The following is a 56702-nucleotide window of genomic DNA, read 5'->3' as shown; positions in this document are numbered from 1 at the left end:
GGATCCTCCAGCGCCTTGCGTGGCTGGTGGTCAGCCAGCAGCACGAACGGCAGCAGCTTGCCCATCGGTGCCTTCAGCCTCGCAATGTCCGCCACCCGCAGCCGGCCATGGCGGCGCGCCATCAACACGCGTTTCACATTGCGTACGCCGAGCCCGGGAACCCGCAGCAGCAGTTCCTTCGGCGCACGATTGAGGTCGACCGGGAAGCGCTCGGGATGGCGGATCGCCCAGGCCATCTTCGGATCGATGTCCAGATCCAGCATGCCCCCCTGCGCGGTGTCGGTGATCTCTTCCACGCCGTAGCCATAGAAGCGCAGCAGCCAGTCCGCCTGGTACAGCCGATGCTCGCGCTGCAGAGGCGGCGGCTGTACCGGCAACTGCAGACTGGCGTCGGGAATGGGGCTGAAGGCCGAGTAGTAGACGCGGCGCATCCGGTAACTTCCGTACAGATTGTCGGCACTGCAGAGGATCTGCCTGTCGCTGGCGCCATCGGCACCGACGATCATCTGCGTGCTCTGCCCCGCCGGTGCGAAGCGCGGGGCTTTCGCTCGCGTCCGGCGCGGCGCGCCCGCGGTGATCGCGCGCGATGCCTTGCCGGCCTCCTTGGCCTCCTCGATGCGCCAGCGCAGCTCGCCCATGGCGCCGCGGATCGAGCCGACGGTCTTCTCCGGAGCCAGTTTCGTCAATCCGGCCTCGGTGGGCAGTTCGACATTGATCGAGAGACGGTCGGCGTGCCGGCCGGCCGCTGCCAGCAGTTCCGGCGATGCTTCGGGAATGGTCTTGAGGTGGATGTAGCCGGCGAAGCGATGTTCCTCGCGCAGCCGGCGGGCGACTTCCACCAGGCGCTCCATCGTGTAATCCGCATTGCGGATGATTCCGCTGGAAAGGAACAGGCCCTCGATGTAGTTGCGCTTGTAGAAATCCAGGGTCAGCGCGACCACCTCATCCACACTGAAACGCGCGCGTGGCACGTTGCTGGAGACGCGGTTGATGCAGTACGCACAGTCGTAGACGCAGAAGTTGGTGAGCAGGATCTTCAACAGGGACACGCAGCGGCCGTCCGGCGTGTAGCTGTGGCAGATGCCCATGCCCTCGGTGCTGCCGATGCCACCGCTGGTCCGGGAGTCGCGCTTGCCGGACCCGCTGGAAGCACAGGAGGCGTCGTATTTGGCGGCGTCGGCAAGAATGGCCAGCTTGCGGAGGGTGTCCATGGCGGCACGCTACGCAGGGGCTGTCTCATTGGGTGAGACAGCCCCTGAACTCTTCAGGATCTGCCGCCGGGCATGGCCCGGCGGGGGTGGATCAGAAGCCGTGGGTGATGCTCGGCTGGCCTGCTGAATAGTCGGCGTACGGGTCGTGCTCGCCGCTGCTGCCTTCGGAGAGGCGGAACTTCAGCGCCAGGCCGTCGCGCGAATCGGCAGCGCGCAAGGCTTCCTCCTGCTCGATCACGCCAGACTTGGCGAGCCGGAACAGGCATTGGTCGAAGCTCTCCATGCCTTCTTCCAGCGAGGCTTCCATCGCGGCCTTGATCTCGTGCACCTGGCCGCGTCGCAGCAGGTCGCGGATCATCGGGGTGTTGATCAGCACCTCGGTGGCTGGAAGACGGCGGCCGTCCTTGTTCTTCACCAGGCGCTGGCTGATCACCGCACGCAGGTTCAGCGCCAGGTTCATCAGCACGTTCTTGTGCGCGCTTTCCGGGAAGAAGTTGAGGATCCGCTCGATGGTCTGGTCGGCATTGTTGGAATGCAGCGTGGCCAGGCACAGATGGCCGGTCTCGGCGAAGGCGATGGCCGCTTCCATCGTCTCGGCATCCAGGATCTCGCCGATCAGGATGACGTCCGGTGCCTCGCGCATCGCGTTCTTCAGCGCATTGTGGAAGGCATGGGTGTCCAGCCCCACTTCACGCTGGTTGACGATGGACATCTTGTGCTTGTGCAGGTACTCGATCGGATCCTCGATGGTGAGGATGTGTCCGGTCGTGGTGCTGTTGCGATGGTCGATCATCGACGCCAGCGAGGTCGATTTGCCGGAACCGGTGGACCCCACCACCAGCACCAGCCCGCGCGGGGTCATGATGACGTCCTTCAGCACCTGCGGCAGGTTCAGCTCCTCGATGCTCGGGATCCGGCTGCGGATGGCGCGGATGACCATGCCGACCTCGCCCCGCTGCTTGAACACGTTCACCCGGAAACGGCCGGCATCGGCCAGGGCGATGGCCATGTTGAGCTCCAGCTCGCGCTCGAACTGCGGCACCTGGCCCTCGTCCATCAGCGAATAGGCGATCTTCTTGACCATGCCGGGCGGCAGGCCGGTGTTGCCCAGCGGGTAAAGCTTCCCCTCGATCTTGATGTAGACCGGTGCTCCGGTGGTCAGGAACATGTCCGAGGCGTTCTTTTCGGTCATCAGCTTCAGGAAGTAGCCGATATCCATCGCGAATTTTCCCCAACGAAACTGCCGGCGCCCGTTGCAAGCACGGCGCTGGCTTGACGACAATGGCCGTGAACCGACAACCGGTACGGCCTCCCCAATGAAACGACCTAGCTTCGCACGAATGCGCCACGGCCTGTATGTGATGGCGTTTGCATTCGCACTGTCTGCCCCCGCCTGGGCGCAGGACGGTGCGCTGGAACTGGCCCAGGCCCGGCAGGCGGTGGACAAGGCCACCCAGGCCGATGCCGACCAGTACGCGCCGGACCTGATCGATCTGGCCCGGCAGGGCCTGGAGCAGGCGCAGCGCGCCGCTGGCGATCGCCGCGAACGCAAGAACGCCCCGGCCATGGCCCTGCGCGCTGCGGCCGATGCCGACCTGGCCCGCGCCCGCAGCGAGGAGGCCACTGCCACCGCGCAGCTGCAGCTGCGCCGCAACGAGGTCAACCAGCTGCAGCGCCAGCTCTCGACCGGGGAGGACCGCCGGTGAAACCCGTGAACGCCGCAACCCTGGCCGTACTGCTGGCTCTGCCGACCCTTGCCCTGGCGGCCGACAACCCCGTGGTGGCCCAGCTGAGCCAGCGCCTGATGGCCATCCAGGCCAATCCGGACACCGCCGAACTGGGCGCCTTCGAGCGCATGCAGGCCCAGCAGGCCATTGCCACCCTGGACAAGGCCAAGCGCCGCGACCAGGAGTTGGCGACCTACCTGGCCCAGCGCCGGGTCGAGATCGCCGAGACCGCCGTACGCGCGGCCCTGGCCGCCCGTGAGGTCGATCGGCTCGAGCGGACCCGCAGTGACCTGCTGATCGAGGCGAGCCGCCGCGATGCCGCCCGCGCCCGCCAGGAGGCCGAACAGCTGCGCATGCAGGCGCAGATGCAGGCCGAGGAAGCTGAACGCCTGCGTCAGGCTGCCGAGGCCGAGACGCTGGCGCGGCAGGACGCCGAGAACGCCCTGACCAGCGTGGCCGGCAAGCAGCAGCAGCGATTGAGCGCGGCCCAGCAGAATGCGGCGAAACTGGCCCGCGAGGAGGCCGAGCTGGTGTCCGGGCAGAAGCTGCCGGGCTCGAAGTTCGACGGACGCGGCGAGGTCTTCACCTTCGCCGGTGATGCTTTCGGAGCTGGCGGCTCCAGTCTGTCCGCCGGGGCGCGCAACCAGGCCAAGGCGTTGGCCGAGTACCTGAACATCGGCAAGAAGGGCCGGCTGCGCATCGAGGCCTACGACAGCGCCAACGGCGTCGGGCAGAAGCGCGCCGAGGCCCTGCGTGATGCACTGGTGGCGGGCGGTGTCGCCAGCAACCGCATCCAGATCAGCGGCAAGAAGGCGGCGTCGACCCGGGCGCGCTCGGCCGAGGTCATCATCGCCCCGTAATTGATTGATATTGTTTGTTTTTCGTTGCGTTGAGCATTCAGCCTGAACCCCGCCCCGGCGGGGTTCGGTCTTTTTGTCGCAGGGGTCTTGTACCCCGCCCGGAGCAGGCGTAGGGTCAATCGTCCGGGACGCAATGCCGCGGACCGGACGATGGGAGGGCCAGGCCGATGCAAGCAGGGCGCGAACCGCAGCAGACCGACGTGCGCAGGCCAGTGCCGCAGGTCGTTGTGCGCACCCATGCAGCCATCGAACGGCGCTCCTCCATGAACAACGCCCCGTGCCTTGCGGCCGGGGCGTTCGCGTATCTGTCGAAGGAGGTCCATCATGTTTGAAGATCAGCCCCAGAGCGAGATCGACGCACGTCGCGCGCGTGATCCGGAGTTCAGGGCACTCCATGACCAGCACCGCAAGTTGAACAAGAAGTGCATGGACGCGGAGTTGGGTGTACTCCCGATCGATGATGTCACCCTGGGTCGCATGAAGCGTGAGAAGCTGCTGGCCAAGCAACGACTTCTGCGAATGTACGAAACACCGCTCCCAACGACGTCCGCCACGCTGTGACGCACCTCGTCACGCCCGGAACGGCGTGATCCGGCCACAGAAGGCCCGGCCAGGCGCTCGCGCCCTGGCGTCGCGGTACCGCCGATGACGGCGGCCGCGCCAAGGCACCACAGGCGGTGGTGCCTTGGCCCGCACGTCCCTGTCTCATCGATGCGGACGGTACCGGTCTCCTCGTCGATCCGGGGCCGTCCGCATCCCTTTTCCGGCAGCGTCGCGCCCATACCCGGACTGACCTGACTTTCAGCGCCATCCGTCGGATAATCATCTGTCCGGCCCTGTGTGGCGCGAACCGAAAGTCCTGCGAATGCCCATCCATTCTTCCGTCCTCGAACTCATTGGCCAGACCCCGATCGTCAAGGCCCAGCGCCTGGACACCGGTGTCTGCGAGCTCTATCTGAAGCTCGAGAACGCCAACCCGGGTGGATCGATCAAGGATCGCATCGGCCTGTCGATGATCGAGGCAGCGGAGAAGCGCGGGGACCTGAAGCCGGGCGCGACGCTGGTCGAGGGCACCGCGGGCAACACCGGACTGGGCCTGGCCCTGGTCGCCCAGCAGAAGGGCTACAAGTTGATCCTGGTTGTTCCCGACAAGATGAGCCGGGAAAAGATCTTCAATCTGAAGGCGATGGGCGCTGAAGTGCGTCTGACCCGCTCGGACGTGGCCAAGGGCCACCCGGAGTACTACCAGGACCTGGCAAAGACCATCGCCGAGCAGACGCCGGGCGCCTACTTCATCAACCAGTTCGGCAACCCCGACAATCCGGCCGCCCACGAATTCGGCACCGGCCCGGAGATCCTGGAGCAGATGGGCGGCGATCTGGACGCCATCGTGTTCGGCTGCGGCAGCTCGGGCACCATGACCGGCCTGTCGCGCGCCTTCGCCACGCTGTCGCCGAAGACCGAGCTGGTGCTGGCCGACCCGGTCGGGTCGATCCTGGCCGAGTACATCAATGATGGCGTGCTCAATGACAAGTCGGGCAGCTGGCTGGTGGAAGGCATCGGCGAGGATTTCCTGCCCTCGATCTCCGATTTCAGCCGTGTCACCAAGGCCTATGCCATCAGCGACGCCGAGAGCTTCCACACCGCACGCGAACTGCTGGGCAAGGAAGGCATCCTCGGTGGCTCCTCCACGGGTACCCTGCTCGCCGCCGCACTGAAGTACTGCCGCGAGCAGACCACGCCGAAGAAGGTGCTGGTGCTGGTGTGCGACACCGGCAACAAGTACCTGTCGAAGATGTACAACGACTACTGGATGCTGGACAACGGCTTCCTCGAGCGCCCGCAGCACGGCGACCTGCGCGACCTGATCCTGCGCCCGTACGGCCAGCGCGACACCGTCGTGATCGGCCCGAATGATCTGTTGACCACCGCCTACCAGCGGATGAAGCTGTACGACGTCTCGCAGCTGCCGGTGATGGAGGGCGACCAGCTGGTCGGCATCGTCGATGAAAGCGACGTACTGCTGCATGTCTACGGCGACGAGGCGCGCTTCCGGGATCCGGTGGCCACGGCCATGGTCAGCAAGCTGGACCGGCTGGACGTGAAGTCGCCGATCGAAGCCCTGCTGCCCGTCTTCGATCGTGGCCAGGTGGCGATCGTCATGGACGGCAATGCCTTCCTCGGCCTGATCACCCGGATCGATCTGCTCAACTACCTGCGGCGTCGCGTTCAGTAACGCGAAGATCGCAGACGATCGCAGCTGAATTCACGTTTATTCGCGTCAAAGGTTGTTAAGGCCGCGCTGATAGACTTCCGCTCCTTCGACGGCACCGTCCACCGGTGCCCATCAGGAATCAACATGTCCAACGCTTCTTCCCAGGATCGCGCGCTCGCCCTGGCCACCCTGGCCATCCACGGCGGCCAGTCGCCCGATCCGAGCACCGGTGCGGTGATGCCGCCGATCTACGCCACCTCGACCTATGCGCAGTCCAGCCCGGGCGAGCACCAGGGCTTCGAATACTCGCGTACGCACAATCCGACCCGCTTTGCCTATGAGCGCTGCGTCGCCTCGCTGGAGGGGGGAACCCGCGGTTTCGCCTTTGCTTCCGGCATGGCCGCCAGCTCGACCGTGATCGAACTGCTGGACGCCGGCAGCCACGTGGTGGCGATGGATGACATCTACGGCGGCAGCTTCCGCCTGTTCGAGCGCGTGCGCCGTCGTACCGCCGGGCTGGACTTCAGCTTCGTCGATCTGACCGACCTGGCCGCGTTCGAGGCTGCGATCACGCCGGCCACGCGCATGGTATGGATCGAAACCCCGACCAACCCGATGCTGAAGATCGTGGACATCGCTGCGGTCGCCGCCATCGCCAAGCGCCATGGCCTGATCGTGGTGGTGGACAACACATTCGCCTCACCGATGCTGCAGCGTCCGCTGGAACTGGGTGCGGATCTGGTCCTGCACTCGGCCACGAAGTACCTCAACGGGCATTCGGACATGGTCGGCGGCATGGTCGTGGTCGGCGACAACACCGAACTGGCCGAGCAGATGGCGTTCCTGCAGAACTCGGTGGGGGGCGTGCAGGGGCCGTTCGACAGCTTCCTGGCTCTGCGCGGCCTGAAGACCCTGCCGCTGCGCATGAAGGCGCACTGCGCCAATGCGCTGGCCCTGGCCCAATGGCTGGAAAAGCACCCGGCGGTGGACAAGGTGATCTACCCCGGCCTGGCCTCGCACCCGCAGCACGACCTGGCGACCCGCCAGATGGGCGGCTACGGCGGCATCGTCTCGATCGTCCTCAAGGGCGGTTTCGAGGCGGCCAAGCGCTTCTGCGAGAAGACCGAGCTGTTCACCCTGGCCGAATCGCTCGGCGGCGTGGAGAGCCTGGTCAACCATCCTGCCGTGATGACCCATGCGTCGATCCCGGTCGCGCGCCGCGAGCAGCTGGGCATCAGCGATGCGCTGGTGCGCCTGAGCGTGGGGGTGGAAGACCTGGGCGACCTGCAGCTGGACCTGGAACGGGCGCTGGGTTGAGCCGCACCATGGCCAGCAACGACGAAAGCAGGGGAGGGAGGCGGGCGCCACGTCGCATCGTCCACGCCCTGCGCGCCCGCCTGGGCGGGCTGCGCCGTTGGTGGCTTGCCCGCGGACTGGAGCAGGCGCGTTTCCCCGCGCTGCCCGCACCGGCCGCTGGCGACGCGCGCGGTGAAGCGCTGGTCTTCCCGCCGACCGATCCCACCCTGGGGCCGGGCGTCAATCTGTACGGCTACATCCACGGCCAGTTCGGCCTGGGGCAGGCGGCACGGATGTATGCCCGTGCCCTGCTGGGTGAGGGATATCCGGTTGCGGTGAACGATGCCGCCCTCCGCATCCCGCACGCGTGCAATGACCACAGCCTGTCCGGTCAGCTTGGACGGGGCGCGCCGTATCCCTTCAACCTGGTATTCGTGAATCCGGACCTGTTCGGTGAACTGGCGCCCCGCCTGCCGCGCGATACCTACACCATCGCGTTCTGGTTCTGGGAACTGGATACCGTGCCGGCCGCATGGCAGCGAACGCTGGAGCAGGTCGACGAAGTCTGGGTCTCCACCCGCTTCGTCGAGGATGCCTTCCGGCGCGCGACCGGCAAGCCGGTGGTGCGCATTCCGCATCCGATCGTGCCGCAGCCCGGCGCGGACCTGGCCCGGTCCAGCTTCGGCCTGGACGACGACGCGTTCGTGTTCCTGTGCAGCTTCGACTTCAATTCGTCGATCCACCGCAAGAACCCGTGGGCGGTGCTGGCGGCGTTCCGCGCGGCCTTCGATGGCGCACCGGACAACGTGCAGCTGGTGATGAAGTGCAGCAACGGCTTCCGCCATCCGCAGCGGCTGCGCGAGCTGATGCAGCAGGCTGCCGGCGATCCGCGCATCCTGGTACGCGACCAGGTGCTCGACGATGCGCAGCTGCACGCATTGCAGGAAACTGCCGATGCCTATGTCTCGCTGCACCGCGCGGAAGGGCTGGGGCTCGGACTGGCCGAGAGCATGGCCCGTGGCAAGCCGGTGATCGCCACCGCCTGGTCGGGCAATCTCGATTTCATGAACGAGGGCAACAGCTGCCTGGTGCCGTTCCGCACGGTGCCGATCCGCCCGGGGGAGTATCCCTTCGCCGATGGCGGCACCTGGGCCGAGGCCGACGTGCCGGCCGCGGCAGCGTGGATGCGCCGGCTCGCGCGCGAACCGGGCCTGGCGCAGCAGATCGGCGCGCAGGCACGCAGCGACATCCTGGAAACCATGAGCCTGCAGGCCGCTGCAACGGCCATGCGCGCTCGATTGCAGTCTTTGGAACGACACGACCGATGAACCCAAGAACCACCACCACCGGGCACGAGGATTCGAGATGCTGGGTATGCTGAAGGCCCTGTGGAACTACCGCTATTTCATTTTTTCCTCGATCAAGAACGAGCTGCGGCTGCGCTTCATCCGCAGCCGCCTGGGCGCCTTGTGGATGATCATCCACCCGCTGATGCAGGTGCTGATCTTCGCCACGATCCTGTCCGAGGTGCTGGCCGCCAAGCTGCCGGGCATCGATGACAAGTACGGTTACGCGCTGTACCTGATGTCCGGCACCCTGTGCTGGACGATGTTCTCCGAGACCATCGGCAAGTCGGTGAACCTGTTCGTCGACAGCGGCAACCTGATGAAGAAGATGTCGTTCCCCCGCATCTGCCTGCCGTTCATCGCCGGTGGCACGATGCTGGTCAACAACGTGCTGCTGCTGGTGGCGATCTTCGCGGTGTTCGCGGTGATGGGCCACATGCCCACGGCCGAGGCCCTGTGGCTGCCGGCGCTGATGCTGCTGACGCTGAGTTTCTCGATGGCGCTGGGCCTGCTGCTGGGCGTGCTCAACGTGTTCATGCGCGATATCGGCCAGGTGGTTCCGGTGGTCCTGCAGGCATTGTTCTGGCTGACTCCCATCGTCTACCACATCACCATCCTGCCCGAGCGCGTGCAGGCGATCTTCCGGCTCAACCCGTTGCTGCCGCTGGTTACCAGCTACCAGAACGTGCTGCTGTTCGACAAGCCGCCGGTCTGGGGTGACCTGTTGTGGCTGATGATCGCCACGGTGGTGCTGGCATTGGCTTCGCTGGTGATGTTCCGTCGTGCCAGCCCGGAAATGGTGGATGCGCTATGAGTGGTGAACTGAAGGTCGACAACGTCGGCAAGGCGTATCGCGTCTGGACGAGCGAGTGGCTGCGCGCGGCCCGCTGGTTCGGTGTGCCGACGCGGCCCAAGGAAGAGAACTGGGTGCTGCGCAATGTGTCTTTCACCATCGCGCCCGGCGAAGCCGTGGGCGTGATCGGCCAGAACGGCGCGGGCAAGAGCACCCTGCTCAAGCTCATCACCGGAACCGCCCAGCCCACCGAGGGCCAGGTGACGCGGACCGGCCGCGTTGCGGCGATTCTCGAGCTGGGGATGGGCTTCAACCCCGACCTCACCGGTCGCCAGAACGCGTTCCACTCCGCAGGCCTGATGGGCTACTCGCAGGAGCAGATCGAAGCCGCGATGCCGGAGATCGAGGCCTTCGCCGAAGTGGGCGAGTATTTCGACCAGCCCGTGCGTACCTATTCCAGCGGCATGCAGGTGCGCGTGGCGTTTGCCGTCGCCACTGCATTCACCCCGGACCTGCTGATCGTCGACGAGGCCCTGTCGGTCGGCGACAGCTACTTCCAGCACAAGAGCTTCGACCGCATGCGTCGCTTCCGCGAGGAGGGCACGTCGATCATGCTGGTCTCGCACAGCCTCAGCGACGTGAAGGCACTGTGCGACCGCGCGATCCTGCTGGACAAGGGACGAGTGCTGAAGGATGGCGAGCCGGACGAGGTCATCGATTTCTACAACGCGCTGATCGCGAAGAAGGAAAACGAGACGCTTGCGGTCGAGCAGCGCCGTGGCAAATCCGGCTGGGTGACTACCCGTAGCGGGACCGGCCAGGCCCGCGTGGAATCGCTGCGACTGCTCGATGGCGAAAGCAGCCAGGAGGTCAAGCTGGCAACCGTTGGCCAGAAGCTCCGGCTTGAACTGAAGGCACAGGTCAGTGCCGACCTGCCCAGCCTGGTACTGGGGTTCATGCTGCGCGACAAGCAGGGCCACATCATCTGGGGCAGCAATACCTGGCATACCGGTCAGGTCCAGCGAGATGTACGGGGCGGAGAACAGGTGGTCTACCACCTGGACTTCACCTGTACGCTGGGCCCGGGTTCCTACTCGGTGTCGCCGGCGCTGGTCAGCACCGAAACGCACATGGTCGACAACTTCGAGTGGGTGGACAACCTGCTGGTGTTCGACGTGATGAATGCCGACAGGACCACGTTCATCGGATCGAACTGGCTCGATGCTGCCTTCAGCGTCGAACGCAGCGGCGCATCGGCCGATGGTGTGCAGGCGGACTGACGGACAACCATGTCAAAGCTGATTTCCTACGCGCAGAATTTCGAAGACGTGATGCTCTGGCGCGCGCTGTCACATGTGGTCAATGGCTGCTATGTCGATGTGGGCGCACAGAGCCCCGACACCGACTCGGTAAGCCGGATGTTCTACGAGCATGGCTGGCGCGGCGTGCACGTGGAGCCCACGCCGCAGTATGCCAACCTGCTGCGCGATCGCCGGCCGGATGAGGTGGTGCTGCAGGTTGCCGTAAGCGATCAACCCGGGATACTGCAGTTCTTCAACATCGCCGATACCGGCCTGAGCACCACGGATCCGGCCATCGCTGCCGAACATCGGGAGGCGGGCTTCAACGTCTCCGACGTGCGTGTGCCGGCGCTGACGCTGGACACCGTGCTGGAGCAGGTGCCAGCCACTGACATCCACTGGTTGAAGGTCGACGTCGAGGGCGCAGAGGAACTGGTGCTGCGCGGCTGGCAGCGCGATACCCGCTTGCCCTGGCTGGTCGTGGTGGAAAGCACGCGTCCGCTGAGTTCGGAACAATCCCACCAGAGCTGGGAACCGATCCTGCTCGACAAGGGGTACCGGTTCGTCTATTTCGACGGCCTCAACCGGTTCTACGCCAGTGCGCAGCATCCCGAACTGGATGCGGCATTCGAGAGCGGACCCAATGTGTTCGATGATTTCAGTCTGAGTTCGGGCTCGCAGTTCTGCTCGCAGATCAACCTGGCCTATCACGAACTGCAGACGCTGGCGGATCGACGCGAGGTCGAACTGAACGAGCGGATCCAGGATCTGGACGCGGCACTGCAGCGGGCGCAGGAAGAATCCGCCGAGGCAACCGAGCACAACGCCCGGGCAATGGAAAGGCTGCGCAGCGAGCACGAGGGCGCGGTCCGTGCGATGGCAGTGGCCCAGCGGGAACTGGTGAGCAAGCATGAGCGTGAGCGCAGCCTGCTCGACAGGAAGGCGCTGGCCGAACTGCATGAGCTGACTGAGCAGGTCACCAAGGGCAAGCACGAGGCCCATCGCTGGTGGTTGGCGCATGAGCAGCTGCGCGCGCAGCTGGATGCGATCGAACGCAGCCGTTCGTGGCAGCTCACGCGGCCGTTCCGGGCCGTGCGCCGACGCCTGTCGTCCAGCGTGCTGGGCCGCATGAAACGTGCGCTGCGGCCGGCGGTCGTGCGCGCGCTGAAGGTCGCCATGGCCGCACCGTGGCTGCGACACCTGGCCAAGCCCCTGGTTACGCGCATTCCCTTCCTTCACCAGCGCCTGCAGAAGATCGCCATCAGCGAACAGCTGTTCGAGATCGAGCGGGCGCGATTGGCTGCAATGGAGGGCAACGAGCACGAAGTCACTGTCGTCCATCTGGATCGACGGGCCCGGCGCGTGCTGGAAGACCTGAAGCGTTCAAGGAATGAAAGGGCTGCCCGATGAGAGTGCTGATTGACCTGCAGGGTGCACAGACCGAGAGCCGATTCCGGGGCATCGGGCGCTATTCGACCTCGCTGGCGCAAGCGATGGCCCGCAATGCGGGCGACCATGAGATCTGGGTGGCGGTCAACGGCACCTTCCCCGATGGCATCGGCGACATCCGCCAGGCCCTGGATGGTCTGGTCCCGCAGGAACGGATCCGTCAGTTCGATACCTTCAGCCGGGTAGGCTGGCCGAACGCCGCAGATGCGTGGCGGCGTGGTGCATCCGAGCTGATGTGGGAAGCGTTCCTGGATGGCCTCCAGCCCGACTTCATCCACGTATCCAGCCTGTTCGAAGGTTCCCAGGGCGGTGCGGTCGGCTCGATCGGCAAGTTGCCGGGCGTACGGGCTGCTACTGCGCTGACCCTTTATGACCTGATTCCGCTGCTCAATCCCGACGTCTATCTGGCATCGGACTGGGTACGGTCCTGGTACATGGACAAGGTCGAGTCGCTCAAGCGCGCCGACCTGCTGCTGTCGATCTCCCAGCACGCGCGGCAGGAGGCATTGCAGGCGTTGGATATCGATCCGGCGCGTGTGGTCAACATCTCCTCGGCAATCTCGCCGCACTTCGTGCCGATGGTCATCGGCGAACGCGAGCAGACCCTGTTCCGCGAGCGCTTCGGCCTGCGTGGCCGCTACGTGATGTACAGCGGGGCAATGGAGCCGCGCAAGAATGCAGAGGGTCTGCTGCGGGCATTCTCCCTGATGGATCCTGCCGTACGTGCGTCGACGCAGCTGGTCATCGCCGGCAAAGTGTCCGAGCACGACCGCCGCAATTTCGATGTGCTGGCAGCGCAGCTCGGCGTCAGCAACCAGGTGGTGTTCACCGGCTATATCACCGACGAAGAGCTGATCGCGCTGTACAGCGCGACGGCGGCCTTCGTGTTCCCCTCGTTGCATGAAGGCTTTGGCCTGCCCGCGCTGGAGGCCATGTCCTGCGGAGCACCGACCATTGGCTCAGGCACGACCAGCATCCCCGAGGTGATCGGTCGTGAAGATGCGTTGTTCGATCCAACGGAGCCTGCTTCGATCGCCCGCTCCATGCAGAACGTCCTGACTGACACCGCATTCGCCGATTCCCTGCGTGCCCATGCTCCCCGACAGGCGGCGAAGTTCTCGTGGGACAATTCGGCCAAGGCCGCGCTGCAGGCCATGGAAGCGGTCGCATCGCGTCGTGCGCCACGCGATCGCCGCTGGGTCGCCGCGTCGCCTGCACTCGACGCCGGCTACCGCACCCTGGTCCAGGCGGTGGGTGGGCTGGACGTCGGCTGCGAGCCGGAACCCTTCGAACTGCAGCAGGCGGCAGCGCTGATCTCCTCCGGAATGGCGGCCAACGAGGCGCTCGCACGCGGCGGTGAGCTGCCCGCGTCGCTGTCCTGGCGCGTGGAAGGGCCATTCGACAGCAGCTACAGCCTGGCCCTGGTGAACCGTTGCCTCGCGGAAGCATTGGCCGATCGTGGCCACCGCGTGGGTCTGCATTCGACCGAGGGCCCGGGTGATTTCGATCCGTCACCGCAGTTCCTTGCGCGCAATCCGCGCGTGGCGGCGCTGCATGCTGCCGTGGCCGCGATCCCGGCCGACCAGGCCGATGTGACCAGCCGACTGCTGTATCCGCCACGGGTTGCCGATGCACGCGCAAGGATGAACCTGCTGCACGCCTATCCCTGGGAGGAGAGCGGTTTTCCGCAGGAGTGGGTCGAGGAGTTCAATGACAGCCTGCAGGGGATCTCCTGCGTTTCGCATCATGTCGAGAAGATCATGGTGGATAACGGCGTGTCGGTTCCCCTTGGCGTCTGCTGGAACGGCGTGGATCACTGGGAGCAGATTGTTGCCGATGCGACCTATCCGGTGCCGGGCAGGGGGTTCCGCTTCCTCCACGTGTCCTCGTGCTTCCCGCGCAAGGGCGTGGACGCGATGCTTCTGGCCTATGGCAAGGCGTTCAGCGCCGCCGACGATGTCAGCCTCGTCATCAAGACCTTCGCCAATCCACACAATGAAGTGCATCGCTGGCTGGCTGAAGCACGCCGCGACAACCCGGATTATCCGGACGTGCACATCATCGAGGAGGACGTGAGCGACGCCCAGCTCAAGCATCTGTACGCGAGCTGCAACGCGCTGCTGGCGCCGAGCCGGGCTGAAGGCTTTGGCCTGCCATTGGCCGAAGCGATGCTGGGCGGCCTGCCGGTGATCACCACCAACTGGGGGGGGCAGCTGGATTTCTGCAGCGAAGAAACCGCCTGGATGGTGGATTACCGCTTCGTTCCGGCGCAGACCCACTTCAATCTGCGCAATTCGGTCTGGGCCGAACCCGATGTCGACGCGCTGGCCGCCGCAATGCGTGAGGTGCACGGCGCCGATCCGGCGCGTGTGCGGGACAAGGTCGAGGCCGCGCGGCGACTTCTGAAGTCGCGCTTCACGTGGTCCGATGCCGCGCGAAGACTGGAGCAGGACGTACGCGCGTTCGCGGCGCAGCCGACGCTGCCCGATGCGCGCGTCGGCTGGATCACGACCTGGAATACGCGCTGCGGCGTGGCCAGTTACGCCAGCTATCTCGTGGAGAGCGGCGGAACGCCGGTGGCGATCCTGGCGGCCGAGGCCGATGACCGCACGTTCCGCGATGGGCCAGAGGTTGTCCGCTGCTGGCGGCAGGGCGAAGGCGACATGCTCGAGCGGCTGGAACAGCAGATCGAGCGCCTGAAGCTGGACACGCTGATCATCCAGTTCCAGTACGGCTTCTTTGACTTCCCCGCGTTCTCGGCCTTCCTTGAGCGGCAGCAGGCGGCCGGCAGGGGCCTGATCGTGATGATGCATGCAACCGTTGATGCCGCGGAGAATCCGCGCAAGCGGCTGCGCGACCTGGGGCCGGCACTGGCCGGCTGCGATCGCGTGCTGGTGCACTCCATACACGACCTCAACCGTCTCAAGGACATTGGCGTCGAGCGCAACACCGCGATGTTCCCGCACGGCATCCTGGAACCGGCTGAGCCGGCGGCGGCAAACACGGGCGCACGCCTGCGCGTCGTTTCCTACGGTTTCTTCCTGCCGCACAAGGGGTTGCTGGAACTGATCGACGCTGTTGCGTTGATGGTCGCCCAGGGCGTGGACGTCGAACTGGCGATGATCAATGCCGAGTATCCGGTGGATGTCTCGCGGCAGCAGATCGACCAGGCGGTGGCCCGGGTCGTGCAGCATGGCCTGCAGTCGCGTGTGCGGATGGTGACCCGTTTCCTGCGTGACCAGGAGAGCATGCAGGAGCTGGTGCAGGCCGATGTGGTGGTGTTCCCATACCAGGGCACCGGCGAATCCTCCAGCGCGGCAGTCCGCTACGGGCTGGCCTCAGGCCGCCCGGTGGCCGTCACGCCGCTGGCGATCTTCGACAACGTCGGCGACGTCGTTCACCGTCTGCCCGGGACCTCCCCGCCCGATCTTGCGGCCGGTCTGCGGCAACTGCTGCGTGCCAGCCGCGACGGCGATCCAGTGTTGGCCGATGTGCAGCAGCGTGCCGCACAATGGCGCGCCGAACACCGGTATCCTGCGCTGGCCCGCCGTCTGGACTCCATGGCTCGACAGATCCTCCGCACGCGTCGGCAGGCTCTGGCTGCAAATTCACTCAATCATCAGGACGAGAAGCAATGAAGAAGGCAATCATCACAGGCATCACGGGTCAGGACGGCGCCTATCTCACCCAGCTGTTGCTGGAGAAGGGCTATGAAGTGCACGGCACCTACCGCCGCACCAGCTCGGTGAATTTCTGGCGCCTGGATGAGCTGGGCGTGACCAACCACCCGAACCTGCACCTGGTGGAGTACGACCTGACCGACCTCGGCACGTCGCTGGCGATGGTGCAGAAGATCCAGCCGGACGAGATCTACAACCTGGCCGCACAGAGCTTCGTCGGCGTCAGCTTCGACCAGCCGACCACCACCGCGCAGATCACCGGTGTGGGTGCACTGAACCTGCTGGAAGCGATCCGCCTGGTCAATCCGAAGATCCGCTTCTACCAGGCGTCGACCTCGGAAATGTTCGGCAAGGTGCAGGCCGTGCCGCAGGTGGAGGACACCCCGTTCTACCCGCGCAGCCCGTACGGCGTGGCCAAGCTCTACGCGCACTGGATCACCGTCAACTACCGCGAGAGCTACGACATCTTCGGTTCCAGCGGCATCCTGTTCAACCACGAAAGCCCGCTGCGCGGGCGCGAGTTCGTGACCCGCAAGATCACCGACTCGGTTGCCAAGATCAAGCTGGGCCAGCTGGACGTCCTGGAACTGGGCAACCTGGACGCCAAGCGTGACTGGGGCTTCGCCAAGGAATACGTGGAAGGCATGTGGCGCATGCTGCAGGCCGAGCAGCCGGACACCTTCGTGCTGGCCACCAACCGTACCGAGACCGTGCGCGACTTCGTGGCGATGGCGTTCAAGGGCGCCGGCATCGATGTCGAGTTCAAGGGCAAGGACGTGGACGAAGTCGCGGTGGACACCGCCACCGGCAAGACCGTGATGCGCATCAATCCAAAGTTCCACCGCCCGGCCGAAGTCGATCTGCTGATCGGCAACCCGGAAAAGGCCGAGCGCATCCTTGGCTGGAAGCCGCAGACCAGCCTGGAGCAGCTGTGCCAGATGATGGTCGAGGCTGACCTCAAGAGGAACGAGCGTGGCTTCTCGTTCTGAGTTGTCAGGCCAGCGCGTGCTGGTCACGGGGGCGTCCGGGTTCACCGGGCGCTACGTGATCGAGCGCCTGCGTGCTGCCGGTTGCGATGTGCATGATCTGCATTCCGGCGACACCGCAACGTCGGTCAATCTGCTCGACCGTGCTGCGCTCAAGCAGCACGTCGCCAGAGTGCGTCCGCAGCGCGTGGTCCATCTGGCTGCGATCTCGTTCGTCGCCCACGGTGATGCCGACGAGATCTACCGGGTCAACGTGGTGGGTACGCGCAATCTGCTGGAAGCGCTGGCGTCTCTGGACGAGGCGCCGAGCAATGTACTGCTGGCCAGCAGTGCCAATGTCTACGGCAACGCGTCCGGCGTGCTCGACGAGCAGGCGCCGCTTTCGCCGCAGAACGACTACGCGGTCAGCAAGATGGCGATGGAGGCCATGGCGGCGCTGTGGATCGATCAGCTTCCGCTGACCCTGGTGCGTCCATTCAACTACACCGGCGTGGGACAGGATGAGAAGTTCCTGATTCCGAAGATCGTGGCGCACTTCCGCCGCGGTGCCGATGTGATCGAGCTGGGCAACACCGATGTCTCGCGCGATTTCAATGACGTGCGGGGCGTGGCCGCTGCCTACGAAGGCCTGCTGGCACTGCCGGGCAATGGCCAGACCTACAACGTCTGCTCCGGCCAGGAGCATTCGCTGCATGAGGTCATCGAACGCATGCGTGGCATCTCCGGCCGCGACATCGAAGTGAAAGTGAATCCCGCCTTCGTCCGCGCCAACGAGGTCAAGTCGCTGCGTGGTGACAACGGCAAGCTGCGGGCCGCGGTCGGCTCATTGCCGGACTTCGATCTGGGTGAGACGCTTCGTTGGATGTACCAGGCCCGCGCGGAGGCCTGAAAGAGCGCGGGGTCCGCTTCGGCGGATCCCGCCTTCAGTGCAGGGAGAACACGCAGTGCATTATGTCTGGCAACTGATTGCGCCGGTATTGGCGATGTGTCTTGCTGTCATCGGCAGCTCGACCCTGCTGGCCGTTGCCGGCCTCCGCGTGAGCCCGCATCTGCGACAGATCGGGCCGGTCCAGGCGTTGCTGCTTGCAAGCGTGTGCGTACTGGCCCTGCTGATGAATGCCAATGCGTGGCTGCCCGGCTACGTGGTGTTTCCCTGTTTCCTGATCAGCGGGGCCGTGGGAGCCCTCGTGGCGCTTCGCCGTGGCTTCGCCGATCCGCTCGCCCATGCGTCGATCTGGGCGTTCACGATCAGTCTGCTTGCGGGCGTTCTGCTGGTCGCATGGTGGAATCTCATGTTCGCCTCCCGGCATCTGTGGATGCTTGAAGGCACCAACCATGATCTGGTGTTCTTCTACGGCGGTGCCAAATGGGCCATGCAACACCCGCTCTGGGTCGAGCAGGCCACGGTGGCCCGCGAGTGGGCGCTGGGGCAATGCGGTCAGGGCATGCAGTTCATCGGCAACGGCTGCATCGTGCAGCGCAATGGGGCGTACAGCCTGTTGGCACTGGCGTCCAGCTTCGTGCCGGAGGCAGGCCCAAACCAGGTGCGGGCGATGATCGGCACCGCCGCACTGTTCCCGGTGCTCGGCATGCTGCCCTCGATGGCAGGCCGCTTCGGCGGCGCGCGTCGCTGGCCGCGGGGAACCGCGGTGGCCTTCCTGCTGGCGGTGCTGTGCATGCTGGGTACCGGCATGATGCTTGCGGTGGTCAACGAGAACATCGGTACGGCGATGGCGGGCGCCCTGCTGATGATGATCGTGCTGTGGGCGCTTACGCCGATGCAGTCGCTGGGTGCAAAGTGGATCATGCTGGGTGCAGCCGCGGGCTGTACCGGCATGGCATACGGCGAAGCGGCGGTGCATGCGTGCATGATCGTGGCCCTGGCCGTACTGGTGACGGCCATGTGGCTGCGTTCCTGGCGGGTGTTCCTGCTGGGCGGCCTGCTGGCGATGCTGGCCTGCGCGATCGTCCTCAACCGGATGCTGCCCGAGCTGACGGCATCCTATGCCCAGGTCAGTGGCATCGTCGCGCAGTCGTCGTGGCCCAGCTGGTACATCCGGCAGCCCTTCTGGGGTTGGTGGCTGTCGGCTCCCTTCGCCGGCCTGTTGATGACCGGCGAACCTGCCGTGAATCCGGAAGCCATCATGCTCGGGATGGTGCTGATGGCGTCCACTGCATGGCTTTCCATCCGGGAAGGACGCTGGCGGTTCTTCGTCGGCTTGCTGGCAGCCAGCATGGTGCTGGTTGCCTATGTGCAGAGCCATGGCTATCAGTACGGCGAGCACAAGCTGGTGCAGGTGCTCGGGCCGGCATGGGTGGCGCTGTTGAGCTGGCTTCTGCTGCGCCATGCGCGCCGTCGCGGCCGCACAGGTGTGGTACTGCTGCTGATGGCGACGCTGGGGGCCCTGTCGGCAGCCTACGCCGTGCGTTCGCGATCGATCCTGGTCTCGCATGTGCCTTCGGGTATCACCCATGCCCTCTCGGAAGCGATCAGGCTGCCGCAGAAGGGAGATGAGGTCGTCATCGACACGTCCGGGGTCAACGGGCCGGAGCGGTACGTCAAGCAGGACTTTGCTGTGCTGGAGCTGCATCGGCGCGGGGTGCGCGCGCGCATTGCCGACCGTGGCGACGCTCCGGTGGGGTACAGCGATGCCCTGTTCAATGACAGCCTGCGCGCTGCCGAATCACCCGATTGGCTGCTGGTACTCAGGCAGCCCGGTACGGGCCCAGCGCTGCCGCCGGGCACTGCCCCGCTCCTGGAAGATCCCACATTCGCATTGTTCTCGCTGCAGTCCGGTCAGTTGCCGCTGGCCCAGGCGGGTACGGGCTGGCACACCTGCGAACAGGATCACTGCTGGACCCGCGGCGCCTTCAGCCTTGAAACCTTCGTGCCCAAAGGATGTGCGGGCGCACGACTGCAGGTTGATCTGGATCTGCTGCAGCCACCCGCCGAGGGACGTATCCATGTGACCGTCAACGGTGTGGAAGCAGCAACCGTCGACGGGCACCAGGGCGAGGTCAGTCTGCCGCTGGCCGGCGGCAGCTCGGTGGTCGTCCTCGCGCCGGATTGGCCGGTTGCGTCGCCGCAGGCGTTGGGTCTATCAACCGATCCCCGGCCTCTGTTCGCCAGCGTGTCCCACGCCCGCATCAGCTGCGGCGTGCCTGCCGAGCCGGCAGAATGACGGTCTCCACAATCATCCATCGAACTGCGTCGGGCCACGGCCATGGCGCAAGAGGTCTCCCATGCAACTCCTGATCGTCTTCGGCCTGGTCATCCTGGGCGCCTGTGGAACCGTCCTGCTGAAGGTCGGGGCAGGGCGTGTCACCTATTCCGACGGCCTCCTGCCGATGCTGTCGTCTGCGTTCAACCTGCCACTGGTGACCGGCTTCATCCTGCAGATGATCCCGCTGGTGTCGTGGGTGGTGCTGCTCAAGTACATGCCACTGACCAAGCTGCAGCCGATGATCGCCCTGACCTACGTGGTGACACCGGTGCTTGCCGTGCTGTTCCTGGGCGAGCACATCGGCCCACTGCGCATGGCCGGCATCGGCCTGATCGTGCTGGGCGTGGTACTGGTGAGCGCGAGCTGAGCATGAAGATCCTGATCGTCCTGACCTACTACACGCCCTACATGAGCGGGGTGACTGAATTCGCGCGGATGCTCGCCGAGGACCTGTCCCATCGCCACGAGGTCACCGTGCTCACCACCCAGCACGATGCATCCCTGCCGGTGGAAGAGACCATCAACGGCGTGCGCGTGGTGCGCGCACCGGTGTTCGCCCGCATGCACAAGGGCGTCCTGAGCTGGAAGTTCATCACCTGGTTCCGCCGACTGGCGCGGCAGCATGATGTGGTCAACCTGCATATGCCGATGCTGGAATCGGGCCTGCTGTCATTGCTGGTTCCTGCCCGCAAGCTGGTGGTGAACTACCAGTGCGACATGGCCGTGGTGGGTGGACTGCTGGACCGGCTGGCGGTGAACGTCACCCGTGTGTCCTGCTGGCTGGCCACGCGGCGCGCCCGTGATGTCGGGGTGCTCACCCACGATTACGCGAGCTCATCGGCCTGGTTGTCCGGTATCCGTCACAAGCAGCATGAAGTGCTGGCGCCGATGAAGGCGATGCCCTGGCAGGATCGCCCGGCGAGTACCGACGGGGTGTTCCGCTTTGGTTTCGTGGGCCGCTTCGTCGCCGAGAAAGGCCTGCCCGTCCTGCTGGAGGCCTTCAGCCAGGTCCATGCCCTGCATGGCGACCGTGTCCGCCTGGTGCTGGTCGGGGATACCCACAACATCGCCGGCGGCGGCATCATGGATGCCATCCACGGCAGCATCGCCGCGCTGGGGGATGCGGTCGACGTGCGCGGTCGCGTCAGCGAACAGGAACTGCAGGCGTTCTATGCGCAGCTCGATGTGCTGGTACTGCCCAGCGTCAACCGCTATGAAGCGTTCGGCATGGTGCAGCTGGAGGCGATGCTCAGTGGTTCACGGGTGATCGCGTCGAACCTGCCGGGCGTGCGCACCATCGTGCAGAACACCGGCAATGGCGAAGTGGTGCCGGTCGGTGATGCACCGGCACTGGCGGCAGCGATGCTGCGCCTGATGGCCAGCCGCGATGCGGCAAGCCGTGCCGAGGTACGCGCACAGGCACTGCAGGCCTATCCGCTGCGGCGCTTCTACGACCTGCAGGAAGCCATGCTGCTGGATCGCACCGGGCCCGAGCGTCCGGCCTGATCCCACCTGGCCGGGTTGCCAGCGCTGCCTGCGGGCAGCGACGGCACCGTCATTCCCCGCGCTCGAATGACGGCTGCGCGCCGGTGGCGCAGCCATGATGTGCCTGATTCAGATCGCCGCCAGTACCGACAGGCCACCCACCAGCACCGTGATCAGGCTGCCGGGATCCTTCACTGCGAACACGACCGGGTCGTCGTGCATCTGTCCACGGTGGGCCAGCAGCCAGGTGCGGCAGATCCAGTAGAGCAGGACCGGGCACAGCAGCCACAGGAACAGCGGATGCCCGTAGAGCTCCTGGCTTTCCGGAGCGTTGATGTACAGGCACAGCACCAGTACCGACGCCATGCCCGACGCGGTACCCAGGGCCTGTACCAGTCCCAGGTCCTCGACGTGGTAGCCACGCCCGCTGGGCTTCTCCTTGCCGCTGGCCAGCGTCATGCGCAGTTCGGTGTAGCGCTTGAGCATGGCCAGGCTGAGGAAGATGAACATCGAGAAGGTCAGCAGCCAGAACGAAAGCGTGACGTCGATTGCCGCGGCACCGCCGACGATGCGGATGGTGTAGAGCGCGGCCAGCATCACCACATCGATCATCACCACCTGCTTCATCCGCAGGGAATAGGCCAGGGTGAGGCAGAAATAGATGGCCAGTACCAGCAGGAATGCAGGGCCGACAATGGCCGCCAGCAGGAAGCCGGCCAGGGTCAGTACCGGCGTGGCCAGCAGCCCCGAACGCAGATCCAGCCGGCCACAGGCGAACGGGCGCTTGCGCTTGCGCGGATGCTGCCGGTCCGAGTCGAGGTCCAGCAGATCATTGAACAGATACACGCCGGATGCGCACAGCCCGAAGGCGATGAACGCCAGCACCGCGTTGAGCGTGGTCTCCAGCTCCAGGAAACGATGACTCGCCAGCAATGGCACGAATACCAGCACGTTCTTCAGCCACTGGTGGACACGCATCGCCTTGAGCCAGGCGCGTGGGCCGCCGCCTTCGCGGGGCCAGTGGGTGGCAAGCTCCGAACAGTGCGCCGCAGCGCGGGCGACACCGGCACTGGCGTTGACCACCCAGGCCGAATGCGCGTGCTTCCAGATGGCCAGATCGACCCGCGCGTTGCCCATGTAGTCGAAACCGCGCTCGCCGAACTGCTCCACCAGCAGATCGGCCTTGCGATGGCCGGCAAGATTGGTGTGTCCATCGCTGCAGAACACGTCGTCGAACACGCCCAGATGGCGCGCGATCGGCTCCACCAGTGCCGCGTCCGATGCCGTGCACAGGACCCGCCTGCGATCACTGCTGGTCCGCAGCAGTTCGACCACGCGCGGGTCGTACGGCAGCAGTGCCGGATCGCCGGCACCGTGCACCGCCAGCTGGTGCTTCAGGTGGGCCTTGCCACGCAGCAGCCAGAACGGCAGCACGAACAGCATCCAGGGCTGCCGTGCCAGCATCCTCAGGAAGGTCTCGTACAACAGGTCACTGCGCAGCAGGGTGCCGTCCAGATCAACACACAACGGCCTCGAACGGCCGGCACCCGAAGCACTCACCGATCAGCCTCCCGCGCGGCCGTACTGGTCTTCGAAACGAACGATATCGTCCTCGCCCAGGTAGCTGCCCGACTGCACTTCGATCAACTCCAGCGGCAGCTTGCCCGGGTTCTTCAGGCGATGGGTGACGCCCAACGGGATGTACGTGCTCTGGTTTTCCGACAGCAGGATGACCTCGTCGCCCCGGGTCACCTCGGCCGTGCCGCTGACCACGATCCAGTGCTCGGCGCGGTGGTGATGCATCTGCAGGCTCAGGGTCGCGCCCGGCTTGACGGTGATGCGCTTGACCTGGAAGCGGTCGCCGTTGTCGATGGAATCGTAGGCGCCCCACGGACGGTACACCTTGCGGTGCGCGGCAGCTTCACTGCGGCCCTCGCGCTTGATCCGGCCGACAATCTCCTTGACGTCCTGCACGCGGTCCTTGTGGCCGACGAACACGGCGTCGTCGGTCTCCACGACCACCACGTCCTGCAGGCCGACCATCGCGATCAGGCGGTTGCCATAGGCATAGCTGTCCTTGCAGTCCAGGGCGATGACATCGCCATGGCAGGCGTTGCCGTCGGCATCCTTGTCGGACACTTCCCACAATGCCGACCACGAGCCGACGTCATTCCATTCCGCGTCGAGCGGCACCACGGCGGCATCGGCGGTCTTTTCCATCACCGCGTAGTCGATCGAGTCGTTCGGGCTGGCAGCGAAGGCCTCGGCGTCGAGGCGGATGAAGTCGTTGTCGCGTGCGGCCTTGTCGAGCGCATTGCGGCAGGCGGCGAGGATCGCCGGCTGCAGCGTCTCCAGTTCCTTCAGGTAGCGCGAGGCCTTGAACAGGAACATGCCGCTGTTCCAGAAGTACTCGCCGGATGCCACGTACTGTTCGGCGGTAGCCAGGTCGGGCTTCTCGACGAAGCGGTCGACGGCACGCACGCCTTCACCCGTGGCGGCCTTGATGTAGCCGTAGCCGGTCTCCGGCGCCGTCGGCACGATGCCGAAGGTGACCAGCTTGCCGGATTCGGCCGCGACGGCGGCCTGCTTGACCGCGGCATGGAACGCCGCCTCGTTGCGGACCACGTGGTCCGACGGCAGCACCAGCAGCAGCGCGTCATCGCCGGCCGACAGTGCCTGCAGCGCGGCGATGGCGATCGCCGGCGCGGTGTTGCGGCCGACCGGCTCGAGGATCAGCGCCTGCGGCAGCACCTTGCATTCGCGCAGCTGCTCGGCCGCCATGAAACGGTGTTCCTGGTTGGCGACTACGATCGGTGCCGCGCCGGCAATCGACGCAACGCGCTTCCAGGTCGCCTGCAGCATCGTGTCGTTGCCGACCAGCGGCAGGAACTGCTTCGGATACGCTTCGCGCGACAGCGGCCACAGACGCGTGCCAGAGCCGCCGGAAAGAATGACGGGAACGATGGGATTCATGGTGCGTCCTTCGGTTAATGGTTTGCCGGCGTGCCGCCGATCAGGGCGGTCAGCTCGGCGATGCGTTCGCGCAGCAGGGCGTCATCGCCACGGGTTTCGATGTTCAGGCGCAGCAGCGGCTCGGTGTTGGAGCTGCGCAGGTTGAAGCGCCAGTCGGCGAAATCCGCACTGACGCCATCGGTATGGTCCAGTACCGGCTGCTGTTGCTGGAAATGCGCCAGCACGCGCGCCACGGTCGCCTTGGCATCATCGACACGGAAGTTGATCTCGCCGCTGCACGGATAGGCCTTCATGCGATCGGCCACCAGCTCGCCCAGTGACTTGCCGGTCGTGGAAACCAGCTGCGCGATCAGCAGCCACGGGATCATGCCCGAGTCGCAGTAGGCGAACTCGCGGAAGTAATGGTGGGCGCTCATCTCGCCGCCGTAGATGGCATCTTCGGCACGCATGCGCTCCTTGATGAACGCATGCCCGGTCTTGCTCATGATCGGCACGCCGCCGGCCTGCTCGACCATTTCCACGGTGTTCCAGGTCAGGCGCGGGTCGTGGATGATCTTGCCGCCCGCCTGGCGGGCCAGCAGTGCCGTCGCCAGCAGCCCGACCAGGTAGTAGCCCTCGATGAAGTTGCCGTCGGCGTCGAAGAAGAAGCAGCGATCGAAATCGCCGTCCCAGGCGATGCCGAAATCGGCACCGTGCGCGCGCACGGCATCGCGCGTTGCCGCACGGTTCTCCGGCAGCAGCGGATTGGGGATGCCATTCGGGAAACTGCCATCGGCCTCGTGCTGGATGCGGATGAACTCGAACGGCAGGTGCGGCGCCAGTTCGTCGATCACCAGGCCAGCGCCACCGTTGCCGGGGTTGGTGACGATCTTCAGCGGCTTCAGGCCGGCCACGTCGACGTAGCCGAGCAGGTGCTGGATGTAGGCGGACTTGTCGGTGTCCTGGCGGACCTCGCCCTGGCCGGTTCCCAGCGGCGCCTCCGAGGCGGCGAAGTCGCGGATGTCGAACAGGCCGGTATCGCCGCTGATCGGCTTGGACTCCTCGCGCACCAGCTTCATCCCGTTGTAGTCCATCGGGTTGTGGCTGGCGGTGACCATGATGCCGCCGGCGGCCTTGCGGTGGAAGGTCTGGAAATAGACCTCCTCGGTACCGCACATGCCGATGTCGATGACATCGCGGCCGCTGGCGGTCAGGCCTTCGATGGCGGCCTGCAGGAGGGCAGGGCTGCTCAGGCGGATATCGTGTCCCACCACCACCGGTCCCGGGCCCAGCAACGCGGCAGTGCCGGCGCCGATGCGGCGGGCAAGGCGTTCATCCAGTTCATCCGGAACGCGGCCACGGATGTCATAGGCCTTGAAACACGGGAGCGTCATCAATGCAGTCCTTACACGGGTTGACCCCGGATTATAGCGACAGGCACTGCAAGGACGGGTGAGCCAGGCCAGCGTCCCTGCGGGCCCCAGAAGGAAGGGAATGCCGCGTAACCTGTTGATTACGCGGCACCCCGGGCGGGCGCTCAGCCCAGCGCGGCCTCGAGTTCCGGCAGGATCGTGAACAGATCCCCGACCAGGCCGATATCGGCAATCTCGAAGATCGGCGCATCGCCGTCCTTGTTGATCGCCACGATCGTGCCGGCATCCTTGATGCCGGTCAGGTGCTGGATCGCACCGCTGATGCCGACGGCCACGTACAGCTCCGGCGCGATGATCTTGCCGGTCTGGCCGACCTGCAGGTCGCTGGGCACGTAGCCGGCATCGACGGCGGCGCGCGAGGCGCCGACGGCGGCGCCGAGCTTGTCGGCCAGCTGGAAGACGACCTTGAAGTTCTCTTCCGAGCCGACACCACGGCCACCGGAGACCACGCGCTTGGCGCTCTGCAGGTCCGGACGGTCGCTGGCACCGGCGGCCAGGCCGACGAAACGGGTGTGGGTCGGCAGTGCCGCATCCACGCTGGCCGCTTCGATGGCAGCGCTGCCGCCCTGCGCGGCTTCCGGCCACGACGCGGCACGCACGGTGGCGACCACGACCTGGTCGGCCGGGGCTTCCACAGTGATGATGGCGTTGCCGGCGTAGATCGGGCGCTTGAAAGTGTGGCTGCCTTCCACGGCCATCAGGTCGGAGACCTGGTTGACACCCAGCAGGGCGGCCACGCACGGCATCAGGTCCTTGCCGAAGGTGGTGGACGGGCCGAACACGTGGCTGTAGCCCTTGGCCAGCTGTGCGATCTGCGGCGCCAGCACCTGGGCCAGGGCCTGTGCGTTGGCGGCGTTGGCCACGGTCAGGACCTTGGCGACGCCGGCGATCCTGGCGGCCTCGGCGGCGACGGCCGTCGGATCGGCGGCCAGCACCAGCACGTCGATGCTGGCACCGCTGATGGCAGCGGCGGCGCTGACGGTCTTGGCGGTGGCGGCGTTGAGCTTGCCGTCGTGGTGCTCGGCGATGACGAGAATCTTGCTCATTACAGCAACCCCTTCTGCTTGAGTGCGGCCACCAGTTCGGCCGCGTCCTTGACCATTACACCCTTGCTGCGCTTGGACGGCGCAGCGTACCGGGTGGTCTTGAAGGTGTCGGCGGCTTCAACGCCGAGGTCGGCCAGCTGCAGGGTTTCCAGCGGCTTGGCCTTGGCCTTCATGATGTCCGGCAGCTTGATGAAGCGCGGCTCGTTCAGGCGCAGGTCGGTGGTGACGACCGCCGGCAGATCCACTTCCAGTGTTTCCAGGCCGGCGTCGACCTCACGGGTCACCGTGGCCTTGCCATCGGCGATGTCCAGCTTGCTGGCGAAGGTCGCCTGCGGGCGGCCCCAGAGCGTGGCCAGCATCTGCCCGGTCTGGTTGGCGTCATCGTCGATGGCCTGCTTGCCGAGGATCACCAGGTCCGGCTGCTCCTTCTCGACCAGCTTGAGCAGGGTGCGCGCGGCGGTCAGCGGCTGGATGGCCTGGTCGGTGACCACGTGCACGGCACGGTTGGCGCCCATGGCCAGGCCGTTGCGCAGATGCGCCTGGGCGTCGGCCGGGGCGATGGTGGCCACCACCACCTCCGTGGCGATGCCCTTGTCGCGCAGGCGCAGGGCTTCTTCCAGGGCGATTTCATCGAAAGGATTGGGAGACAGCTTGACGCCGTCGGTGACCACGCCGGAACCGTCCGGCTTGACCTGAATGCGGACGTTGTAGTCCACCACGCGCTTGTATGCGACGAGGATTTTCATCTGGTACGGGGTCCTTCAGTAACAGGGAGAACGTCCGGTCCTGACAGCAACCGGTTCGGGGGTGGGATCCTGATTCTAGCTGGCTTGGGGCAACCATGCGAATGCGTATGGTTGTGCTGCGGCGCACTAATGCTCCCTCAGGGAAGGGGCTCTGTTCACCCGTCAGAGGCAGTGGTAAAGGTGGGCCCGATGTATCCTGCTGCGCTGCACCCGACTGCCAGGCGGCGCGGGAGCCTTGATCGAACAGGAGTAACGGGTAGTGCCAACTTGGATTGTCACCGGCGGCGCCGGGTTCATTGGCGGCAATTTCGTCCTCGAGGCCGTGGCCCGTGGCGTCAAGGTCGTCAACCTCGATGCACTGACCTACGCCGGCAACCTGCAGACGCTGTCCAGCCTGGAAGGTAATCCGGACCACGTGTTCGTGCACGGGGACATCGGCGACCGTGAGCGGGTCGCCCGCCTGCTCGCCGAGCATCAGCCCGATGCGGTGCTGAACTTCGCAGCCGAGAGCCACGTCGACCGCTCCATCGATGGCCCCGGGGCCTTCATCCAGACCAATGTGGTGGGGACCCTGGGCCTGCTCGAAGCGGTGCGCGACTACTGGAAGGCGTTGCCGGCCGAGCGCGGCGCAGCGTTCCGCTTCCTGCATGTGTCCACCGACGAGGTGTACGGCACGCTGGGCGAGACCGGCGCGTTCAGCGAGACCACCCCGTACGCGCCGAACTCGCCGTACTCGGCGTCCAAGGCCGCGTCCGATCACCTGGTGCGTGCGTTTCACCACACCTACGGGCTGCCGGTGCTGACCACCAACTGCTCCAACAACTACGGCCCCTACCACTTCCCGGAAAAGCTCATCCCGCTGGTGATCGCCAAGGCGCTGGCCGGCGAACCGCTGCCGGTCTACGGCGACGGCAGGCAGGTGCGTGACTGGCTGTTCGTGTCAGATCACTGCGAGGCGATCCGCACCGTGCTGGCCAAGGGCCGGGTGGGCGAGACCTACAATGTGGGCGGCAATTCGGAACGGCAGAACATCGAGGTGGTGCATGCGATCTGCGCTCTGCTGGACCAGCGCCGTCCGCGCGCTGACGGGCAGCCGCGCAGCAGCCAGATCACCCATGTGGCCGATCGCCCCGGCCATGACCGTCGCTATGCGATCGATGCCAGCAAGCTGAAGAACGAATTGGGCTGGCAGCCGGCGCACACGTTCGAGCAGGGCATCGCCTTCACTGTTGACTGGTACCTGGAGAACCAGGACTGGGTCGAGGGCGTGCTTGACGGCAGCTACCGCCTGCAGCGCATCGGCACTACGGCCTGAACCCAGGAGACGTCATGACCCAGCGCAAGGGCATCATCCTCGCCGGCGGAACCGGCACCCGGCTGTATCCGATCACCAAGGGCGTCAGCAAGCAGCTGTTGCCCGTGTACGACAAGCCGATGATCTACTACCCGCTCAGCGTGCTGATGCTGGCCGGCATCCGGGAAGTGCTGATCATCAACACCCCGCATGAGCAGGCCCTGTTCCAGCAGCTGCTGGGTGATGGCTCGCAGTGGGGCATGGACATCCAGTACGCCGTGCAGCCCAGTCCGGATGGGCTGGCGCAGGCGTATCTGATCGGCCGCGAGTTCGTCGCCGGCAAGCCCAGCTGCCTGGTCCTCGGCGACAACATCTTCCATGGCCATGGCCTGCGCGACGTGCTCCGGCGGGCCGACGCCCGCGCCGATGGCGCGACCGTGTTCGGCTACTGGGTCAACGATCCCGAGCGTTACGGCGTGGCCGAATTCGACAAGGACGGCCGGGTTGTCGGCCTGGTCGAAAAGCCGCAGAACCCGCGTTCCAACTACGCGGTCACCGGCCTTTATTTCTATGATGGCAACGCCTGCGATTATGCGGCCGAGCTGAGGCCTTCGCCGCGCGGCGAGCTGGAAATCACCGATCTCAACCAGCGCTATCTCGGTGCGGGCAGCCTGCATCTGGAGGCGCTGGGGCGTGGCTATGCATGGCTGGATACCGGCACTCACCAGTCGCTGCTGGAAGCGTCCAACTTCATCGAGACCATCCAGACGCGCCAGGGCCTGCAGGTCTGCTGTCCGGAAGAAGTGGCGTTCGGGCAGGGCTGGATCAATGCCGAGCAGCTGGAAGCGCTGGCCGCTCCGTTGATCAAGAATGGCTACGGCCAGTACCTGCACACACTCGCATTGCGTGGAGTGGTTCCGTGAAAGTGATTGAAACCCGGTTGCCGGGATGCGTGGTGATTGAACCGGCGGTGTTCGGTGACGAGCGCGGCTTCTTCTTCGAAGGCTGGAACGCGGCGCGATTCGGCCAGCTGGGCCTGCCCGACCGCTTCGTGCAGAGCAATGTCTCCTCATCGAGCAAGGGCGTGCTGCGCGGCCTGCATTACCAGTGGCCGCGACCGCAGGGCAAGCTGGTGAGCGTGCTGGAAGGCGAGGTGTACGACGTGGCCGTCGATATCCGCCGCGGATCGCCCACCTTCGGCCAGTGGGAAGCAGTGGTGCTGAGCGCGCAGAACAAGCGCCAGTTCTGGATTCCGGAAGGCTTCGCGCACGGATTTGCCGTGCTGTCCGACACCGCGCTGTTCCACTACCTGTGCACCGATGTGTACGTGAAGGAAGCCGATGCCGGAGTGCGCTGGAACGACGCGGACATCGCAGTGGACTGGCCGGTGGGCGTGCCGACGCTCTCGCCCAAGGACGAACATGCGCCGTTCCTGAAGGACATCGCCGAGGAACGTCTGCCGGTCTTCGCGCCATGACGGTTCTCGTGCTGGGCGGCAACGGCCAGGTCGGCCAGGAGCTGCTGCGCGCGCTGGCGCCGCTGGGGCCGGTGGTCGCCACCACCCGCAGTGGCCGGCTGCCTGATGGCAGCCCCTGCGAGACGGCGGACTTCGGCCAGCCCGGGAGCCTGCCGGCGCTGCTGGATCGCGTGCAGCCATCGGTGGTGGTCAATGCGGCGGCCTATACCGCCGTGGATCGCGCCGAGCAGGACATCGAAGCCGCCTTCGCCGCCAATGCGCAGGCCCCGGGCGTGATCGCGCGCTGGTGCCAGGCGCAGGGCGTGCCGTTCGTGCATTACTCCACCGACTACGTGTTCGACGGCGAAGGTTCCGCGCCCTATCGCGAGGACGAGCCGACCGCGCCGCTGGGTGTGTATGGCACCAGCAAGCGCGATGGCGAAGACGCCGTGCGCGCTGCCGGTGGCCGCCACCTGATCTTCCGTACCGCATGGGTGTATGCCGAGCACGGCGCGAACTTCCTGCGCACGATGCTGCGCCTGGGCGCAGAGCGCGACCATCTGCGTGTGGTGGCCGACCAGATCGGCACGCCGACGCCGGCTGCGCTGATCGCCGATGTCACCGCGCTCGCGCTGCAGCATCCTGCCGCGCTCTCCGGCACCTGGCACCTCACCGCCAGTGGCCAGACCAGCTGGCACGGCTTCGCCGAAGCGATCTTCGCCGAAGCGCTGGCAACCGGTGTCCTGCACAGGGTGCCGGCGGTTGAAGCGATTCCGGGTGCCGAGTATCCGACCCCGGCGCGGCGGCCGGCCTGGTCGGTGCTGGACAACAGGGCCCTGCAGCAGGCGCTGGGCATCGTGCTGCCGCCGTGGCAGGACGGCCTGAAGCAGGTCATGGCCGCGATCGCGCGCGGCTGAGGGCACGCCGCAATTGCTGCGGCGCATCCCAGCCGGATGCGGGTGTGCCGCTAGAATGCGGGCATCCTTACCGTGTGGGACAGCAAAGCGATGGACAAGTCCAATACCGGCGGCAAGCGCAGCAAGCGCTATGCCAGCGCGGCCCAGGCGCTGGAGGGCGTGGTCGCCGATGGCCAGACACTGGCCGTCGGCGGCTTCGGCCTGTGTGGCATACCCGAGGCACTGATCGCAGCCTTGCGCGACAGTGGAGTCAAGGGCCTGACCGTGATCTCCAACAATGCCGGTGTCGATGGCTTCGGCCTGGGCCAGCTGCTGGAAACACGCCAGATCAGCAGGATGATTTCGTCGTACGTGGGCGAGAACAAGGAGTTCGAGCGCCAGTTCCTGGCCGGTGAGCTGGAGCTGGAATTCAATCCACAGGGCACCCTGGCCGAGCGCCTGCGTGCCGGCGGCGCCGGAATTCCTGCCTTCTTCACTGCCACCGGCTACGGCACGGTGGTGGCCGAAGGCAAGGAGACCCGCGAATTCGACGGCAGGCACTATGTGCTGGAAACCGCGCTGCGTGCCGACGTTGCCCTGGTGAAGGCGTGGAAGGCCGACGAAGCCGGCAACCTGGTGTTCCGCAAGACCGCGCGCAATTTCAATCCTGCCTGCGCGATGGCCGGCAAGGTGTGCATCGCCGAAGTGGAAGAGGTGGTGCCGGTCGGTGCGATCGATCCGGACCAGGTGCATCTGCCGGGGATCTATGTGCATCGCATCGTGCACAACGCGCATCCTGAAAAGCGGATCGAGCAGCGCACCGTGCGTGCGGAGGGCAACTGACATGGCGTGGACCCGCGATGAGATGGCGGCCCGCGCCGCCCGTGAACTGACCGACGGTGCCTATGTGAACCTGGGCATCGGCCTGCCGACCCTGGTCGCCAACCACATTCCCGAAGGCGTGGACGTGTGGCTGCAATCCGAGAACGGCCTGCTTGGCATCGGCCCGTTCCCGACCGAATCCGAGGTCGATGCCGACCTGATCAACGCCGGCAAGCAGACCGTGACCGCGCGCGCCGGTGCCAGCTACTTCGGCAGCCATGACAGTTTCGCCATGATCCGTGGCGGCCACATCAATCTGGCCATTCTTGGCGCGATGCAGGTGACCGACAAGGGCGACCTGGCGAACTGGATGGTGCCCGGCAAGATGGTCAAGGGCATGGGCGGCGCGATGGACCTGGTGGCCGGCGTGCAGCGCGTGGTGGTGCTGATGGAGCACACCGCGAAGAACGGCGAGCACAAGGTGCTGGCCGAATGCACGCTGCCTTTGACCGGCGTGGGCGTGGTCGACCGCATCATCACCGATCTGGCTGTGTTCGACGTGACCGATGCCGGTCTGGTGCTGGTGGAGACCGCGCCGGGGGTTGACGAGGACGAACTGAAGGAAAAGACCGGCGTGCCGTTCCGGCGTGCCTGAGTCCGGCGGGGCGGCCTCGTGCCGCCCCGACACTGCCTGGCGATCCCGATGCTGTTTCCACACGAGCTGCCCGATGCCTACGTCCGTCATGTTCCGGGCTGGCTGCTGCCGGATCGGGCGGATGCGCTGCAGCGGACACTGGGCGAACAGGTGGCCTGGGATGTGCACCGCATCCGGATGTTTGGTCACTGGGTGGATTCGCCGCGGCTGAGCAGTTGGATCGGCGATCCGCAGGCGCGCTACCGGTATTCCGGCGCCGAGTTCGTCCCGCGGCCCTGGCTGCCGGCATTGCAGGCGCTGCGCGTGCGATTGCAGGAAGAGGGTATCGGCCGGTTCAACAGCGTGCTGCTCAATCGATACCGCGATGGTGGCGATTACATGGGCTGGCACAGCGACGACGAACCCGAACTGGGACCGGCGCCGGTGATCGCTTCACTGAGCCTGGGTGCGGCGCGGCGTTTCCTGCTGCGACGACGCGACGAGCCGGCACGCAAGGCGGAGTTCCTGCTGGGCCATGGCGATCTGCTGTTGATGGCCGGCAGCACCCAGCGCTTCTATCAGCACGCGTTGCCGAAGATGGCGCGGGCCCAGGGCGAGCGGATCAACCTGACATTCCGTTGGATCACGCCGCGCTGAGCGGGGGATCAGCGCGGTGCTGCGGCACTGTCGTTCTGCCCACTGACCAGCGTCCAGCCGACCACGTCCTGCGCGATCTGCTGCAGGCCACGTTCGAACGCCGCCGCAACCGCCGGCACATCGGTACTGCCAACGGGCTGCGCCTGACGGAAGGTGCGATCAGCGACCACGCGCTGGTCGGCCACGTGGATCAGCTTGGCATTGAGTTCGATCACCACCGTCGGCGTGGTCTGGCCCTGGTAGTCCGATTCGAAACGACGGATGTCCGTGGACAGCTTGTAATCGGCGCGGATACCGGCGGCGGTGCGGGCCACGCCGTTGATGCGGCCGGAGTCCTCGAAACCGCGCAGCAGCGTGTCCTCGATCATGTCGGTGGCCGGCTGGGCCCAGCTGGCGCCCCTGTAGATCTCCAGCTCCGATGGCGTGGGACGCACGTTGATGCGCGGGCTGTCGACCATGCGCGCCGCGCTGGGTTTGGCCAGCACCAGCTGCCAGGCGACCTGGGGCCAGCTGGGATCGACCTTCACCTGCACGGCAGGCGAGTACAGGGTGACGGGATTCTTGTCGCCGCTGCCGAGGATCGAGCAGCCCGACAGCAGCGCCAGGGCCAGGCCTGGCAGCAGCAGGCGCGGGAAGAGGATCGGGCTCATTTGGGTTCGAACTCCTTCGGGGCATCGCGGCCGAGCAGATAGCGCGCGGGGTTGTTCTCGAGGCGGTCGCTGACCCGGCGCAGGTCGCGGATCAGGCCACGCAGCTCGGTCAGGGTCGGGCCCAGCTGGCCGAGCCCGTCATTGGCGAAGCTGTTGATCGCGGCGCGGTTCTCGCCAAGGATCGAATCGGCATTGCCGGCAGCCGAATCGAGCTTGACCAGGGTAGCGTCGAGCTTGTCGATGATGCCCGGCAGCTGCTGCACCAGGTTCCTGTCGAGGCGCTCGATGGTGCCGTTGGTGGTCTTCAGCGTGGTGTCCAGGCTGCGTGCGGCATCGCGCGCGCTGAGCAGCAGCGCCTGTGTGCCCTGGTCGCGGTCGGCCAGTCCGCCGCTGATGGTTTCCAGGTTGGCCAGGGTCGCGTTGATCGACGCCACGTTGCGATCGCTGAGGATCTGGTCCATGCGCTCGACGATGCGGTTGGCCACATCGGTGATGTTCTGCAGTGCCGAAGGCGTGGTCGGGATGATCGGCGCCGGGTCCTTGTTGACCGTGGTCAGTGCCGGCGACTGCGGCGTGCCGCCGCTGAGCTGGATGATCGACGGACCGGTCAGGCTGGTGATCGCCAGCTTGGCACGGGTATCGGTCTTCACCGGCGTGGTGGAGTTCAGGCGGATGCGCGCCACCACCTGGCGCGGATCGTCCGGTACCAGGTTCAGCTCGATGATCGAGCCGACCGCGATGCCGTTGTACTGCACCGGGCTGCCGACCGACAGGCCGGTCACCGCCTCGCGGAACACCACGCGGTATTCCTGCCAGGTGCGGTCGGATGAGTACTTGGCCGCCCAAAGGCCGAAGGCCAGCAGGGCCAGGCCGGTGATCAGGGTGAACGCGCCGATCAGCACGTAGTTGGCTTTGGTTTCCATGGCTCAGGCACTCTCGATCTGTTCGCCACGCGCGGCACGCGCACGTGGTCCGTGGAAGTATTCCTGGATCCACGGATGATCCAGTTTCTCGATTTCCGCAAGCGGTGCGTTGGCGATCACCTTGTGGTCGGCCAGCACGGCGACGCGGTCGCAGATGGCGTACAGCGTGTCCAGGTCATGGGTGATCAGGAACACGGTCAGGCCCAGCGCTTCCTGCAGGGTCTTGATCAGCCGGTCGAAGGCCGCCGCGCCGATCGGGTCCAGGCCGGCGGTCGGTTCGTCCAGAAACAGCAGCGGCGGGTCCAGTGCCAGCGCGCGGGCCAGGCCGGCACGCTTGCGCATGCCGCCGGACAGCTGCGAGGGCAGCTTGTTGATCGCATCGGCGGGCAGGCCGGCCAGCTTCACCTTCAGCAGTGCCAGCTCGTAGTGCCAGCGTTCGGGAAGGTCGCGATGATGCTCCTTCAGCGGAACCTGCACGTTCTCGCCGACGGTCAGCGAGGAGAACAGCGCGCCATCCTGGAACAGCACGCCGGTGTTGCGCTCGATATGCAGCCGGCTTTCGGCATCGTCGGCACGCGCATCGCGGCCGAGCACTTCGATCTGTCCTTCATCCGGCACGCGCAGGCCCAGGATCGAGCGCATCAGCACGGACTTGCCGGTGCCCGAGCCGCCGACGACGCCGAGGATCTCGCCGCGCCGCACGTCCAGGTCGAGGTCCTCATGGACGGTCTGGCTGCCGAAGCGGTTGACCAGCCCACGCACGCGGATGGCCAGGTCATGGCCATCGTCATCACGCATCTCGAAGGTGCCGGAACCGGAGGTCGTGTTCATGTCACCAGTCCATATGCATGAACCACAACGCCGCAAAGGCGTCGATGATGATCACCAGCGAGATGGTCTGCACCACGCTGGATGTGGTGCGCTCGCCGACCGACTGTGCGGTGCCGGTGACCTTCAGGCCCTCCAGGCAGCCGATCAGGCCGATCACCACCGCGAAGACGGGCGCCTTGGACAGGCCGACCAGCATGTGCCGCACCTCCATCGTGTCGTGCATCCGCGCGATGTACATCTGCGGCGGAATGTCCAGATCGAACGCGCCGACAGTGATGCCGCCGGCCAGGCCGGCAATCATCGCGACGAAGGTCAGCAGCGGCAGGGTCACCAGCAGCGCGAACAGGCGCGGCAGTACCAGCAGGTCGATCGGGTCGAGGCCCAGCGTGCGCATCGCATCGATCTCCTCGCGGGCCTTCATCGCGCCGATCTGCGCGGTGAACGCGCTTGCCGTGCGGCCGGCCAGCACGATCGCGGTCAGCAGCACGGCGAACTCGCGCAGGAAGGCGATGTTGACCAGCTCGACCACGTAGATCTCCGCGCCGAAGTCGCGCAGGATGGTTGAGCCCAGGAACGCGATCACCGCACCGACCAGGTAGGACAGCAGCGCCACCAGCGGCACGGCGTCCAGGCCCACCTGCTCCATCTGATGCACGGTGGCGGTGAGGCGGAAGCGCCGCGGCTGCTTGACCAGGCGAGCGGTCTTGACCATCGCCTCGCCGAGGAAGCTGGCCAGGGCCACGATGTTGTGGCCGGTGCCATGCATGCTGACGCCCAGCCGTTCCAGCGCGGCCAGCACGCCGAAGTCGCGCTTGGGCTTGGGCCGGTCGTCGGCCACTTCCTCGATGGTGCACACCAGTGCCTGGTGATCCGGCCGGAACTGCAGCGCATCCTCGCCGAGGTCGGCGCGATGGGCCACGCGCAACAGCTGCAGTACGCCGGCCGAATCGAGCTGCTCGATGCCCGTGGCGTCAATGCCGGTCAGTTTGTCGGGAACGGCGCGCAGCACCTCGGCCGCGGCCAGCGCGGTCTTCAAGGTCCAGTGGCCGGACAGGCGGATCAGCCCGGGGTCGTGGGCGTCCTGTTCGAGCTGGGGGGCGAGGTTCTGGGTCACGTGGGCCATTCGGGTCGCAGCATAACCGTTCTGTATTGTGCTTCGCGTTGAACCAGGATGAATTCCTCCGGCGGGGCCCGGCCTAGGTAATACTACGGCGCATGTCCGCAGACGCTCACACGATCCCCACGCCCCAGGCCACCTACGCGCAGCGCGTGGCCTTCGTTTCCGAGATCGCCGGCCGCCTCCACAGCTACGGCACCACGGCCCAGCGTCTGGAAACGGCCGTGGTCGCACTGGCAAAACAGCTCGATCTCGATTGTGAACCGTGGTCTAACCCCACCGGCATCATCCTCAGCTTCAGCGACCCGGCCCAGGCGATCGGCTCCAGCGACATCACCCGCGTGATCCGCCTGGCACCGGGCGAGAACGACCTGCACAAGCTCAGTGTCGCCGACCGGATCGCCGAGGAAGTGGCCAACGGGCGGATGAGCATCGCGCAGGGGCACACCGCGCTGCGTCAGCTGGACAAGGATCCCGGCCGTCGCGGCAAGCTCCGCACCATCCTCTCGTTCACGCTCGGCGCGGCCGGTGTCGCCGGCATGTGGAAGCTGCCCTGGCTGGACATCGCCACCGCCGGTGTCATCGGCCTGATGATCGGCCTGCTCGGCATGGTCACCGACCGTCGCCCGGCGACCCGCGAGGCCGCCGAGGCGCTGGCCGCGCTGCTGGCCGGCCTGGTTGCCACCTTGGTCGCTTCGTTTGTCGGCGCGCTCAACCTCAACACGGTGATCATCGCCTCGCTGGTGGTGCTGCTGCCCGGCATGTCGCTGACCAATGCGGTCAACGAACTGGCCAGCCAGCACTGGGTGTCAGGCACCGCGCGGTTTGCCGGTGCGCTGACCACGATCATGAAACTGAGCGTCGGCGCGATGATCGCGGTGACCCTGGCCGATGTGCTGGGCCTGGACCCGGTGATCCGTGCCTCGCGACCGCAGGGACCGTGGGTGGAGTGGGGGTCGCTGCTGACCGCGGCCTTCGCCTTCGCGATGCTGTTCAAGGCCAGCCGTCGCGATTATCCCTGGGTGATTGCCGCGTCCGTGGCCGGCTATGCCATTTCCAAGTTTGGCGGGCACGCCTGGGGGGCACCGGCAGGCATCTTCCTGTCGGCGATGGTGCTGACCGCCGGCGGCAACCTGTTCGGTCGGCTGGCCGGGCGTCCGGGTGCGATCATCCGCCTGCCGGGCATCATCATGATGGTCCCTGGCAGCACCAGCCTGCGTGGCGTGCTGACGCTCGTCCAGCAGCAGGATGTCGGTGCCGGCCAGAGCGTGTTCCTGACCGTGCTCAACGTGGTGATGGCGCTGGTGGCGGGCCTGCTGTTCGGCAACCTCTTGATGCCGGCGCGCAAGACGTTGTGATGGAAGGAAGAACGCCGGCTTGCGCCGGCGTTCTTCATTCTTTCCGATCCGGCCTCAGGCCTTCTTGATCAGGAAATCTTCCGGCTTCTTGCTGCCCTTGGCGGTCAGCTCGGCCATCCAGCGCGGCTGCTTGCCACGGCCGGTCCAGGTTTCCTTCGGGTTGGCCGGGTTGCGGTACTTCGGGGCGACCTTGCCGAGCTTGCGGCCGGCGGTCTTGGACGGCGCCGCTGCCTTGCGGGCGCGTGGCTTGGCAGCCGCGGTAGCGGTACCGAACAACTCCTCGATGGTGTAACCCTCGGTCTTGGCCAGCTTGCTCAGCTGGGCCCGCACCTTGGCGATCGGGCGACGCTTGGCGACGATGGTCTGCTGCTTTTTCGCGGTGCGGATCAATGCGCCCAGCTCGCGTGCCGACAGGCCGGTCAGGTCGATGCTCATCTACAGTTACTCCGGAAACTAATAAGGGACAGGGACGAGCCGGTCCGTGGCGTCGGCGCACAGGATAATGATGAATTAAATCCAGTACAAATCATGCAGGTCAGGGTATGGCGATGGACCGACTGCATCGTGACCATTTTGACCGGATTATGTCCAGCTGCATATTCGCCGGCCCACCGCCGGTACAAAGAAAAAGACCGGGGCATGCCCCGGTCCGGTCACTCAACCCTGCAGGCGTTGCAGCAGGGTAGCCTTATCCAGGCTTTCGGCTTCGCTGGCACGTCGCGAGCGGTACTCGTACGTGCCGGCCGCCAGGCCGCGCTCGCTGACCACCACGCGATGCGGGATGCCGATCAACTCCATGTCGGCAAACATCGCACCCGGACGCAGCCCGCGATCATCCAGCGCGGCATCGAGACCGGCATCGCGCAGTTCCTGCAGCAGGCCGGCAGCGGCTTCGGCCACAGCGGTATCGCCCTTGGGGTTGATGACGCACACCACCACCTGCCACGGCGCCATCGCGTCCGGCCAGATGATGCCGGCATCGTCATGATTCTGTTCGATCGCGGCAGCGACCACGCGCGAGATGCCGATCCCGTAGCAGCCCATTGCCATCACTGCTGCCTTGCCGTTCTCGTCCAGTACGGTGGCGTCCAGTGCTTCGGCGTACTTGCGGCCAAGCTGGAACACGTGGCCGACTTCGATGCCACGGGCGATCTTCAACTCGCCGCCGTCCAGCGCACGGTCACCGGCACGCACGTTGCGGATATCGACCACTTCCGGTTCCGGCAGGTCGCGGCCCCAGTTGACTCCAGCCAGGTGGAAGCCCGCTTCATTGGCACCGACCACGAAATCGGACATCGCCGCCACTTCGCGGTCGGCCACCACGCGGATCGCCTTGGCCGGTGAAACCGGGCCGAGGAAGCCGGGCACGCTGCCCAGGTACTCGGCGATCTCCGCTTCGCTGGCAAAGCGCTGCTCTTCCAGGCCGGGAACCTTGCCCAGCTTGATCTCGTTGACCTCGTGGTCGCCACGGACCAGCACCAGCACGAACCCTTCGTCGGTCATCAGCGCCACCGACTTCACCGTGCGCTGCAGCGCGATGCCGAGCAGGGCGGCAACGTCCTCGCAGGTCTTCTGGGTGGGGGTCTCGACCTTGCGCATCGTCTCGCCGGCTGCCGCGCGCGGTGCCGGTTCCGCGGCGATCGCCGCTTCCATGTTGGCCGCGTAGTCCGAGCCGGTGGAGAACACCAGCGCGTCCTCGCCCGAATCGGCGATCACATGGAATTCCTGCGACGCATCGCCACCGATCGCGCCGGAATCGGCCTGCACCATGCGGAAGTCCAGGCCCAGCCGGGTGAAGATGCGGCTGTAGGCGGCCTTCATGTTCTCGTACTCGCGCACCAGGCACTCATCGTGCAGGTGGAACGAATAGGCGTCCTTCATCAGGAATTCGCGTGCACGCATCACGCCGAAGCGCGGGCGGATCTCATCGCGGAACTTGGTCTGGATCTGATAGAAGTTCACCGGCAGCTGCTTGTAGCTGGACAGTTCGCTGCGCGCGAAGTCGCATGCGGCTTCCTCGGCGGTCGGGCTGTAGCAGAACACCTGGTCCTTGCGATCCTTGATCTTCAGCAGCTGCGGCCCGAACTTCTGCCAGCGGCCGGTCTGCTCCCACAGCTCCTTGGGCTGGATGGTCGGAATCTGGAACTCCACGGCGCCGGCGCGATCCATTTCCTCCCGTACGATGCGTTCGACCTTGCGCAGCACGCGCAGTCCCAGCGGCGACCAGGTGTACAGGCCGGAGGCGAGCTTGCGGATCATGCCCGCACGCAGCATCAGGCGGTGGCTGGTCAGCTCCGCGTCGCTGGGGGTTTCCTTGGTGGTGTGCAGGTGGAACTGGGAGAGGCGCATCGTCGGCTTCGGTCTACGGCAGAGATCCCTATTCTGCCAGCCCGGGCGGGGGGAGGGTATCGGCAGGGCTGCGCCCTGCACCTGCTTCAGGCAACTTCAACTGCCACAGCAACAGCGGGCTTCGCGTGGGATGGCGGGGTGGATCCGGTGGCAGGGGACGCCGTAAACCCGTCCATGGGGGCTTGGTCGCGGCATCCATGCCGCTCACACCCCTGCCACCGGACCCACCCCGCCTTCGACGGATCTCTGCGACCTGCCCGCACTTCTGTAGAGCCGAGCCATGCTCGGCTGCTGTTCGATCCATTCTCGAAATATTCGATTTCAATGGATTTCATCCACGCATGGCATGGATGGCCCGCCGTCACCAGGAACCTGTCGGGGGTGGTGTGGGCTGGCAGGACCGTTGGCGCCATGGATGGCGCCATCGAGCCCCCATGGATGGCTTTACGGCGTGTCCTGCCAGCCCACACCGCCCCGCCAGACCAGCAGAAAACCAGGGCCGCTTTGGCATTTGACGTGGCCGTTGACGTTGCTTGAGGCGGGTGCAGGGCGCAGCCCTGCCGACCCCCTCAACCGGCGGCTGGGCAGTAGGCCTTGATGCTGGCTTCAGCCAGTCCCTTCTGCGCGGTGCGCTGCTCCGCGGTCAGCACGGTATCGCCCTTGCCGTCGCCGTCGGTGTCCTGCATCACCTGGCCGGACCCCTCCAGCAGGGCCAGGTTGGCACGGGCGGTGCTGCACTGCTCCGGTACGGGTGCGGCCGGGCGTTCGGCGCTGTCAGCCGATGGCGCCGAGCGCGCCTGCGCCCGGGTCTCGTAGGTCCTGCCTGCTGGCGGGGTTTCCGAATACTGGGTGACGCCGTTGGCGTCCTTCCACTTGTAGACGGGGCCGGCCATGGCACTGGAACTGGCCAACAGCAGCAGGCATCCCAGGCAGGACAGGGCACGCATGGCAAACTCCGCAGAATGGGCGTAGAACGCCGATTGCAGCATTGGCACCGACCGCTGGCAAGTCGATTAAACTGGATTCCATGGACCCGATCACACCGCCGCCGCGTTCGCGCACGATTTACCTGCTGCCCAACCTGTTCACCACTGCGGGCCTGTTCGCGGGCTTCTACGCGATCATCGCCGCTGCCAACGGGGATTTCGTCAATGCCAGCATCGCGGTGTTCGTGGCGGCGGTGATGGACGGCCTGGATGGCCGTGTCGCGCGCCTGACCGGCACCAGCAGCGAGTTCGGCGTGCAGTACGACTCGCTGGCCGACCTGGTCAGCTTCGGCATGGCGCCGGCACTGGTGATGTACCACTGGTCGCTGTCCTGGCTGAAATTCGATGATCCCCTGCTGGGCCGTGTCGGCTGGGCCGTGGCCTTCCTGTACGCCGCATGCGCGGCGCTGCGTCTGGCCCGCTTCAATACCCAGGTCGCGGTGGTGGACAAGCGCTGGTTCGTCGGCCTGGCCAGCCCCGCCGCTGCCGGGCTGATGATGTCGTTCGTCTGGGCCTTCGCCGATGGCAACCTGGGCTGGGATGGCAATCAGCTGCGCTATGTGGCGCTGGCGGTGACGCTGGTCGCTGCGCTGCTGATGGTCAGCCGCATCCGCTTCTGGAGCTTCAAGGGCGGTGCCGCCAAGGATTCCCGTTCCGACCGGGTGCCGTTCCTGGTCCTGGCACTGGTACCGATGGCCATCGCGATCGCGGTGATCGACCTGCCGCGCGTCCTGTTCGCCGTGGGCATCCTGTATGCCCTGTCCGGCCCGGTGATGTGGGCGGTGCAGCGCCTGCGCAAGAAGTCCGAGGCCGCGTGAGCCAGGATCTGCCCGTGCTGTGGTCACCGGCCCAGCAGGCCTGGCTGCAGGCGATGGGCTATACCGTCTATCACGACGGCCAGCTCGCCGCGGAGCTGGACGCTGCATTGCAGCTGAGCGTGGCCGACGCCGATGCGGCCAACCCCCCGGCAGCGCAGTCTCCGTCACGCCAGCCCGAACCGTCAGCGGTGGAGCCGGCACCGCGCCAGCCGCGGAGTCCGTCGCCGCCGCCTCGCACCGCGCCCGCCGTGGTGCCGGCAACCGAACCTCAGGCGGCACGCGCAGCCTCGGCGGGCACCACCCGGCAGCCGGCGGTACGTCTGCCTGATCGCCTGCAGATCGCGCTGCTGCGCGCATCCGGCTGCAACCCCAACGATGCCGCGACGCAGGCGCTGATGGACAGCTGGCCGTTGGAGCAGCTGCGCCGTGATCCAGCCGCCAAGCGCGCGCTGTGGCCGCAGCTGCGCGCCCTGCGCAAGCGGGGCGCGCCGTGAGTGCGGTCAGCCAGCCCGGCCCGGTGCGCCTGCGGGCGCTGCGCGAGAGCGATCTTGCCGAGGTGATGGCGATCGAGGTGCGTGGCTATCCCTTCCCGTGGACCCGCGGCATATTCATCGATTGCCTGCGTGCGGGTTATCCCGGTCTGGCAATGGAGCGCGATGGCCAGCTGCTCGGCTACGGCGTGCTGAGCATCGCTGCCGACGAGGCGCATGTGCTGAACATCTGCATCGATCCGCTGGTGCAGTCACGCGGGCTGGGGCGGCAGCTGCTGCGTGCGCTGGTGCAGCTGGCTGGTGATCGCGGTGCCCAGCGTGTGTTCCTGGAAGTGCGCCCGTCCAATGCGCCGGCGCTGGCGCTGTATCACAGCGAAGGGTTCAACGAGATCGGCCGGCGTCCGCGCTATTACCCGGCCGCGCAGGGACGCGAGGACGCGGTGGTGATGGCGATCGAGCTGGTCGAGGGCGACCTGCAGACGATGCCGCCGCTGTAACCGGCATGCGCCGCGTTGCCCGCCGGTACGGCCGGGCGCTGGCGGCAGGTGCCAACCTTGGCGGGCACGTGTGGCTCACGCCAGCCGCAGGGCCAGCACTCCGCTGACGATCAGCGACGCCGCCAGCCAGCGCACGCGCGGTATCCGTTCACGCAGCAGGAATGCCGAGATCAGCAGGGCGAACAGGATCGAGGACTCGCGCAGGGCCGACACCATCGCGACCGGTACCTGGGTCATCGCCCACAGTGCCATCGCATAGGACGCGGTGGTGCCCACGCCGCCGGCCAGGCCCAGCGGCCAATGCTGGCGCGCATAGGTCAGCACCGCGCTGCGGCGGGTGTACAACGCCCACAGCGGCAGCGGGATGCCCGACAGCAGGAACAGCCACAACGTGTAGGCCAGCGGGCTGCCCGACAGGCGCGCGCCGTGCGCATCGACCAGGGTGTAGGTTGCGATCATCGTCGCCGTCAGCAGCGGCAGGCCGAGCTGGCCTGCGCGCGCGCCCAGTGCCATGGCCAGGATGCCGCTGCTGACCAGCGCCACGCCCAGCCACGCCGCTGCGGGCAGTGATTCGCCGAGCACGGTGCCGGCCAGCGCGACCAGGATCGGTGCGCAACCGCGCATGAGCGGATACGCCAGGCTCATGTCCACCTGCTGATAGCAGCGCGCGACCAGCGCGTAATAGACCACCTGCAGCAGTACCGAGGCCGCCAGCCACGGCCAGCTGGTCACGTCCGGCAGAGGAAGGAGAGGCAGCAGCGCGGCGGACAGCAGTGCGGCGCTGCCGGTGACGAGCACGGTGCCGAGGAGCTTGTCGGCGCCACGCTTGACGATGGCGTTCCAGCTGGCATGCAGCGCGGCAGCGGCGAGAACCAGTAGGAAGATCGAAAGTGGCATCCGCTGATGATGCCAAAAGACCTGGGCGGGTGCGGACCTGGATCCGCACCCGCCGGTCGGCTGTTACAGCTTCGCGCGTTGTTCGCGCAGGCCGGCCAGCTGGGTGTTCCAGTCGGCCAGGCGCACGCGCTCCTGCTCGACCACCGCAGCCGGCACCTTGTCGGTGAACCGGGCCAGCTTGGTTTCGCTCTTCTCCTGCTCGCCTTCCACGCGCTTGATCTCCTTGTCCAGGCGTGCACGTTCGGCATCCAGATCGACCAGGCCTTCCAGCGGCACCAGCAGCTTCAACTCACCGACGATGGCGGCGGCCGCAGGCGGAGCGCTTTCGCCTTCGCCCAGCCACTGCACGCTGTCCAGCTTCAGCAGGAACGACAGCGACGCACTGAAGCGTTCGACGCGGGCACGATCCTGCTGCTGGCCGGCCTGCAGGCGCAGGGGCACCAGCCTGGACGGTGCGACGTTCAGTTCACTGCGCACGCGGCGCACCGCGCTGATCACCGCCTTGAGCCATTCGACGTCGGCCTCGGCCTGGGCGAAATCGCCCTGGAACTCGGCTGCAGTCGGGTAGGGGCGCAGCGACAGCGTGGTTTCGGCCAGGCCCAGGCGCGGGGCGAGCTGCTGCCACAGCTGTTCGGTGATGAACGGCGTCAACGGGTGCAGCAGGCGCAGCAGGGCTTCCAGCACATACAGCAGGGTGTGGCGGGTGCTTTCGGCATCCGCTGCGTCGCTGCCGCTCAGCGCCGGCTTGCTCAGTTCGAGGAACCAGTCGCAGAACGCATTCCACGCGAACTCGTACAGGCACTGCGCCAGCAGGTCGAAGCGGTAGGCGGCGAAGTGGCCCTGCGCTTCAGCGGTGGTGGCCGCCAGGCGTGCAAGGATCCAGCGCTCGGCATCGGTGCGCGGTGTCGGCACGCCGCTGAACGCCGCACCTTCGGTGTTCATCAGCGCGAAGCGGCTGGCATTCCACAGCTTGTTGCAGAAGTTCTTGTAGCCTTCGGCTCGGTTCATGTCGAACTTGATGTCGCGGCCATGGGTGGCCAGCGCCGCGATGGTGAAGCGCAGCGCGTCGGCGCCGTGGGCGGCGATGCCGTCCGGGAACTCCCTGCGCGTGGCTTTCTCGATCTTCTCCACCATCTTCGGCTGCATCAGGCCGCCGGTGCGCTTGGCGACCAGGTCATCGATGCTGATGCCATCGATGATGTCCAGCGGGTCGAGCACATTGCCCTTGCTCTTGGACATCTTCTGGCCTTGTCCGTCGCGGATCAGGCCGGTGAAGTAGACGTCCTTGAACGGAATCTTTCCGGTCAGGTTGTCGGTGGCCATGATCATGCGGGCCACCCAGAAGAAAATGATGTCGAAGCCGGTGACCAGCACCGACGACGGCAGGTAGCGGTCGAAGCCACGCTCGGCCATGGCCTGTTCGTTCGGCCAGCCCAGGGTGGAGAACGGCCACAGCTGGGAGGAGAACCACGTTTCCAGCACGTCGCTTTCCTGGTTCAGCACGACATCGCTGCCGAGCTTGTGCTTTGCCCGCACCTCATCCTCGCTGCGACCGACGTAGCAGGTGCCGGTGGCAGCGTCGAACCACGCCGGAATGCGGTGGCCCCACCACAGCTGGCGGCTGATGCACCAATCCTGGATGTTGGCCATCCAGTGACGGTAGGTGTTGATCCAGTTCGGCGGCACGAAGGAGATGCTGCCCGGCTTCCCATCGGTACCTTCGACCAGCTCCAGGCCGCGCTTGGCCAGCTCGTCCATCTTCACGAACCACTGGTCGGTCAGGTACGGCTCGATCACCTGGCCGGTGCGGTCGCCGCGCGGCACCTGCAGCTTGTGCGCCTTGGTCTCGACCAGGATGCCCAGGTCTTCCAGCTCGGACAGCACGGCCTTGCGTGCTTCATAGCGGTCCAGGCCCTGGAAGCGTTCCGGGGCGTTCTCATTCAGCGCCGCCACCGGAGTGAACAGGTTGATCATCGGCAGGCTGTGGCGCACCCCGACCTGGTAATCGTTGAAGTCATGCGCGGGCGTGACCTTGACCACGCCGGTACCGAACGCGCGGTCCACGTAATCATCGGCGATCACCGGCACGCGGCGGCCGGTCAGCGGCAGCACCACGGTCTTGCCGATCAGGTGCGCGTACCGCTCGTCTTCCGGATGCACCATCACGGCGGTGTCGCCCAGCAGGGTCTCCGGGCGGGTGGTGGCCACCACCAGGTAATCGCGGGTCTCGCGCAGGGTTTCGTTACCGTCGGCGTCGCGCTCGACGTGCTCGTAGCTGAGGCCGTCATCGAGCTGATAGGCGATCGACCACAGGAAACCGTCTTCTTCGGCGCTCTCCACTTCCAGGTCGGAGATGGCGGTTTTCAGCACCGGATCCCAGTTGACCAGACGCTGGCCGCGGTAGATCAGGCCCTGCTCATGCCAGCGCACGAAGGCCTCGATCACCGCCGCCGAGGGCTGCGGGTCCATGGTGAAGGTGCTGCGCGACCAGTCGGCCGACGTGCCGAGGCGGCGCATCTGTCGTTCGATGGTGTCGCCGGACTGCTGCTTCCACTCCCAGACCTTGCCGATGAAGCCTTCGCGGCCCAGCGAGTCACGGGTTTCGCCCTTGCCTTCCAGCGCCAGGTTGCGGCTGACCACCATCTCGGTGGCGATGCCGGCGTGGTCGGTGCCGACCTGCCACAGCGTGTCGTAGCCGCGCATGCGGTGGTAACGCACCAGCGCATCCATCAGGGTCTGCTGGAAGGCGTGTCCCATGTGCAGCGTGCCGGTCACATTCGGCGGTGGCAGCAGGATGGTGTACGGCTCGCCCTGGCCGGACGGCTTGAAGTGGCCGGCCTTCTCCCAGGCCTCGTAGAGGTCGGTCTCGAAGGACTTCGGGTCGTAGCTGGAGGCGAGTTGGGTCATGCGGGGGAACCAGGAGGTAATCGTTGAAGGATCAGGGCGCAGGGGTGGCCCATCAAGGGGGCCGCGGGGCGCTCACATGTCGTGCTTGTTCAGGTCGTAACCGGCGGCCTTGTACTGGCGCCAGCGTTCGCGCAGCGGTTCGCGCGCTTCAGGGTCGGCCGGGACCACTTCCAGCACGCGCTCGCACTGGCCCAGCCAGGGGTCGTCGCGCAGGTTGATCACCAGCGGGCGGGCCGGCGCCTCGGTGCCGGGCGTGGCGATCAGCACCAGCGCTTCTTCCTCGTCCATGTCCTCGCCGGCAATCTGATGCGGGATGTAGGCGTCGTCATCGAACGCCCACAGCAGTTCGTCCAGTTCCTCGGCCTGGGCCTGGTCGCGCGCCAGCACCAGGGTGAACAGGCCGGCATCGTTGGCCTTGCGTGCCAGCTCGCAGACCAGGCGCAACGGCTCGGTCAGGAAACGGGGCTTGGCGATCAGGTAGAAGTCGGCGCGGGGCATGGCAGGGTCCGGAACAGGCGGGGGCCCGGTCTGGCCGGGCGAGGCCCTGGCCGGCGGTGGCCGGCCAGGGTCTGGTACAGCATCAGGCGCGGGCGGCCTGGTCCAGCAGCCACTGGCTCAGCAGGCCGACCGGGCGGCCGGTGGCCATGCCACGCTTGCCCTCGTCGCTGGCGACGCCGGCGATGTCCAGGTGAGCCCAGCGCTGGCCTTCGGCGAAGCGCGACAGGAAGCAGCCGGCGGTGATGGCGCCGGCCCAGCGGCCGCCGATGTTGTAGACGTCGGCGAAGGTCGAATCCAGCATCGGCTGGTACTCATCCCACAGCGGCAGGCGCCAGGCGCGGTCGAACACGTGCTCGCCGGCGGCCAGCAGCTCGTTGGCCAGGTCGTCGTGCTTGCTCATCAGGCCCGCGGTCTGGTGGCCGAGGGCGACCATGCAGGCGCCGGTCAGGGTGGCGACGTCGACCAGCGCGGCCGGCTCGAAGCGCTGCGCGTAGGTCAGCGCATCGCACAGGATCAGGCGGCCTTCGGCGTCGGTGTTGCCGACTTCGATGGTCTTGCCCGACATCGAGGTGATGACGTCGGACGGGCGGTAGGCGTTGCCGTCGATGGCGTTCTCCACGGCCGGCACCACCACCACCAGGTTCAACGGCAGCCTGGCCTTGACCGCAGCGACGAAGGTGCCGATGACGTTGGCGCCGCCGCACATGTCGTACTTCATTTCCTCGATGCCGCCCTGGGTCTTCAGATTGACGCCACCGGTATCGAAGGTGATGCCCTTGCCGACCAGCACATAGGGCTTGGCATCGCCGGCACCGGTCCACTTCAGTACGACCAGGCGCGGGCGATTGGCCGAACCACGGGCCACGGCCAGCAGCGAGCCCATGCCCAGGGCTTCCATCTGGGTCTCGTCGAGGATCTCGGCCTCGGCGCCGTCATGCTCGCTGGCGAACTTCACGCCGACTTCGGCCAGGTAGGCCGGGGTGCAGTAGTTCGGCGGCAGGTTGCCCAGCTCGCGGGCGAACTCGACACCGGCAGCGATGGCCTGGCCTTGGGCCAGGGCCTGCGCGTCGTCACCGGCGATGGCCAGCTGGGCCAGCCCGGCATCATCGGCCTTCTTCTTGCCCAGCGTGGCGGTGTAGCGGTACGCCGCGTGATCGGCGGCGATCACTGCCTGGCGGATCGCCCACGCCGCATCGCGCTCCTTCACAGCCACTTCAGACAGGGTGAACAGCGCGCTGCGGGTGGCGCCTGCCTTCAGCGCGCGAACGGCGTCGCCTACGGCCTTCAGGTACTGCGGCACGCCGAAGCGGGCGGCTTCACCCAGCCCGACCACGAGCACGCGCGGCGCTGCCACGCCCGGCAGGTCGTGCAGCAGGCTGGTGGCACCGGTCTTGCCGGACAGGTCGCCGCGCTGGGCGAGGGCCGACAGGCGGCCGCCGCTGGCGGCATCCAGCGCCTGTGCGGCCGGAGTCAGGGTATGGTCGGCGTATGCGCCGACCACCAGGCAGTCAACGGGGGCGGCGGCCGGGGCGAGGTGGTTCAGGGTGAATTCGAGAGCCATTGAGCAGATTCCATTGGCAAGTCCGTACAATCGCGGACCGTTTACGCCCAGACGATAGACTGGGCGGCACCGCGAACGAACCCCAGAGTTTAAACCACCGCCCCATGTTGAAGCTCGACCGCTACCTGCTGGGCGATTTCGTCCAGAGTTTCCTGGCCACCCTGATCGTCCTGCTGGTGGTCAGCGTGGGCGGCGTGCTGGTGGACATCCTCGGCAACATCGCCGACGGGCGCCTGCCGGCCAGGCTGCTGTTCTCGCAGCTGGCGCTGCAGTTCATCGTCTACATGCCGCTGATCCTGCCGCTGGCGTTGATGCTGGGCCTGCTGCTGGCGATCGCCCGCCTCTACCGCGACTCGGAAATGGCGGTGATCACCGCCATCGGCGTGGGCCCCAGGCGCCTGCTGCGGCCGCTGCTGATGCTGGTGGTGCCGGTGGTGGCGGTGGTGGGCGCCTGTTCGCTGTGGCTGGGGCCGTGGGCCTCACGCACCGCCGAGCAGATGATCCAGGACGCCAACCGCAGCGTACTGATGGCCGGCCTGGAGCCCGGGCGCTTCACCCCGCTGCCCAACGGCGGCGTGGTCTACCTGTCCTCGATTTCGCCCGATGGCACCCAGCTGGGCAAGGTGTTCCTGCAGCGTGCCAAGGACGACCGGCTGGAAGTGGTCTCTGCCGCCAGCGGCCGCATGTACTTCGAGGGCGAGCGGCAGCGCTTCCTGGAACTGGACAAGGGCCACCAGGTCGAGGGTCCGCTGGCCGGTGCGCTGGATTACCGGCTGGCCACCTTCGCCCGCAACGATGTGGCCCTGCCTGACGGTGCGCAGACCCGCAAGGATGACGATCCGGAACTGATGTCGACCCTGCAGCTGCTGGGCGACGGCCGCACCCAGGCCCAGGCCGAACTGCATCGCCGGCTGGCCCCGCCGCTGATCGCCCTGGCGTTCGCCCTGCTGACCGTGCCGCTGGGGCGCAGCTCGCCGCGCCAGCAGCGCTATGGGCGCATGATGCTGGCCCTGCTGGCCTACATGGTCGGCACCAACCTGACGTTCATCGGCGCCGGCTGGATCGCCAGTGGCAAGCTGCCGGCGATGCTGGGCCTGTGGTGGCTGACCCTGCCACTGCTGGCGTTCGCGGTCTGGATGTATGCGCGTGATGGACGCATGAGCCTGCCCAAGGGGGCCCGCGCATGATGCTGCGACCGATGCGGTTCGATTTCTACCTCGGGCGCGCGGTGTTCGGCACCGTGCTGTTGACCTGGGCGGTGCTGACCGGCCTGGACGTGGTGATGGCCTTCTCCGGCGAGTTCAAGGACATCGGCAAGAACGGCTACACCCTGGGACACGCCGCGGCGTGGGTGCTGTATACGGTGCCACGCCGCGCCTACACCTTCTTCCCGACTGCGGCGGTGATCGGCGCGCTGATGGGGCTGGGCCAGCTGGCGGCGACCTCCGAACTGACCGCGCTGCGTGCGCTGGGCCTGTCCCGCAAACGCCTGAGCGTGTCGGTGGCGATTGCCCTGTCGCTGCTGACCGCAGTGATGGTGTTCAGCGCCGAGACGCTGGGCCCGTGGGGGCAGAACCGTGCCGATTCGCTGAAGATGAGTGCCAAATGGGGCCAGGACATGGCCGTGGCCCGTTATTCCGGCATGTGGGCACGCGAAGGCGATACCTTCCTCAACGCGCAGAGCGGTGAGGAACAGCTGGTCGGCAACACGGGAACGCGATTGATCCTGCGTGACGTCCGCCTGTACCGGATCGCCGAAGACGGGCGGATCGCATCCCTGACCCACGCCGCCACTGCCGAACATGACAAGGACGGCTGGGTATTGACCGGCGTGCGCCGCGATACCTTCGGCGAGCGCTCGGCAACGCGCGAGGAAGTGGCGCGCGAGCCCTGGAATTCCAAGCTGGACGCGGCGGCACTGGCGACCGGTATCGCCAAGCCGCGCAACCTGAGCGTGTCCGAACTGAGCACGAGCATCGCCTATCGCGAGCGCAACGGCCTGGATGCGCGTGACTTCGAGGATGTGTACTGGAGCCGCTGGTTCTATCCGGTGAACGTACTGGCGCTGTGCCTGGCCGCCGTGCCGTTCGCGTTTGGTTCGCTGCGCAGTGGTGGCATGGGCAAGCGCCTGTTCCTCGGCATCCTGTTCGCGTTGGGCTTCTGGCTGCTGCAGCTGTTCTTCGGGCGCATGGCCGGCGCACTGAAGTTTGATTACCGCATCGCCTACGCGCTGCCGCCGATCGTGATGCTGGTGGTGTCAGGCCTGCTGTTCCGGCGGAAATCGGGCTGATTCCGGCAACGCCGGGCCATGCCCGGCGCCAGCAGGACACTTCAGCGCTTGGGCATCCGCACCAGACGCGTGCCACTGGCACGGTCGTGCCACGCCAGGCGTTGGCGATCGAGCAGGGCCCACCAGAAGCCCAGCCCGCCCAGCAGCAGCGACAGCGTTGCCACCGCAAACCGCAGCCACAGCTGCGCGCGCCGCAGCGCGGTGCCGTCGGCCGACACCAGTTTCAGCCGCCACGGCCGCATGCCAAGGGTCTGCCCACCCCGGCGCCAGCTGGCGGTTGCATAGGCCCCGGTGACGACCCAGCACACCGCCCACAACAGCCATTGCCAGGCACTGAAGGGCGCGATGTTCTCGCGCTGTGCATGGCCACTGAAGGTGTAGGCCAGGGTGAACGCCGTGCCGGCCAGCATCCACAGCGCGAGCACGGGCAGCGCGTCGTAGACCATCGCCAGCACGCGCCACAGCAGCAGCGCACGGGGGCGCTGCGCCTCGCGCGTGGCGGTGGAAGACACGTCGGTGGCAGGGCTGGACATGCGCCGAGCATACGCAAAGCTGGCCGCGTCCGCAGTCACCCTCGTATCCTCCACGCATGGCCGTCATTTCCACCCCCGCCGAGCGCCGTCAGCTGGTCCAGCAACTGCCTGCACTGCGTGCCGACGACAGCATGCGCATCCAGCGCTTCCTTGATGCCATCTGGGCGGAGAACGGTCTGGCCAGGGCCACCCTGGACAGCTACCGACGCGATCTGGAAGGGTTGGCACGCTGGCTGGACGGCCGCGAAGGGGGCCTGGCCGGCGTCGAACGCGCCGGGTTGTTCGACTACCTGGCCTGGCGCACGCGCCATGGCTGGTCGCCACGCAGCAATGCGCGCCTGCTGTCGGCGCTGCGTGCGTTCTTCGCCGATGGCGTGCGTCGCGGCGAGCGCAGCGAGGACCCCGGCGCTCTGCTGGATCCGCCGAAGCTGCCACGCCTGCTGCCCAAGGCGCTGGCCGAAAGCCAGATCGATGCGTTGCTGGCCGCGCCGGATGTCGGCAGTCCGCTGGGGCTGCGCGATCGGGCCATGCTGGAGCTCATGTACGCCGCGGGCCTGCGCGTGAGCGAACTGGTACTGCTGCCGGCAACGGCGGTGAACCTGCGGCAGGGCGTGCTGCGGGTGACCGGCAAGGGCAGCAAGGAGCGGCTGGTGCCGCTGGGCGAAGAGTCACAGCACTGGCTGGAGCGTTACCTGCAGCATTCGCGGCCGCAGCTGGTGGGAAAGGGCAGGGTGCAGGCACTCGCCGATGGGCAGACGCCGCTGTTCATCGAGCCCCGGCTGCACGCGCTCACGCGGCAGGCGTTCTGGCATCTCGTCAAGCGCCACGCGCAGGTCGCCGGCATCGATCCGGCCCGCATCAGCCCGCACGGCCTGCGGCACAGCTTCGCCACCCATCTGCTCAACCGTGGCGCGGACCTGCGCGCGCTGCAGATGCTGCTTGGCCACAGCTCGCTGTCGACTACCCAGATCTACACACTGGTGGCGCGTGAACACCTGCAGAAGCTGCACGCCCGCCACCATCCCCGTGGTTGAGCGGCCTGGATGAACCCCGTCCGGCTCCCGTCAGCGGGCCACGGCGCCGCCCCGGGCGGCTGTGTCAGAATCGGTGGTCCTCTTCTGTTGCGGAATGCTCCATGCTCCGATTCGCCATCGCCGCCGTGTTCGGCGCGCTCAGCCTGACGGCCTGCGCCCAGCCGGCTCCGCCGGCCCCTGCGGCCAAGGCGCCTGCCGCCGCCGCCGCCCGGGCTACCCCGGCTGCCAATGGTCCGGCAGAGCAGGCAGTGCGCGCCGCGCTGACCGCGCTCAACCCCGGTTTCGAAGTGGATTACATCGGCGCCGCGCCCTTCCCCGGTTTCCGCGAGGTGGTGGTCTCCGGTCAGCTGCTGTATGTCTCCGACGACGGCCGCTACCTGTTCCAGTCGCAGCCTTATGACACTCGGGCCAAGGGGCCGGCCAACAGCGAGGGCCTGCTCGGTTACCGTCGCGCGCTGCTGGCCAAGGCCAACCACGGCGACCGCATCGTGTTCGCCGCGCCCAACGCCAAGTACACGGTCAGCGTGTTCACCGACATCGAGTGCGGCTATTGCCGCAAGCTGCACCAGGACATCGCCGAACTCAACCGCAACGGCATCAGCGTCGAGTACCTGGCCTTCCCGCGCATGGGACTGGGCAGCAAGGATTACACCGACATGATTTCGGTCTGGTGCGCAGCCGATCGCCGCCAGGCGCTGACCAATGCCAAGCGTGGCGGAACCGTGCCGGCGAAGAACTGCACCAATCCGGTGGCGATGCAGTACGCGCTCGGCCAGCAGCTGGGGGTGAACGGTACCCCGGCGATCTTCGCGCCCGATGGCACCCAGCTGGGCGGCTACCTGCCGCCGGCGCAGCTGCGTGCGGCGCTGGAGAAGCTGTCGGCCCAGCGCTGACCGGGATATCGCCGGGCCAGGGCCCGCGCTCCCCCCCCCACCCCGGCAGCGCCGGGGCCAGCCCCGCGGGTGCCTCATCCGGTCAAGGCCGGGGGCGCACGGCGCCCCCGGCCCTTTCCTTACTTCAGACCATCGCTGACGGCCTTGGTCAGCGTGCCCTGCGCATCGTCACCACTGAATTCCCAGACGAACGCGCCGCCCAGGCCCTGGGTCTTCACGTAGCCCATCTTGCGGGTGATGTTGGCCGGAGTGTCGAAACTCCACAGCGTGCTGCCGTTGTAGATCCAGGTGGCGCCGGCGGTGTTGTCGGTGTAGCCCGGCCAGGCCAGGTTCTTCAGTACCTTCCAGTCTTCGATGCCGGCCTCATAGGTGCCCGGTGCGGCGCCTGAGGCGGTCTGGTACAGGCCATTGTTGGCATTGGCCACGCCCGTCCAGCCACGTCCGTAGTAGCCGATGCCCAGGTTGAGCTTGGCGGCCGGCACACCCCGGCTGATGAAGGCCTCGATGGCGTCGTTGCTGTTGTACAGCTTCTGGTCGCCGGTGGACGGATCATTCGGCGAATCGAACAGTGCCGACTGGTGATTGGTCCTTGCATCCCACGCACCGTGGAAGTCGTAGGTCATCACGTTGATGTAGTCCAGGTACGGGTGATAGGCCGCCGGGTCGGTGACGCGGATCTTGTCGATGCCGGCACCCACCGCCACGGTCAGCAGAAGGCCCGGACGCACCGCATCGAGCTGGCGGCGGAACTCGGCCATGAGTGCGGTGAAGTTGGCGTTGTCCTCGGGCTTGCCGCACTCGATGCCGCAGGCCACGGGGTATTCCCAGTCGATGTCGATGCCGTCGAATACGCCCAGCGCTGCGCCCGTGCCGCCGGCGCCGTCGGTCACCGGCAGGTTGCCCTTGATGTAGGCGTCGATGCAGGAGGCGACGAAGGCCTGGCGGTTCTCCGGACGGGCCGCGCTGGAGAATCCACGCGACCAGGTCCAGCCGCCCAGCGAGATCAGCACCTTCAGACCCGGATGCTTGGCCTTGAGCTGCTTGAGCTGGTTCCAGTTGCCGCGCAGCGGCTGGTCCCAGGTATCGGCGCTGCCACTGACGCTCTCGGCGGCGCTGAAGGCCTTGGTGTAATCGGCGAACGCATCGCCACCGGCGCCGCTGTTCGGATCCGACGGCTGGGTCACGCCCACTTCGCAGCGGTTGTTGCGCACGTTGCCGAAGGCGTAGTTGATGTGGGTCAGCCGCGCGGCGGAACCGCTGCTGTCGATGTTCTTCACCCGGTAGTTGCGGCCATAGATGCCCCACTGGGTGAAGTAGCCGATGACCCGCTTGCCGGTGCCGCCACCGTCGCCGGCCAGGGTGGTGGCGCTGATTTCCGTGCCCTGGGCGGACGCATTGCCGGCGTTGTCGCGGGCACGCACGCGGTAGCGGTAGGTGGTGGATGCGGTCAGGCCGCCATCGACGTAGCTGGTGCTGGACGGAGAACCGACCAGGCTGCCGTTGCGGTACACATCGTAACCGGCCACGCCGCTGCCACCGGTGTTGTCGGTGGACGGACTCCAGCTCAGCGCGATGCTGCTGGCGGTGCGGGTGCCCACCGCCAGTCCGCCGGGCACGCTGGGTGCGGTGGTATCGCCGCTGGCGGCGTTGACGGTGATGGTGATGGTCGGGGTGCTGGTGGTGGCGTTGTTGTTGTCGGTGGCCACCGCGCGCAGGGTGTGGCTGCCGGCGCTGGCATTGGCCCAGCTGGCGCTGTAGGGAGCACTGGTATCCACGCCGATCGAGCTGCCGTCGCGGAAGAATTCCACCTTGCTGACGCTGCCGTCCGGGTCGCTGGCGTTGGCGGTGACGTTGATGGTGCTGCCGGCGCTGAAGGTAGCGCCATTGGCCGGTGAGGTCAGGCTGACCACGGGAGGCTGGTTGACGCCGCCGCCATCGCAGGCACCGAGGTTGGTGTAGTAGGGCGCACCGGCCGGATGGTCTGGCGGGGCATTCCAGATGTCCTGGTTTGCCCGGTACAGCACGCCGCCCTTCTGCAGGGTGTCGCCGGCGCGATAGATCTTGGCCTGGTCCCATTCGGCCACGCCGGCACAGCTGGCGGCCTGGGCCAGGCCCGGCAGGCTGGCGGCACCGGCGGCCAGGGCAAGCAGCCAGGCCAGGCGGCGGGGACGACAGCTTCGGGTGGAACGTTCGGCACTGCGCACAATCGGGTCGTACATGGTGTGTCTCCGATCAAAGGGCGCGCGGGCCCCGATGGCGCCGCGCGTGACGCAGGTCCGGGCGGCGCCGGGGAAGGCGACGGGAGGGGCCGGACAGAGGCACCTGGGAGGCCGGGGAGAGAGTCCGGCGCCAGGTGGGGACAACGTTGTCATCAATTGCGTGGTCAATCCGTGAGCAAGCGCATGGTTCCGGGATTCGGGCGGAGCGCGCTGGCGCGCGGTCGGCGGCCAGCGGCGGAGCCCCTTCGTGGCTGGGGGGTTGGTCGCTTACAGCGGATTTGTGGGGGTTGGCCTGGTGGGTGGGCTGCGCAGGGGACGCCGTGAATACGTCCCTGTAGGCT

At 66.6% G+C, this 56702-nt stretch carries 50 protein-coding genes (1 of these 50 running past the window's edge); 30 read left to right on the top strand and 20 right to left on the bottom strand.

All coding sequences use genetic code 11. The features are described from left to right. Window positions 1–1211 carry the 5' portion of a putative DNA modification/repair radical SAM protein gene (locus ACVOJ1_RS17455; RefSeq protein WP_065182510.1) on the bottom strand. Its footprint begins 73 nt before the window's first position, so only the first 1211 of its 1284 coding nucleotides appear in the window; its start codon is at window positions 1209–1211; the stop codon falls past the left edge of the window. A 91-nt stretch (window positions 1212–1302) separates the two neighbouring features. Continuing rightward, window positions 1303–2430 (bottom strand): PilT/PilU family type 4a pilus ATPase, encoded by a 1128-nt coding sequence (locus ACVOJ1_RS17450; protein WP_053516991.1) that lies wholly within the window; start codon window positions 2428–2430, stop codon window positions 1303–1305. 121 nt (window positions 2431–2551) lie between these two features. On the opposite strand from ACVOJ1_RS17450, the gene ACVOJ1_RS17445 reads away from it, so the two are divergent. The 15 genes from ACVOJ1_RS17445 to ACVOJ1_RS17375 all read left to right on the top strand — a co-directional run bounded on the left by ACVOJ1_RS17445 (window position 2552) and on the right by ACVOJ1_RS17375 (window position 21594). Continuing rightward, entirely contained in the window at window positions 2552–2917 is a 366-nt protein-coding gene (locus tag ACVOJ1_RS17445; protein ID WP_053516990.1) for a DUF4398 domain-containing protein, read from the top strand. After that, window positions 2914–3798: an OmpA family protein gene (locus tag ACVOJ1_RS17440; protein WP_053516988.1), complete on the top strand. Its 885-nt coding sequence runs from the start codon at window positions 2914–2916 to the stop codon at window positions 3796–3798. Before ACVOJ1_RS17445 ends, ACVOJ1_RS17440 begins: the two co-directional genes overlap by 4 nt. Window positions 3799–4122: 324 nt before the next feature. Further along, complete coding sequence (locus ACVOJ1_RS17435; protein ID WP_053516987.1) at window positions 4123–4359, top strand: HP1242/YdcH family protein; 237 nt, start codon at window positions 4123–4125, stop codon at window positions 4357–4359. 304 nt (window positions 4360–4663) lie between these two features. Continuing rightward, window positions 4664–6034 carry a pyridoxal-phosphate dependent enzyme gene (locus tag ACVOJ1_RS17430; RefSeq protein ID WP_053516986.1) on the top strand — a complete coding sequence of 457 codons (1371 nt, stop codon included), beginning with the start codon at window positions 4664–4666 and terminating at the stop codon, window positions 6032–6034. 123 nt (window positions 6035–6157) lie between these two features. Further along, entirely contained in the window at window positions 6158–7330 is a 1173-nt protein-coding gene (locus ACVOJ1_RS17425) for a cystathionine gamma-synthase (protein WP_253120224.1), read from the top strand. An 8-nt stretch (window positions 7331–7338) separates the two neighbouring features. Beyond that, window positions 7339–8637, top strand: coding sequence for a glycosyltransferase family 4 protein (locus ACVOJ1_RS17420; protein WP_346480710.1), 1299 nt, complete (start codon window positions 7339–7341; stop codon window positions 8635–8637). A gap of 37 nt (window positions 8638–8674) precedes the next feature. Then, window positions 8675–9469 (top strand): ABC transporter permease, encoded by a 795-nt coding sequence (locus ACVOJ1_RS17415; RefSeq protein ID WP_111186692.1) that lies wholly within the window; start codon window positions 8675–8677, stop codon window positions 9467–9469. Next, the gene (locus ACVOJ1_RS17410; protein WP_346480709.1) at window positions 9466–10728 is read left to right on the top strand and encodes an ABC transporter ATP-binding protein; all 1263 of its coding nucleotides are present in this window, start codon (window positions 9466–9468) and stop codon (window positions 10726–10728) included. The genes ACVOJ1_RS17415 and ACVOJ1_RS17410 overlap by 4 nt, the downstream gene beginning before the upstream one ends. 9 nt (window positions 10729–10737) lie before the next feature. After that, window positions 10738–12159, top strand: a complete 1422-nt coding sequence (locus ACVOJ1_RS17405) for an FkbM family methyltransferase (protein ID WP_346480708.1) — start codon at window positions 10738–10740, stop codon at window positions 12157–12159. After that, on the top strand, window positions 12156–15836 hold the full coding sequence (locus tag ACVOJ1_RS17400; protein WP_346480707.1) for a glycosyltransferase: 3681 nt from the start codon (window positions 12156–12158) through the stop codon (window positions 15834–15836). The genes ACVOJ1_RS17405 and ACVOJ1_RS17400 overlap by 4 nt, the downstream gene beginning before the upstream one ends. Beyond that, the gene (gmd, locus tag ACVOJ1_RS17395) at window positions 15833–16867 is read left to right on the top strand and encodes a GDP-mannose 4,6-dehydratase (protein ID WP_053516980.1); all 1035 of its coding nucleotides are present in this window, start codon (window positions 15833–15835) and stop codon (window positions 16865–16867) included. The genes ACVOJ1_RS17400 and gmd overlap by 4 nt, the downstream gene beginning before the upstream one ends. Continuing rightward, window positions 16851–17753 (top strand): GDP-mannose 4,6-dehydratase, encoded by a 903-nt coding sequence (locus ACVOJ1_RS17390; protein WP_053516979.1) that lies wholly within the window; start codon window positions 16851–16853, stop codon window positions 17751–17753. Before gmd ends, ACVOJ1_RS17390 begins: the two co-directional genes overlap by 17 nt. A gap of 94 nt (window positions 17754–17847) precedes the next feature. Beyond that, window positions 17848–20046 (top strand): hypothetical protein, encoded by a 2199-nt coding sequence (locus ACVOJ1_RS17385; RefSeq protein ID WP_346480706.1) that lies wholly within the window; start codon window positions 17848–17850, stop codon window positions 20044–20046. 61 nt (window positions 20047–20107) lie between these two features. Next, a complete protein-coding gene (locus ACVOJ1_RS17380; RefSeq protein WP_053516976.1) occupies window positions 20108–20455 on the top strand; it encodes an EamA family transporter in 348 nt (115 codons plus the stop codon). Window positions 20456–20457: 2 nt separating this feature from the next. Next, entirely contained in the window at window positions 20458–21594 is a 1137-nt protein-coding gene (locus ACVOJ1_RS17375; RefSeq protein ID WP_111186688.1) for a glycosyltransferase family 4 protein, read from the top strand. A 108-nt stretch (window positions 21595–21702) separates the two neighbouring features. Here the strand turns inward: ACVOJ1_RS17375 and ACVOJ1_RS17370 are convergent, their stop codons facing one another. From ACVOJ1_RS17370 to ACVOJ1_RS17350, 5 genes are all read right to left on the bottom strand, one after another. Next, window positions 21703–23133 (bottom strand): UbiA family prenyltransferase, encoded by a 1431-nt coding sequence (locus ACVOJ1_RS17370; RefSeq protein ID WP_346480705.1) that lies wholly within the window; start codon window positions 23131–23133, stop codon window positions 21703–21705. 3 nt (window positions 23134–23136) lie between these two features. Next, window positions 23137–24546 (bottom strand): mannose-1-phosphate guanylyltransferase/mannose-6-phosphate isomerase, encoded by a 1410-nt coding sequence (locus ACVOJ1_RS17365; protein ID WP_065175349.1) that lies wholly within the window; start codon window positions 24544–24546, stop codon window positions 23137–23139. A 14-nt stretch (window positions 24547–24560) separates the two neighbouring features. Beyond that, a complete protein-coding gene (locus ACVOJ1_RS17360) occupies window positions 24561–25919 on the bottom strand; it encodes a phosphohexomutase domain-containing protein (RefSeq protein WP_053516973.1) in 1359 nt (452 codons plus the stop codon). A 143-nt stretch (window positions 25920–26062) separates the two neighbouring features. After that, window positions 26063–27004 (bottom strand): electron transfer flavoprotein subunit alpha/FixB family protein, encoded by a 942-nt coding sequence (locus tag ACVOJ1_RS17355; RefSeq protein WP_065182502.1) that lies wholly within the window; start codon window positions 27002–27004, stop codon window positions 26063–26065. Beyond that, complete coding sequence (locus ACVOJ1_RS17350; protein ID WP_053516970.1) at window positions 27004–27750, bottom strand: electron transfer flavoprotein subunit beta/FixA family protein; 747 nt, start codon at window positions 27748–27750, stop codon at window positions 27004–27006. Before ACVOJ1_RS17350 ends, ACVOJ1_RS17355 begins: the two co-directional genes overlap by 1 nt. 259 nt (window positions 27751–28009) lie before the next feature. Between ACVOJ1_RS17350 and rfbB the strand changes: the two genes are divergently transcribed. The 7 genes from rfbB (at window position 28010) to ACVOJ1_RS17315 (ending at window position 33509) form a co-directional block, all read left to right on the top strand. After that, on the top strand, window positions 28010–29065 hold the full coding sequence (gene rfbB, locus ACVOJ1_RS17345; protein WP_065175347.1) for a dTDP-glucose 4,6-dehydratase: 1056 nt from the start codon (window positions 28010–28012) through the stop codon (window positions 29063–29065). 14 nt (window positions 29066–29079) lie between these two features. After that, a complete protein-coding gene (gene rfbA / locus ACVOJ1_RS17340; RefSeq protein ID WP_346480704.1) occupies window positions 29080–29967 on the top strand; it encodes a glucose-1-phosphate thymidylyltransferase RfbA in 888 nt (295 codons plus the stop codon). Continuing rightward, window positions 29964–30521, top strand: coding sequence for a dTDP-4-dehydrorhamnose 3,5-epimerase (rfbC, locus tag ACVOJ1_RS17335; protein WP_253120241.1), 558 nt, complete (start codon window positions 29964–29966; stop codon window positions 30519–30521). The genes rfbA and rfbC overlap by 4 nt, the downstream gene beginning before the upstream one ends. After that, window positions 30518–31417: a dTDP-4-dehydrorhamnose reductase gene (gene rfbD, locus ACVOJ1_RS17330; protein WP_346480703.1), complete on the top strand. Its 900-nt coding sequence runs from the start codon at window positions 30518–30520 to the stop codon at window positions 31415–31417. The genes rfbC and rfbD overlap by 4 nt, the downstream gene beginning before the upstream one ends. Window positions 31418–31507: 90 nt before the next feature. Then, entirely contained in the window at window positions 31508–32239 is a 732-nt protein-coding gene (locus tag ACVOJ1_RS17325; protein ID WP_053516964.1) for a CoA transferase subunit A, read from the top strand. A 1-nt stretch (window position 32240) separates the two neighbouring features. Beyond that, window positions 32241–32873 (top strand): CoA transferase subunit B, encoded by a 633-nt coding sequence (locus tag ACVOJ1_RS17320; RefSeq protein ID WP_128988232.1) that lies wholly within the window; start codon window positions 32241–32243, stop codon window positions 32871–32873. Between the two features lie 48 nt (window positions 32874–32921). Next, window positions 32922–33509 carry an alpha-ketoglutarate-dependent dioxygenase AlkB family protein gene (locus ACVOJ1_RS17315; RefSeq protein WP_346480702.1) on the top strand — a complete coding sequence of 196 codons (588 nt, stop codon included), beginning with the start codon at window positions 32922–32924 and terminating at the stop codon, window positions 33507–33509. Window positions 33510–33517: 8 nt separating this feature from the next. Here the strand turns inward: ACVOJ1_RS17315 and ACVOJ1_RS17310 are convergent, their stop codons facing one another. Genes ACVOJ1_RS17310 through ACVOJ1_RS17295 form a run of 4 tightly spaced genes read right to left on the bottom strand, consistent with a single transcriptional unit; the run spans window position 33518 to window position 37036 of the window. Then, window positions 33518–34159: an ABC-type transport auxiliary lipoprotein family protein gene (locus tag ACVOJ1_RS17310; RefSeq protein WP_065182499.1), complete on the bottom strand. Its 642-nt coding sequence runs from the start codon at window positions 34157–34159 to the stop codon at window positions 33518–33520. Then, on the bottom strand, window positions 34156–35082 hold the full coding sequence (locus ACVOJ1_RS17305) for an MlaD family protein (RefSeq protein ID WP_053516959.1): 927 nt from the start codon (window positions 35080–35082) through the stop codon (window positions 34156–34158). Before ACVOJ1_RS17305 ends, ACVOJ1_RS17310 begins: the two co-directional genes overlap by 4 nt. 3 nt (window positions 35083–35085) lie before the next feature. Then, on the bottom strand, window positions 35086–35913 hold the full coding sequence (locus ACVOJ1_RS17300) for an ABC transporter ATP-binding protein (RefSeq protein ID WP_053516958.1): 828 nt from the start codon (window positions 35911–35913) through the stop codon (window positions 35086–35088). A gap of 1 nt (window position 35914) precedes the next feature. Further along, complete coding sequence (locus ACVOJ1_RS17295) at window positions 35915–37036, bottom strand: ABC transporter permease (protein WP_346480701.1); 1122 nt, start codon at window positions 37034–37036, stop codon at window positions 35915–35917. Between the two features lie 92 nt (window positions 37037–37128). On the opposite strand from ACVOJ1_RS17295, the gene ACVOJ1_RS17290 reads away from it, so the two are divergent. Further along, the gene (locus tag ACVOJ1_RS17290; RefSeq protein ID WP_053516956.1) at window positions 37129–38388 is read left to right on the top strand and encodes a threonine/serine exporter family protein; all 1260 of its coding nucleotides are present in this window, start codon (window positions 37129–37131) and stop codon (window positions 38386–38388) included. Window positions 38389–38442: 54 nt separating this feature from the next. Here ACVOJ1_RS17290 and ACVOJ1_RS17285 read toward each other — a convergent pair whose 3' ends face one another. From ACVOJ1_RS17285 to ACVOJ1_RS17275, 3 genes are all read right to left on the bottom strand, one after another. Next, window positions 38443–38823, bottom strand: coding sequence for an H-NS histone family protein (locus ACVOJ1_RS17285; RefSeq protein WP_346480700.1), 381 nt, complete (start codon window positions 38821–38823; stop codon window positions 38443–38445). A gap of 222 nt (window positions 38824–39045) precedes the next feature. Then, entirely contained in the window at window positions 39046–40737 is a 1692-nt protein-coding gene (locus ACVOJ1_RS17280) for a proline--tRNA ligase (RefSeq protein ID WP_346480699.1), read from the bottom strand. A gap of 569 nt (window positions 40738–41306) precedes the next feature. Beyond that, window positions 41307–41684, bottom strand: a complete 378-nt coding sequence (locus ACVOJ1_RS17275) for a DUF4124 domain-containing protein (RefSeq protein WP_197572565.1) — start codon at window positions 41682–41684, stop codon at window positions 41307–41309. 80 nt (window positions 41685–41764) lie between these two features. Between ACVOJ1_RS17275 and pssA the strand changes: the two genes are divergently transcribed. From pssA to rimI, 3 genes are read left to right on the top strand one after another with little or no spacing between them, the layout of a single operon-like run. After that, on the top strand, window positions 41765–42541 hold the full coding sequence (pssA, locus tag ACVOJ1_RS17270) for a CDP-diacylglycerol--serine O-phosphatidyltransferase (RefSeq protein WP_053516952.1): 777 nt from the start codon (window positions 41765–41767) through the stop codon (window positions 42539–42541). Beyond that, window positions 42538–43035 carry a hypothetical protein gene (locus ACVOJ1_RS17265; RefSeq protein WP_053516951.1) on the top strand — a complete coding sequence of 166 codons (498 nt, stop codon included), beginning with the start codon at window positions 42538–42540 and terminating at the stop codon, window positions 43033–43035. Before pssA ends, ACVOJ1_RS17265 begins: the two co-directional genes overlap by 4 nt. After that, window positions 43032–43529: a ribosomal protein S18-alanine N-acetyltransferase gene (rimI, locus tag ACVOJ1_RS17260; protein WP_053516950.1), complete on the top strand. Its 498-nt coding sequence runs from the start codon at window positions 43032–43034 to the stop codon at window positions 43527–43529. Before ACVOJ1_RS17265 ends, rimI begins: the two co-directional genes overlap by 4 nt. Before the next feature lie 75 nt (window positions 43530–43604). Here rimI and ACVOJ1_RS17255 read toward each other — a convergent pair whose 3' ends face one another. The 4 genes from ACVOJ1_RS17255 to ACVOJ1_RS17240 all read right to left on the bottom strand — a co-directional run bounded on the left by ACVOJ1_RS17255 (window position 43605) and on the right by ACVOJ1_RS17240 (window position 49392). Then, window positions 43605–44426 carry an EamA family transporter gene (locus tag ACVOJ1_RS17255; protein WP_111186577.1) on the bottom strand — a complete coding sequence of 274 codons (822 nt, stop codon included), beginning with the start codon at window positions 44424–44426 and terminating at the stop codon, window positions 43605–43607. 63 nt (window positions 44427–44489) lie between these two features. Beyond that, window positions 44490–47333: a valine--tRNA ligase gene (locus ACVOJ1_RS17250; RefSeq protein ID WP_065175341.1), complete on the bottom strand. Its 2844-nt coding sequence runs from the start codon at window positions 47331–47333 to the stop codon at window positions 44490–44492. A 72-nt stretch (window positions 47334–47405) separates the two neighbouring features. Further along, window positions 47406–47831 carry a DNA polymerase III subunit chi gene (locus tag ACVOJ1_RS17245; protein WP_346480698.1) on the bottom strand — a complete coding sequence of 142 codons (426 nt, stop codon included), beginning with the start codon at window positions 47829–47831 and terminating at the stop codon, window positions 47406–47408. Between the two features lie 82 nt (window positions 47832–47913). Continuing rightward, complete coding sequence (locus ACVOJ1_RS17240; RefSeq protein ID WP_053516946.1) at window positions 47914–49392, bottom strand: leucyl aminopeptidase; 1479 nt, start codon at window positions 49390–49392, stop codon at window positions 47914–47916. 104 nt (window positions 49393–49496) lie between these two features. On the opposite strand from ACVOJ1_RS17240, the gene lptF reads away from it, so the two are divergent. Both lptF and lptG read left to right on the top strand, forming a co-directional pair. After that, window positions 49497–50579, top strand: a complete 1083-nt coding sequence (gene lptF / locus ACVOJ1_RS17235; protein ID WP_053516945.1) for an LPS export ABC transporter permease LptF — start codon at window positions 49497–49499, stop codon at window positions 50577–50579. Continuing rightward, window positions 50576–51682, top strand: a complete 1107-nt coding sequence (lptG, locus tag ACVOJ1_RS17230) for an LPS export ABC transporter permease LptG (RefSeq protein ID WP_053516943.1) — start codon at window positions 50576–50578, stop codon at window positions 51680–51682. The genes lptF and lptG overlap by 4 nt, the downstream gene beginning before the upstream one ends. A 41-nt stretch (window positions 51683–51723) precedes the next feature. On the opposite strand, the gene ACVOJ1_RS17225 is transcribed toward lptG, so the two are convergent. Continuing rightward, window positions 51724–52215, bottom strand: coding sequence for an RDD family protein (locus tag ACVOJ1_RS17225; protein ID WP_111186581.1), 492 nt, complete (start codon window positions 52213–52215; stop codon window positions 51724–51726). Between the two features lie 56 nt (window positions 52216–52271). On the opposite strand from ACVOJ1_RS17225, the gene xerD reads away from it, so the two are divergent. Both xerD and ACVOJ1_RS17215 read left to right on the top strand, forming a co-directional pair. Then, a complete protein-coding gene (xerD, locus tag ACVOJ1_RS17220) occupies window positions 52272–53249 on the top strand; it encodes a site-specific tyrosine recombinase XerD (RefSeq protein ID WP_053516940.1) in 978 nt (325 codons plus the stop codon). Between the two features lie 101 nt (window positions 53250–53350). Beyond that, a complete protein-coding gene (locus ACVOJ1_RS17215; RefSeq protein WP_346480697.1) occupies window positions 53351–54142 on the top strand; it encodes a DsbC family protein in 792 nt (263 codons plus the stop codon). A gap of 119 nt (window positions 54143–54261) precedes the next feature. Here the strand turns inward: ACVOJ1_RS17215 and ACVOJ1_RS17210 are convergent, their stop codons facing one another. Then, the gene (locus ACVOJ1_RS17210; RefSeq protein WP_065175337.1) at window positions 54262–56361 is read right to left on the bottom strand and encodes a glycosyl hydrolase family 18 protein; all 2100 of its coding nucleotides are present in this window, start codon (window positions 56359–56361) and stop codon (window positions 54262–54264) included. Between the last annotated feature and the right edge of the window lie 341 nt (window positions 56362–56702).

It is taken from the genome of Stenotrophomonas sp. STEN225 (genome assembly GCF_056756445.1).
The sequence above is the reverse complement of the archived record's forward strand: the minus strand, read 5'-3'. Positions and strand labels throughout refer to the sequence as shown.

Excerpts from the sequence above, each read along its gene's own strand:
- ACVOJ1_RS17245 (WP_346480698.1), bottom strand. The coding sequence starts at position 47,831 with ATGCCCCGCGCCGACTTCTACCTGATCGCCAAGCCCCGTTTCCTGACC.
- ACVOJ1_RS17360 (WP_053516973.1), bottom strand. The coding sequence starts at position 25,919 with ATGACGCTCCCGTGTTTCAAGGCCTATGACATCCGTGGCCGCGTTCCG.
- ACVOJ1_RS17385 (WP_346480706.1), top strand. The coding sequence starts at position 17,848 with ATGTGTCTTGCTGTCATCGGCAGCTCGACCCTGCTGGCCGTTGCCGGC.
- ACVOJ1_RS17375 (WP_111186688.1), top strand. The coding sequence starts at position 20,458 with ATGAAGATCCTGATCGTCCTGACCTACTACACGCCCTACATGAGCGGG.
- lptG (WP_053516943.1), top strand. The coding sequence starts at position 50,576 with ATGATGCTGCGACCGATGCGGTTCGATTTCTACCTCGGGCGCGCGGTG.
- ACVOJ1_RS17350 (WP_053516970.1), bottom strand. The coding sequence starts at position 27,750 with ATGAAAATCCTCGTCGCATACAAGCGCGTGGTGGACTACAACGTCCGC.
- ACVOJ1_RS17275 (WP_197572565.1), bottom strand. The coding sequence starts at position 41,684 with ATGCGTGCCCTGTCCTGCCTGGGATGCCTGCTGCTGTTGGCCAGTTCC.
- ACVOJ1_RS17325 (WP_053516964.1), top strand. The coding sequence starts at position 31,508 with ATGGACAAGTCCAATACCGGCGGCAAGCGCAGCAAGCGCTATGCCAGC.
- ACVOJ1_RS17310 (WP_065182499.1), bottom strand. The coding sequence starts at position 34,159 with ATGAGCCCGATCCTCTTCCCGCGCCTGCTGCTGCCAGGCCTGGCCCTG.
- ACVOJ1_RS17415 (WP_111186692.1), top strand. The coding sequence starts at position 8,675 with ATGCTGGGTATGCTGAAGGCCCTGTGGAACTACCGCTATTTCATTTTT.
- rfbD (WP_346480703.1), top strand. The coding sequence starts at position 30,518 with ATGACGGTTCTCGTGCTGGGCGGCAACGGCCAGGTCGGCCAGGAGCTG.
- ACVOJ1_RS17405 (WP_346480708.1), top strand. The coding sequence starts at position 10,738 with ATGTCAAAGCTGATTTCCTACGCGCAGAATTTCGAAGACGTGATGCTC.
- ACVOJ1_RS17355 (WP_065182502.1), bottom strand. The coding sequence starts at position 27,004 with ATGAGCAAGATTCTCGTCATCGCCGAGCACCACGACGGCAAGCTCAAC.
- ACVOJ1_RS17225 (WP_111186581.1), bottom strand. The coding sequence starts at position 52,215 with ATGTCCAGCCCTGCCACCGACGTGTCTTCCACCGCCACGCGCGAGGCG.
- ACVOJ1_RS17280 (WP_346480699.1), bottom strand. The coding sequence starts at position 40,737 with ATGCGCCTCTCCCAGTTCCACCTGCACACCACCAAGGAAACCCCCAGC.
- ACVOJ1_RS17400 (WP_346480707.1), top strand. The coding sequence starts at position 12,156 with ATGAGAGTGCTGATTGACCTGCAGGGTGCACAGACCGAGAGCCGATTC.
- ACVOJ1_RS17290 (WP_053516956.1), top strand. The coding sequence starts at position 37,129 with ATGTCCGCAGACGCTCACACGATCCCCACGCCCCAGGCCACCTACGCG.
- ACVOJ1_RS17295 (WP_346480701.1), bottom strand. The coding sequence starts at position 37,036 with ATGGCCCACGTGACCCAGAACCTCGCCCCCCAGCTCGAACAGGACGCC.
- ACVOJ1_RS17285 (WP_346480700.1), bottom strand. The coding sequence starts at position 38,823 with ATGAGCATCGACCTGACCGGCCTGTCGGCACGCGAGCTGGGCGCATTG.
- ACVOJ1_RS17250 (WP_065175341.1), bottom strand. The coding sequence starts at position 47,333 with ATGACCCAACTCGCCTCCAGCTACGACCCGAAGTCCTTCGAGACCGAC.
- xerD (WP_053516940.1), top strand. The coding sequence starts at position 52,272 with ATGGCCGTCATTTCCACCCCCGCCGAGCGCCGTCAGCTGGTCCAGCAA.
- ACVOJ1_RS17450 (WP_053516991.1), bottom strand. The coding sequence starts at position 2,430 with ATGGATATCGGCTACTTCCTGAAGCTGATGACCGAAAAGAACGCCTCG.
- ACVOJ1_RS17215 (WP_346480697.1), top strand. The coding sequence starts at position 53,351 with ATGCTCCGATTCGCCATCGCCGCCGTGTTCGGCGCGCTCAGCCTGACG.
- rfbA (WP_346480704.1), top strand. The coding sequence starts at position 29,080 with ATGACCCAGCGCAAGGGCATCATCCTCGCCGGCGGAACCGGCACCCGG.
- ACVOJ1_RS17320 (WP_128988232.1), top strand. The coding sequence starts at position 32,241 with ATGGCGTGGACCCGCGATGAGATGGCGGCCCGCGCCGCCCGTGAACTG.
- ACVOJ1_RS17435 (WP_053516987.1), top strand. The coding sequence starts at position 4,123 with ATGTTTGAAGATCAGCCCCAGAGCGAGATCGACGCACGTCGCGCGCGT.
- lptF (WP_053516945.1), top strand. The coding sequence starts at position 49,497 with ATGTTGAAGCTCGACCGCTACCTGCTGGGCGATTTCGTCCAGAGTTTC.
- ACVOJ1_RS17445 (WP_053516990.1), top strand. The coding sequence starts at position 2,552 with ATGCGCCACGGCCTGTATGTGATGGCGTTTGCATTCGCACTGTCTGCC.
- ACVOJ1_RS17315 (WP_346480702.1), top strand. The coding sequence starts at position 32,922 with ATGCTGTTTCCACACGAGCTGCCCGATGCCTACGTCCGTCATGTTCCG.
- ACVOJ1_RS17380 (WP_053516976.1), top strand. The coding sequence starts at position 20,108 with ATGCAACTCCTGATCGTCTTCGGCCTGGTCATCCTGGGCGCCTGTGGA.
- ACVOJ1_RS17305 (WP_053516959.1), bottom strand. The coding sequence starts at position 35,082 with ATGGAAACCAAAGCCAACTACGTGCTGATCGGCGCGTTCACCCTGATC.
- ACVOJ1_RS17240 (WP_053516946.1), bottom strand. The coding sequence starts at position 49,392 with ATGGCTCTCGAATTCACCCTGAACCACCTCGCCCCGGCCGCCGCCCCC.
- ACVOJ1_RS17425 (WP_253120224.1), top strand. The coding sequence starts at position 6,158 with ATGTCCAACGCTTCTTCCCAGGATCGCGCGCTCGCCCTGGCCACCCTG.
- pssA (WP_053516952.1), top strand. The coding sequence starts at position 41,765 with ATGGACCCGATCACACCGCCGCCGCGTTCGCGCACGATTTACCTGCTG.
- ACVOJ1_RS17410 (WP_346480709.1), top strand. The coding sequence starts at position 9,466 with ATGAGTGGTGAACTGAAGGTCGACAACGTCGGCAAGGCGTATCGCGTC.
- ACVOJ1_RS17300 (WP_053516958.1), bottom strand. The coding sequence starts at position 35,913 with ATGAACACGACCTCCGGTTCCGGCACCTTCGAGATGCGTGATGACGAT.
- gmd (WP_053516980.1), top strand. The coding sequence starts at position 15,833 with ATGAAGAAGGCAATCATCACAGGCATCACGGGTCAGGACGGCGCCTAT.
- ACVOJ1_RS17365 (WP_065175349.1), bottom strand. The coding sequence starts at position 24,546 with ATGAATCCCATCGTTCCCGTCATTCTTTCCGGCGGCTCTGGCACGCGT.
- ACVOJ1_RS17210 (WP_065175337.1), bottom strand. The coding sequence starts at position 56,361 with ATGTACGACCCGATTGTGCGCAGTGCCGAACGTTCCACCCGAAGCTGT.
- ACVOJ1_RS17430 (WP_053516986.1), top strand. The coding sequence starts at position 4,664 with ATGCCCATCCATTCTTCCGTCCTCGAACTCATTGGCCAGACCCCGATC.
- ACVOJ1_RS17255 (WP_111186577.1), bottom strand. The coding sequence starts at position 44,426 with ATGCCACTTTCGATCTTCCTACTGGTTCTCGCCGCTGCCGCGCTGCAT.
- ACVOJ1_RS17420 (WP_346480710.1), top strand. The coding sequence starts at position 7,339 with ATGGCCAGCAACGACGAAAGCAGGGGAGGGAGGCGGGCGCCACGTCGC.